Raw genomic sequence first — 57,671 nt, 5'->3', positions numbered from 1 at the left:
ACCACCTGGGCGTAGTCATCCCCATCCAGTCTTGCCTAAAATTTGCGGCCGCAGTTAGAGCTTAACCCCAAAACAATTCTTCCTAAAGAGCTTAGTTTGCCGGTCTCCTAGATTTTTTTAGGAGAAACCGTTACACTCTACCCTTGCTTATATATGTGAATAGATGGGTTTTGTTTGGTCTATGGCAACCAAGCTGAAGCCGTTTTCTAATTAGCCAGACTACTCACTTGGGAAACCCAGCATCTACAACGACTATAGGTAACTCATTAAGTTAATTACTCAAAATATTTATGTCTAATAAGTACGGCTTGAAGCGCTTATCGATTTTTGTAGACGGCAATAATATGTTCTACGCCCAGCAGAAGAATGGCTGGTTTTTTGATCCTAAGCGGGTGCTCGAATACTTTCTCAGTCTTGATGGTGGCGCTACTCTAGTAAACGCCTTTTGGTACACTGGCCTCAAAGACCCTCAGGACCAGCGCGGTTTTCGGGACGCTCTAATTAGTTTAGGCTACACCGTTCGCACTAAAATCCTCAAGGAATATTACGACGATACCTCTGGCCGTTACTCCCAAAAGGCCAACCTCGATATTGAAATCGCTATCGATATGTTCAATACTGTCGACCAGTACGATGAGGTGGTTTTGTTTAGCGGCGACGGCGATTTTGAACGGGCGATCGAACTGCTGAGATCTAAAAATACCCATATCACCGTAGTCTCTACAGAGGGCATGATTGCCCGTGAGCTGCGCAACGCCACCGATCGCTACATCGATCTCAACAGCGTTCGTAAGTATATTGAGAAAGACTAGACGTAGGAGTTAACTAGGCCGCTCTGGGCCACTCTGCTATAGGTCCGGCAATCATGGCTCTACCTGTACAATAGCCTGCGCTAGCTCAGCATAGACAAACTAGCTAGCGCGGTGCTGGAAATAACTCGGCAAAGCGATCGCCTACCACTGCTATACTAAGTGACTGTAAATATCTCTTGCCGATGTGGCTCAGTGGTAGAGCACTCGATTCGTAATCGAGCGGTCGCGGGTTCAAATCCCGCCATCGGCTTTCAATGAAACAACGCTATAATAGGGGTTTCAGTGGTTAGGCCAGACCCTGGCCAACCTCTTCAGGCACTATGCTGGGTGTAACTCAGCCTCTGGATTGGGCCTTTTTCGTCCACTTTGGGTGTAAGTTGGGTGTAAAAGAAAGTAGTACGTATGACCGCCTAAAAGGTGTCAAAGCCTGCGTCTGATAAGGCTTCTAAGGGAACTGTCCAGGTAATTACCTTCCATGACCCGCCTCCAGCTGCGGTTTCGCTTTGGTGGTGAGCGCTATTAGGGGTTTGCTGAGGCTGCGAGAGAACAGTTGCAACCTTAACCAGAAGTAATGGCTGAGGAAGTCAATCCTCTGAAACCGGAGCTCAAAGCTTGTCTCGATCTGAAGACGCAGTATCCAGAGGGTTTGCTTCTAACCAAAACCGCAGATGGCCAGTTTTACGAAGCGTTTATGGCCGATGCTAGAGTACTGGCGGAGACAACCGAGGTCATTCTTACCAGCACCGATTCGGGCAGCCCTGACCTGGGCCGAGTGCCTGGTGCCTGTGACGGGCTTTCCGGTCCATGCCAAGGAGCGCTATTTAGAATGGCTGCAGCAGAGCATCTCGGTGGTGACAGCCGATGGCGCTGAGGCCATTGAGGTACATCCTCAGATCGAACCTTCAGAAAATCCGGTGGCGGCTCCGGTCAGTCAGGCCCATGAAGCACCTGCAATTCCTCAGGAGTCAAGCAATTCAGCGATCGCTCTGACCCCTGAAATATTGCTGATATCAGAAGAGCAGCCCAGTCTATTCTTTTTAGAAACCTTTGAGGGGCAAGCCCAACCTCAAACCTATTTCATTCAGGGTGATCCAGCCTGGAATCAGACTGCCGCTCCTCCCCCCTCACTGAAAAGCCCATCGAGGCTCCTCCTCTAGCTGTCGAGGAAACCCGATTGCCCCCGCCAAAGAGGGCACAGCTCTCCGTTGAAGACCTGTGGCAGTGGTATCGCCATGCTCGCGATATTGGCCGATCGGAGAAGCACCTGAAGCAGATTGAAGTAAGCAGTCAGGGAGTGATGGCGGGGAATGCACTGGGCGATCGCGACATCTAAGCCATGACCCGCGATGAATCCGCCTGGCAGGCTCAGATCACTACCGTCACTGAGCAGGCCCGTAGTATCCTCAGTACCGTCGGTACCCAGGACAGCGAAGGCCAACACTGCAGCGGTAAAACCTATCAGATCCACAGCAGCAACTATCACCTCAGCATCGCTGCTGCCTCGCGCTGATTAACCCTGAAACCTGCCAGCCCACTAGCGTTTATCGGGGTGATGAAACCGTTCTGTGGAAGCGGGTACGACGGTTAAATCGAGGTGTTTTTGAGGCTTGCTGCCCAACGAGTACTCATACCAAATTCTGTCTGTATACCACCAATTTGTAGGGGCATTGCAGTGCAATGCTCCCTACGAGGTACCGGTTACGAATCGGGGTTGTGTGACTCGGATTTGCTCTGTAAATAGCCGTCCCTAGCCCCTTTGGGGCGGCTTCACCAACGACTTCGCTCAGGGACCGGCTGTGGCTATTTTTATCGTTGGGGGTGCCGCGCTAGCGGCATGGACGATTGGTATCAGATAAAGATTGCCAAACAGATCGAGGCTTATGGGCGATTGTCCACCCAACGTTCAAATCCTTCCGACTTGCAGAACCCAACCCTGGTTCAACTACGGGACTGGTACCGAATTGCCAGAGCCATGGAAGTTCCTGAGAGCACATTGGAGACGATTAAAACCATCGGTCAACGGGTAGCTGAGGGCAAACCAATGCCGAGGAAATATTGGGAATTAATGCCGCACCAGGTTCAAAGCTACTGGCAGCAGGTCATTACCGTGATTCAGCAGGCGGAACAGATCTTGGAGAAGGTAGGGCAACACAGCGCTACGGGAATAACCTTCGAGGGCTGTACCTACCGAATTGACTGCATTTACGATGAAACCTTACAGGTTTTAACTCAGCAGCGAGGCATAATTCTTGCAGTTGAGGGAAGTCGTATCCACCGCTGTCATTTGAGCAAAGTAGACTTTCAGCAGTTTACTTGCTTCAATCAGCAAATTTCTCAGCCGGTTTCTAGAGTTTCGCTGTTGGAGCTGGTTTAGTGTGATGTTCGACAATGGTAAGCAATCTAAGACATGAGTTCTGCGGTGTGAACTCTATCCTGCGAAAAGCGGGACGCTGTCGGGACAAGAGTAAGGACACTAATGCCATACTGCCTTAGGCGATTGCCCCCCTGCCCTATCCAGGCTTGCTTGCCTTAACCCGGCCCCGGCGACGTCGCAGCTCGTAGAGCGCCAGCAGCCCCACCCCCACCAGCAGGGGCAAAAAGTAATAGACCAGCCGATACACTAGCAGCGCCCCAAGCAGCTGATCCGAGGGAATTGGCGGCGAGACCAGCAGAATCAGTACCGTTTCAAACACCCCCAGGCCCCCCGGCACATTGCTGATCACCCCGGCGATTTGGGCCAGCAGGTAGCTGCCAAAAAAGATGAAGTAGGTCAGCCCAGGGTGGGTAGGTAGCAGTACGTAGAGTACCGCTGCTGCCAGCGCCCAGTCGCAGGAGGTGATCGCAATCTGATTTAGAGCCAGCCCAGGCGGCAGGTGGGGTAGCACCCAGCCTTTGAGGTGAACCGCACGGCGGCTAAAGCTGCTGAGCAGCAGGTAGGCCACCGTGATCGCCAGAAATAGGATGCCCAGGGGGTGTGCGGTCTGAAAGGGCAGGTGCAGCAGGCCCGGCACCGAGAGCGGCTCTACCGTAAACACCAGACCGCCCACCGCAAACAGCCCCAGCCAAAAGCTCAGGTTGCAAAAGGCAATCATTTGGGCAATTTTGCCGGGACTGAACCCCCAGGCAGTGTAAAAGCGATAGCGAATGGCGCTGCCGCTGAGCAAGGCCAGGCCCACGCTGTTGCTAATGCCGTAGCTGATTACCGCCACCAGGGCCGTTTTGGCGTAGGGCAGGGGCTGCCGCACAAACCGGGCGGACAGGGTATCGTAGCCGGTGAGAAAGGCGTAGTTGAGGGCCGTGAGGGCGATCGCACCTCCCAATGCCCAGGCTGGAATTGCCCCAATGCTGCGGAGAATGTCGCCGGGTCGGTGCTGGTGCAGCTCGCTGGAGATGGCCCAGATCGACAGGCCAAACAGGCCCAGACTGAGGCCAATCGGCAGAATGTGAGCCAGGCGCTTGAGGCCGTAAGTGAGAGCGGTACTCAAGAACTGAGTGCCGAAGTAGTCTTGCAGACGATCGCCCGAATCGGCCCGCACCAGGGCTACTGCTACATCGGGCAGTTCCCCCAGGCGTGGATAGGCAAAGTAGCGGGGCTCCCAGTGGGGATGAAACTTGTCTTTGTAGGCTCGCAGGCCCTGGAAGTTGTAGATCGAGTTGAGATGCTCGTAGAGATAGTGCATGCCCTTTTCAATCCGGGGGGCATTGGCATCGTCACCTACCCCGGCGAGGGCCACCAGGCCCAGGTTGAAGCTGTCGTAGCCCTGGGCCTGACTGTGCTGCATCAGCGAGACAAACAAAAAATCCATTGCCCCGTGCTCTATATCTCGACGGTGGCGCATCAGGTCAATGGTGGCTTCGTTGAGCTGGTATTCGGGCACCAGGTTGGCAAAGGCCACCGGAATGCCCTGGGGATCTTCCACCACGGCAATTTTGCAACCTCGCAGGTAATCGAGGTCAAACCAGCCGAGGGAAAACTTCTTTTCGGCCCCCTCCATGGCCTCTAGCCAGTCGTCGCTAATCGCCCGCAACTCGGCCAGCAGCTCGTCGCTGACGGGGGGTGCGTAGTACTGCACCCGGTAGCCCTGCTTGGTAAATTTGTTGACTGCCGTGCGCAGGTTGCGGCCAGCTTTGCCCTCCAGGGTGAAATGGTGCAAATCGACAATGGCTTCTTCGCCAATTTTGAGGGTGCGAAACCCTGAAGACTCGTAGACCTCCAGATCATCTGGCATGGTCTGGTAAAAGGCAGGGTGCCAGTCGTTGCGATCGCAAAATTCTCGAAACCCAGCGATCGCTGCCTGCCGATCGATTTCTGGCCCAATGGGATCACCTAGAGCGATCGCCCCCCGTCCCTTGGGCACATAGGCAATCACCGTCTGCCCCGACGGGCTGAAATAGTAGGATTTATCCTCTAGCAGGGCGAACCGGGCCAGGGAAGATCTGCCGTACTGCTCCACAATAGCTGTGGCCCGCTCTCGCTCGGCATCGCTGGCTGCCCCCCGAAAAATCACCGGGCGAAACAGCATCCAGGCCGCATAGAGCAGCGTCACCCCGCCCACCATATAAATAGAGTTGGCAAAATGTCGCCCAAACCGGGTCGTAGGCACCAGCCCACCATTGTCGATGGTAAAAAACATGGCCAGGGTCTGGCCCACCGCCTCAGGTAGGCTAAACGGGGTGGCATAGTGGCGATCGAGCGCCCAAAAGCCCAGAGTGCCGTAGGCCAGGGTAAACAGCAGTGCCCCCACCAGCACCCGCAAGCCCTGCACAATCGAGGGGCGATCGGACTGGGCGGTGAAGATGGGCCGCAGCCACAGCAGTTGCCCCAGCAGCACCAGTGATAGCAGACTTTCTTCTAAATCCAGTCCTTTGATTAGGTGACTTAGGATAGAAACTATCAGTAGGCTCACCGCCAGCCCCCAGGCTACCCGCTTGCGCCGCAGCAGATTGGCCGCCAGCAGCAGCAAAAAGAAGCCGCTCAAGGCGGCGAACACATGAGCCCCAAGGCGAACTTCAGTGGGCAAAATCCCTCGTAACCAGTCGATGCGATGGGGCAATCCAGGGGTAACGGCTGACCACAGGTTGACCAGACCGACCATAGCCGTCAGCACTGCTGTGAACCAAACGCCGAGCTGGGTACGCCTGCTGATCACACGGTGTCTCCTCATTGGCAAGCAACCACTTCAGTCTAAGGGGCAGCATAGGCCGCCTGAAACGACAGCATGGTGTCATTGTGTTCTAAGAGGAACACGTTCACTTTGGCAGAGGCCAATGGCAAACCTGTGGCAAATTAGTGGCAAGGCTACAAGGTTAAAAAAGTGGGCACCCAACCGTGGGCTAGTGGTACTCGATTGACGCAGGTTTAACATCCGAGCAGCACATCTCATCCCTACAGTCATCCCTATTCTTGTTTAGGAGAACTTTAGCGATGAGCACCATCTATGATTCTGAACTTCGCATTGCAACGGCGATTTTGGCTGCTAGTTTTAGCTTATTAGCCGCCCCTGTTTTGGCGTCGGCAGAGATAGATTCCGCTGAAGAATCGGGCAGGCAGGATCGTATCGAGCATCCCTACTTGGGCGACATTGACCCGCCCCAGGCGGCCTACATCGAGGCCATGGATGCCAAACTGGGGCCCTGGCAGTAAGTAGGAAATAGTCAGCCGCCTTGTAGCTTGAGACTGGGCTAGTACTGTATGGCAGAAATTTCTCAACTATTGTCGCGCAGGCGTCTCGCCTGCGGCAAGCCAGGGGCTTGCGCGACGGTAGCCAAACTTCTGCCGTTGAGCGCTAGCCACCTGCGGGTTTGTCAAGCTTTTGTCACAGGTCTGCCACAGGCGGTGGTTATGCTCGGGGCTATCTATAGACGAGTGGGGCTAATCCAGCGGCAGTAGACCCTCTGCCACAGCATCTTGGCGGTGCTTATAGGCCCTGGTTGCACCGTCCTACTGTTCTGTAGCTATTACTCTACACTCGCTGCTTGTCATGCCTCAACTTCGCCGCCGTTTTGCCCTACAGTCTAGAATTGCCGCCTGGTCATCCGCCGAAAAAGCCCTGGCCCTCACCTCAAGCCTGACCTTGATCGGGCTACCCGTCCTTACCACCACGGCCTGGGCCGCCTGGCAAGACAGTCCCAAGAGCGTTTTAGATGAAGCCTGGCAAATTGTCCATCGCTCCTATGTTGACCCCAACTTTAACCAGGTGGACTGGGTACAGGAGCGGCAGTTGTTGCTGGGGCAGGAATACACCTCCCCCGATGCCGCCTACACGGCCTTGGAGGAAATGCTGGCCAAGCTCGATGACCCCTACACTCGGTTTATGACGCCGGAGGAGTTTCAGGCGTTTTCGAGCCAGACCAGCGGCCAACTGGTGGGGGTGGGGATGCGGCTGGCCCTGGACCCCGAGACCCAGGCGCTGGTGGTGGTGCAGCCGATTGAGGGGTCTCCGGCGATCGCCGCCAACGTGCAGCCAGGCGATCACATTTTGCAGATCAACGGCACCTCAACCCAGGGCATGACGGTGGAGGCCGCCGCCAGCCAGATTCGCGGTGAAGCCGGCACCACGGTGGAATTGCTGATGCAGCGCAACGATACGGCTCCCTTTGCGCTCACCCTCACCCGCGCCCGCATTGACCTGCCAGTGGTGACCTCGGCCCTGCGGGAGATCGAGGGGCAGCGCCTTGGCTACCTGCGCCTGAACGAGTTTAACGCCCAGTCTGCCGACCAGATGGAGCGGGCAATCAAAAGCCTGGAGGAGCAGCAGGTGGAGGGCTATGTGCTCGACCTGCGCAACAACCCAGGAGGCATTTTAGCTCAGGCGATCGCGATCGCCCGCATGTGGCTCGATGACGGGGCGATCGTGCGCACCGTAGACCGGGCGGGCCAGAGCGAAGCGGTCAGCGCCAACCATACCGCCATTACCGATAAACCACTGGTGGTGCTGGTCAACGGCAACTCGGCCAGCGCCAGCGAAGTGCTCACCGGGGCGCTGCAAGATGACCACCGGGCCACGGTGGTGGGCACTCAAACCTTTGGCAAGGCCCTGGTGCAGTCGGTCAACCGCCTGCGCGATGGCTCGGGCCTCAATGTCACCATCGCCCACTACTACACCCCCTCAGGGGCCGACATCAACCATAAGGGCATTGCCCCCAACGTGGTGGCTGAGTCGCCCGAGGCCGACCAGCGCGACCTGTGGATGCACCCCGATCGCCTCGGCACCGAGCAGGATAGCCAGTACGTGACAGCGATCGCCCAGCTGCGGGGGGCAATTGCGGCTAGAGCTTCGACCCAGGCGCAGCGCTAGGGGCTGTCATCAATTAGCTGCTAAACGCTCAAAAATCAAGGGTTACAGCCCCTAGCCTGTCTTGTGGGTCGGGCGTGGCAAAGCTTGGTATACCAGGCTTTTAGCCACAATTGATTACACGCCCTGGCCCTTAACCCTGAGCGGCAGGCCCGCCCTCGACCCGGCAGTGCTAGGGTATTGGCATTCATAACCATCGATCAGCCCTCCGGTGCAGGCCATGGCGCAAATTATCTTAATTGTGGAGGACGAGGTCGAGATCGCCCGCTTTATTCGGCAGCTCCTCGAAAAGGAAGGATTTGCCTGCCTGCACAGTCACGACGGCAACGATGCCCTGCGCCAGGTGCAAACCCACCAGCCCCAGCTCGTCATTCTCGACTGGATGCTGCCGGACATTGACGGTTTGGAGGTCTGTACTCGCATTCGCAAAGCGGCGGGCACCTACGACCCCTATATTTTGATGCTGACCGCCAAGGGCGAAGACTTTGACCGGGTAATTGGCCTTTCCACCGGAGCCGACGACTACCTGGTCAAACCCTTCAGCCCCATTGAGCTGGTGGCCCGCGTGCGCGCCCTGCTGCGCCGCAGCCTGCGCCAGGAAGCCCAGGGCCAGGTGTACCGCACCGCCCACTTTACCGTCGATCTAGACCGCCATATGGCCACCCAGCAGGTGCATGGCCGCGTCCAGGAGCTAGAGCTGACCACCATCGAGTTCGATCTGCTGGCCACGTTTCTCAGCCATCCGGGCCGGGCCTGGAGCCGGGCCTATCTGGTCGAAAAACTCTGGGGCAACGACTTTTTTGGCGAAGAACGGGTGGTCGATACCCACGTAGCCCGCCTGCGCAAAAAAATTGAGCTTGACCCCAAGCAGCCCCAGTTCATCAAAACCGTGGTGGGCATGGGCTACAAATTTGAGGATGAGGACTGATGCGGGTGGGGCTTCGGGGGCGGCTATTTTTCTCTCACCTGGTGGTCATGCTGGTGGGGTTAGGCAGCTTTATGGTGATCAGCCGGGCCGCATCTCACCACCTGTTTTCGGGCCATCTGGATCAAATGGCGACCATGGGGCGGGTGGTAAACGAGCTGCGGGGCGAACTGCTGTGGGGGTTTGAAAACGCCTGGAGTGGCAGCACGGCCCTGGCGCTTGCGGTCGGTGGTTTAACGGCAGCGGCGCTAAGCTACTGGGTGGCTCGCCGCATCACCCAGCCCCTGACCGAGATGGAGCGCATTACCCGCCAGTTTGCGGCGGGCAACTGGTCTGAGCAGGTGCCTCGCAGCGAGATTCCGGAACTGGCGCGGCTGAGCCGCAGTTTTAACCGCCTGGCCCTGAGTTTGCAGGATGTGGAAGAGCGGCGGCGGGAGCTGATCGAAGACTTGACCCACGAGTTGAGAACGCCTCTGACCACTGTGCGGGGCTACCTGGAGGAGTCGGAGGCCGCGTTACAGCCGCTCACCCCCGCAACCACCCACCTGCTGGTGCGTGAAACCCGCCGGTTAGAGCGCCTGGTGAATGACCTGCAAGAGCTCTCGAAGGCCGAGGCGGGGCAACTGCCGCTGCATCTTCGGGCGATCGCGCTCCCGCCCCTGTTTGAAAAGCTGCTGCTGCGCTTTGACAGCCAGATCGCCGAAGGCGGCCCCCAGATCGGCTGGCAGTGCGACGACAATATTGCCCCGGTGCTGGCCGATGTCGATCGCCTGGAGCAAATTTTGGTCAACCTGTTGGGCAACGCCATCAAGCACACCCGCCAGGGGCACATCACCCTCAGCGCCCAGGCCCAGGGCAACCAGGTCTGGATTGCGGTCACTGACACCGGCACTGGCATTGCCCCGGCAGAACTGCCCCACGTCTTTGAGCGGTTTTGGCGATCTTCCCAGGCTCAAACCGCCAGCGTGGGCGGCACCGGCATTGGCCTGGCGATCGCCAAACGCCTAGTCGAGCTGCAAGGCGGCCACATTGAGGTCGAGAGCACCCTGGGCCAGGGCAGCACCTTTCGCTTCTCGCTCCCCCAGGCGTGAGCCCAAGCTGTGGCAGATTGACACAGCCCGGCCACAGCTTAGCTATCCCTACTTCATACAGTGAGGTTGAACAACTCACTGAGGTATCTGCCATGGTTGCGCTATCGGTTCCTGCAGGGGCATTGGTTCTGGCTCTGTTACTCTTTATCAGCATGGGGTTCCTGGCCTGGCTATTTCCTGATGGGTCTTCAAATCCCCACAAAAGAAACTTGTAGGGTTGCTCAAACACGTCAGAAGGTTAACCAGTGGTCACCCCCGGCCCCAGGAGATCGAGAGGTGACGCTAGAAGGGGATGAAGTATACACTCGCGTCGGCGAGAACCGTTCCCCCCACTAGCTCGCAAGGATGGACGATCCATTTTATCGAACGCAGTCGTCGCTACTGGGTCTCGGCGATGGCAGGCCCTAAAGACGACCTGCTGTTTCAGCGAGGAACGCAGCAGGCCTGGCCGTGGGCACAAACCTGTCCTGATATTCGGTGGTTCACTGACGGTGAGCAGCGCTACGCCAAAGCGTTGTGGAACTTGGCCAGTGTCTATCTAGCGCTCCGCAATTGTTCGAATGCCTATCGCACCCGAAAAGTCTGGCGAGAAGGCTTAGAAGTAGCGATGAAACTTAAGGGGTTTCAAGGCCAACGGCGTGTGGTTTGGATTAAGACGGAGCATCCCTTTACGGCCATTAGTCCCATAGCAGAGGTGCAGGCTAATCATAGCGAGGCCCAAAATGCGGCTCTGAGACGGCGTTGTAGCGCGTATCGTCGGCGTCAGAATTTCTATACCAAGACCCGGACGGGGTTACAGCGCGTCTTAGATGTCCAGCGGATTATCCACAATTGGGTCCGACCGCACTGGGGATTGGAGAAACGGACTACTCCGGCGATGGCGATAGGCCTCTGCTCTGGCTCCTTATCAACTCAAGAAACCCTTTGCATGAGAGGGGTTCAATGCATCTCCTCTTAACGAACCAGTGCTGGAGAACGACGTGTTTATCGAATGTCGTAGAGGCTGATGCAGCCTAACAATTCGCTTGGAGCGGACTGCCAAAAGATCTTGGTGCCTTGCCAAAGTTACTTGCAGCCCATCAAGCGAACCGTTACGCGATCGCGCCCTGCCTGAATTCAGCCAACGCCCCATTCACCACCTCGGGAAACTCGGCCATCACCAGGTGCCCCGCCGCCTCCAGGTGCAGGTGACGACCCGCCGGAAAACGCTGCGCCAGCGCGGCCCCCATCGCCTCAGTAAACACAGGATCATGGCCACCGCTGATGATCAGCGCTGGATAGTTCAGCCGCCAGCTGCCACTGCGACGAGTAAAGAAGTTGTAGCCCCAAAAAATCCGCAGGGCGTCGTAGGGGTAGGAGTGAACCGGCAGCGGGCTCTCGGCGGTAAAGCGATCGAGGGTGGGGTGGCTGTGCTCGCTGGATAGTTGAGCGATCGCGCGCTGCATCCAGGGCAGGCGAAACAGGTGGCGACCGCCCCAGGCCAACCCCTGCATCAGCGGTACCTCCCACCAGGGGTCGAGGTCGTGGGTGCCGCCCGCCACCAGCACCAGCCCGGCCACGAGGTGCCGCTGGCACCACTCCAGGGCAATGGGCACGCCGTAGCTGTGGGCAAACAAAATTGGCTGGTGGATGTGACAGTGGCGCAGCAGCCGGGTCAGATCGCGGCAGTGCCGCCCGATCGAGTAGCGAGGGTAGGGGCTCGACTGGCCATGGCCCGCCAAATCGTAGGCGATCGCTCCCCAGCCCTGTTGTACCGCAAACTCGTACTGCGATCTGAGGTTAAACCGATTGCCCAATCCGCCGTGGAGAAAGACCACCGCCGGTTGCGTTCCGGCCCGATGGCAGACCTGAGCTGCACCCCAGGCCGCACCCGCATCGGTTCACCAATCAGTAGGTCCATACCCTATCTCTAAAGCGATATGCAGTCGATCCGCCCACCACTCAGTGCTGCCCAGGCCAAACCTACTCCGCCAAGGCGACCCTGCAATTATGCCAGTGGATGAGACCGCTGCAGCTGCTGTTCAATGCGCTCTAAGCGCTGGAGTAGCTCAGCCTCTATGGGGGTAGGCAAATCGGTCGCCCGCTCAACGGTGAGGCTACCGCTAGTTTCTAAAATAGCCGCCTTAATCTCGGCCAGGTCTTCAAACCCCTGTCGCCGCAGCACCGTGCGAAATTCTCCCTCAGTAATCAGTTCCCTGGCCAAGTTTTCAGTCTTGATCTGCCCGTCTAAGAGCAGCAGGGTGGGTCGGCCTTCTACCAAGCGCTCAATGCGGGGATAACGATAGGCTAAACGCACCACTAAATAATTCGTTACCAACAAGGCCGTCGCCCCAATCAGCCCTCCCGCCACCGAGTTGTCGCTGCCAATAATCGCATTTTGCACGGCGTTGGAGAGCATGAGTAGCACCACCAGGTCAAAGCCGGTAATCTGCCCCAGCTCTCGTTTGCCCCCCAGCCTCAGGGCAACCACCAAAAAGCCATAGACCAAAATGGGGCGGATAATCTTTTCGAAAACGGAGATATCGGGTATCCACAGGTCATGAAGAGTCATAGCGTAACAATGGCGTCTACACTTCCCAGAATGAGCAAAATTCGAACCATCGTCATTTTAGTCAGGGCCGTACACCTACAAACATCAGGGTTGCTCATGGGGCGAAAGTAATAAATTTTATAGGACTGAGGTACCCCGCAAAGCTGTAGTTTTCCCAACTGCTGAACCCTCGCTCCCTCGGCTATCTCTTGCCCAAGACTAACCCCTGAGTGGCCTGTGACTGCTCAGGGCACTATCACCGCAGAGCCGTGGACCCCCTCACTGAAAACCCTAACTGCCACTGCCATCCCACCTGTCCTCAGAGCGTGGTTTAGAAGCGCATCGCACCCACCATCACTATCTACAAAATCGGGGGAGCGTAATACCAGGCATGGCTTTACTCCCCCTTCTACTCAGCTAGACATGAGCCGCTGCCGATGGTAAGGGCACCGCTCTAAGCTGTGCTGAAACAAGGACTGACGACTTTCTAGGGTGTTTGTCATCCACTGCGAGATCAAAGCATGCCACTTGACGGGCAGCTGTAGCCTGGCCCAGGCATCGGCAGAATTTAGGGACAGGGTGCTGTAGGCCTCTGCGTCGGTGAGCACGGTTTTAATGCAGTGAGCCAGGGAGACGGCGTCTTTTTCTGGAAACATCAGCACATCTTTTCCTAGCTCAAATTTTTGTAAAAACATAGGATGGTCTGAAAGAATCAGAGGCGTTCTAACAGTTAGTGCTTCATATATCGTCAGAGGCAAGCCTTCTGAGTAGGCATGGTGACTGGGAACTACAACCACGTCAGCCCAGCGCATCTTCTCTAAAACCTGATCGTTGAGCAATCCTCCCGTTAAAACTACCTGGTTATCGAGCCCTAGACGACAAACTTCAGCTCGAAAGGAATCGAGTTCCCCTTTCCCAATTAAGGTTAGCCTAGGCGCTAGACCAGCGCTCTTTAGGACAATGAGGGCATTTAAGATATCGCCCACCCCTTTGATATCACAAATAGCACCAACATAGACAATATTTCGATTATTGATAGGTGCATCTCCCAAGCTTTTGGGAGCAAAATCTTTGGGGGTAGTTTCGTAAGGATAGTCCCAGGGTATGATTTTGCTGGGTTTAACACCAATACGCTCTAGAGAGTGACACGAACTCAATCCGTGGTTAGCTACCAAATCAATCGCTTTATCATTTAGTACACGTGACAACCGCGCATGGCGAAGCTTAGCAGAAATTTTAATCTCCTGAAATGAGTCAGCGAACAACCCCATCGCCTTGACCTGGTTGTGCTTAGCCCACCTGAACGCAGAGATCAGCGGGAAATGGACAACTAAATGGGTGGGTTTTTGCTGATTAAGTAGCTCGAGAAGGCAATTGGTATCTTTGTAGGGGTCAAGATTGCCGCCCACAGCACGTAATCCAGGCTCTAAAACCTGGTTGTATTTAGAATTTGTTCTGCAGCATACATAAATCACCTCATCGACTTGCTGGCCGATCGCAAGAGTGCTTTCCAGAATATAATTATGACCAAAATATTCCTGTTTACCAGATTGGGAAAGTAGCTGATAAGTTTCCCGAAAATCACCACCGTATTGAAGAATAACCAAACGAATACCAGCCAAGCTAAGCATAGTGACTAAACACACTCGATAGTAGTTATAAGTTGCAACTAGAAAATATTGACCAGGTAATGCCTTGAGTTGGCATCATTCAATCCCTGTTTCTGAGCGATTCTATAGTTCATTAGAGTGGTACTGAAACCATGCATTAGGATGCATTAACTCCGAGCTGTAGTTACGCTATTAGAACTAATTCCAATGACATGAAAGTCTGCTTTGTCAAATCAATGCTGAAGCAGCCTAAGAAAATCAATAAAATGCTTCGACTATTCTCAAAAATCCTAACTTGAGTAAAAATGGGCGATTCTTCGGCACTTTATCCATAAGAAATAAGTTGCTTTTTCTTGAGTTTTTGTATTTGGAGAAGTAATATTTAATCGCAGAAAAATTCAAATTCATTTGGGGAATTGCTGGAATAGTATCTAATATCACAAATCCTTGTGTCAAAAAGGTGTCAAGCGAGTGTCAACTTATACTCAACTGCCCTTAGTTAAGGCATGGCAACAGCGGGTGGCCGTAAGCCAGCGATCGACAGAAACTTTTTTCCGGGGAGTACAAAAGGAGAGAACAAAAATACAACAGCAGTCTTGTCTGGCCTGAATAACTTGTAAACGGTCAAAGCGGCACGGCAAAGAAGAGCCTGAAGCGGTTTGGCCTCAGGCTCTTCAACAAATTGATCTTGAGCTAAGCCTAGGGATTGGCAACGCTGTAGATCTGTCGGCTACTGGGCGCTGTTTTGAACCGGAAACACCCCCGGCTGCACCGCAATAGTTTGGCTCTGACCATTGCGCTTGATTTGCAGGCTCAGATGACTGTTGACAGCAGTGTTTTCACCAGGCTTTGCACCTCATCGGCCTGGGTCACGGCCTTGCCATCGATTTGCTGAATCACGCCCCCGGCTCGCAAACCAGCCTTAGCAGCGGGTGAGCCGGGCATGACGCGAGCCATTAGCACACCCTGGTCTTCAGTTACGCTGAGGCCGCTGTTGGGGTCGCTGTTAAGGGTTTGTTTCACTTCGGGCGTCAGGGTCAACAGCTGAATGCTTAAGTAAGCGTGATCGACTTTGCCCTGGCTAGCCAACTGGTCAGCAATCTACTGCACTTTATTAATCGGAATGGCAAAGCCAATGCTCTGTGCCCCTTGAATGATAGCGGTATTCATGCCAATCACCTGGCCCTGGGCGTTGAGCAGGGGGCCGCCGGAGTTGCCGGGGTTGATGGCGGCATCGGTTTGAATGAAGTTGACCCGCTGGTCGGGGATTCTTAACTGGCCGCTCGATCGCCCGGTGGCGCTGATGATGCCAGCGGTGACGGTGCTGTCGAGGCCCAGGGGGTTGCCCATGGCGATCGCGCTGGTAGCCCTCAGCCTCTGGCAGTTCAACGAAGTCGAGTTCATCAAGCAGCGAGTGACCTGGTCACAGATTAAACTCCAGCGCATGGAACACCTTATGGGCCTTGATTCAGGAGGATAAAGCTTCGCGTTGAAAAGCTGTCAGCGTGCCTACTGAGTTCAAACGCACTCTCTGGATTAGCAACACTCCGAACAGATGCTGATAGCCAACGGTAGAACGGGGGGTAAGGCCTCTCTCACAGAGCTAGGTTGAACAAGAAATCACGAATTATAGCGTTTGCCAAAGAAAGTGCTGGAACTATTGCTACAGAAAGCTTCGCTATTAAAGTTCTGTGCATTGCAAATAGCCATCCATGGAATGTTGGCTATTTTCGCCTCTTCATAAGTAAATTATATGAACCTAAAAAATAGTTTTATGAGTAAACTAACCGGGTGGATAAAGATGTATCTCGGTTTACAGTCTCTATCTAAGCTTGATGGAATAAATGAGTTTCAGATGAGTTGGAGATAGGCAAAAAATGCGGCACTTACTAAGCTGGTCTCGAAAAAGAATTGCTTCAGGACTACTAATAACCTCTGTCATTTTTGTGGGGGCTTGTTCAGCAAGTGAAGATATGTCTAACAGCGAATCTACAGGTTCAGGAAGCAATTCTGGCAAAACGATTAGAATTTCGATCGGCACTCAAGACCAGGTTATCAATACTGCCGTAGGCGGCGCTACAGTCCGCGAGCTAGAGCTGTTAGAAAAGCATTTGCCGACCGATGGTAAATATGAGGGCGTAAACTACGATATTCAATGGTCTAGCTATACCTCTGGCCCCCCAATTACCAATAAAATGTTGGCCAATCAAATTGACATTGGCCTGATGGGTGACTTTCCCACCGTTATTAACTTGATCAAATTTCAGCAAGAAGCCGCCGATGCCGACTCGGTTTTCATTGGTACCCTGGCCTACAGCCCGAATGGAGCGGGCAACGCAGTGGTAGTGCCCAAAGATAGCGATGCTACCTCTTTAGCCGATTTAAAAGGCGGCACGGTTTCAGTCCCCTTTGGCTCAGCAGCACACGGCATGGTGCTCAAGGCGCTAACCGATGCTGGGTTAGATCCCGAAACCGACGTCGAATTGATCAGCCAGGCTCCCGAAGTAGGCGGTTCTAGCCTTCGCACCGGACAAATCGATGCCCACGCCGACTTTGTACCCTTCGGTGAACTGTTTCCATTCCGAGGGTTTGCCAGAAAAATCTTTGACGGCGCACAAACCGGAATTCCAACCCTCCACGGCATCACCGTACGCTCTGATTTTGCCGAAGCATATCCCGAAATTGTGGTGGCTTATCTGAAGGCGGTGCTCGAAGCTAACCAAATGTTTCGAGCCGATCCTGAAGGCATTTCCGCCCAGATCGAAGAGTGGTCAGGAATCGAAAAAGAAGTGGTCTATATGTTCTTAGGCCCCTCTGGTTTGCAGCCATTAGATCCAACCATTCGTGAGGTACAGATCAGTGCGTTGAAAAACAGCATTGCCACCCTAACCAGCCTAGGCAAAATTGAAAAACCCGTGGCCCCAGAGGAAGTCGTCAATTGGATTGACGAAAGCTACCTGCGCACAGCCATGGAAGAACTAGGGCTGAACTACGACGAAGTGATTGCTACTGCAGAAGCCTATCAAATTACCGGCAAAGATGCTCTGACCGGAGAAGCCATCGAAAATCCCAAACAGGCGGCGCAGCTTTGGGTGCAGGGAGAAGAGAAAGTGGCCAACTATGCTTCGATCGCGAACATGGTAAAAGCCCTGTCGGCCCTGCAGGCTGAAGGTCAGGCGGCAGACGTCATGTTTGTCCACGACTACAACAACGGCTGGAAACTGTTTGCCGAAAACGCCTATTTTGTCAGCAATGGCGATGAGGTCGCGGCCTTCTTAGTCGAAGCTGATGCCCAGACCCATGCCTCGGCTACGGGCGGTCAAATAACGGCCTTTAGAGGCCTACAAGACCTCTACGCCGATCGCAAACCCGTCCTGGTGGGGGCACAGCGTTAGCGACTAGATCTGGCTAGTCACAGGCAAGCAGACCGAACTGCTCTCACTCCCCTAAGAGTAGCCTTACCGCTGCACTTTGCGGAACTCAGTGTGGGTCATAGGGAACAGAATAGCGCGATCTGCTTGCCCTACTGTGGCTTTCAGTTAACACCTATTGATGTGATTGAGAGGCAAACCATGGCGGTTTCGGTTCCACAGATGGTGCACCCGCGCTGGCTGATTCAGGTAGGCAACGCCTTAAACGGCATCTTTTTAACCAATCGTTCAGCCCGCCGGGTGCTGGCGCTAACGCTATTTTTTGGCATTTGGCAAATATTGTGCGCGATCAACTTCGACTTTTTTATCAATTTTCAATTTGTGCCTTCCCCCGTGGAGGTGTTTAAAGCCACCCTGACCTTTTTTACCGAAAGCCCCTGGGTGCATTTTCGCTCCAGCATTGGGCGAGTGCTGTGGGGCTATGTCGCAGCTTCTGGTTTGGGGGTGCTACTGGGCATTCTGATTGGCTGGTTTGCTGTGGCCGAAGATCTACTGCTGCCACCCTTAGAATTGCTGCGGCCCATTCCGGCAGTGGCATGGATTCCGCTGGCCATTTTGATATTCCCCAACGCCGAGAGCGGCATGATATTTATTACTTTTGTGGGGGCATTTTTTCCGGTACTGATTAGCACCATCAATGGGGTAGAGAGTACCCTCAGCGATACGGTGCTGATTCGGGTTGGGCAGTGCCTAGGAGCCAAACCCTGGCATATTTTCAAAGATATTGTGGTGCCGGGGTCGCTACCAAACATTGCCAGCGGGCTGGTGATTGGCATGGGCAACGCCTGGTTTTGTTTAGTGACCGCCGAAATTTTGGCGGGTCGCTACGGTATTGGCTACATCACTTGGGAGTCCTACGTCACCTCCAACTACCCGCCGATTGTAATGGGAATGCTGCTGATCGGCCTGATGGGAGCCTTTAGTTCGTGGGCCGTGAGCCGAGCGATGGAGGCACTAATGCCCTGGCGGGTGATTAAGAAACAGGGCAGTGTTTAAGGGTTGGGAAAGTTTTGACTGTTGAGTTCTAAGTTTTGAATTTGACGGTGTGTAGTTTGCAGGATGGGCAATGCCCACCAACTCAGCTTTCCCCAACGGCAATCCTTAAATCTAAATCGTGATTGGTAAAGATTATTTTGATGCTACTTCAAAGGACGACTAAGACGTGATGATGACGCAGCTTGAGCAACGGCAAACGGTTAAGGGTGCGGTGCAGGTAGAGGGCTTATCGGTCACCTTTCGCAACCGGGGCCAAGACATTCATGTGCTAAATCAAATTCAGCTGAGTATTAGGCCAGGGGAATTTGTGTGTTTACTGGGGCCTTCGGGATGCGGCAAATCGACGCTGCTGAACGTCATTGCCGGGTTTATTAAACCGACGGCGGGCTACGTGATGGTCGATCAGGCTCCCATCACCCGGCCGGGAGCCGATCGCGGCTTTGTATTTCAGCAATATTCGCTGCTGCCCTGGAAGACAGCGTTTCAAAACATTGAGCTGGGGCTGAAAATTCGCGGCATGGCGAAGGGCGATCGCACCGAACTCGTCCACGATTATCTCAACCGGGTGGGGCTCTACAAGCACCGCAACAGCTACCCGCACCAGATGTCGGGTGGTATGCAGCAGCGGGCCAGTATCGTGCGGGCGCTGGTTAACTCGCCCTCGGTGCTGCTGATGGATGAACCCTTTGCCGCCCTCGATGCCCAGACCCGACACATGATGCAGGAGCTACTGCTGGACATCTGGGAAGACCTAAAAACCACAGTTATCTTTGTCACCCACGACATTGAAGAGGCGATCTTTCTAGCCGATCGCATCTGCATTATGGGAGTGCAGCCAGGCCACATTAAGGCCGAGCTGCCAATTGGCCTGCGCCGCCCCCGCCATTTTGACGACACCCTCTCGGCGGAGTTTGTCAACCTGCACCGCCAGGTGTTTGAATGCATCCGCGAGGAAACCATGAAAAGCATGGAGGGTTGCCTGTAGGGGCAAGCGGCGTTTGCCCTGCCCATTCTGGGTGAGATACAGGGCTACAGGGAGGCGATCGCCCGCTCCAAAAACTCCGGCTGCATCCAGCGATCGAGGTTAATTTGCCCTAGGTGCTCCTGCCCAGCAATCTGACCCAGCTGCTGAATGTGGGCCTGGAGCCAGTCGGTGCGCAGCTGGGTTTCGGGTAGGTAGACCACATCGGCCTGGTCGCTGGTACTAGCGCGTAGGGTCTTGGCCACAATGGCGGCGTCCATATTCACCCAGCGGCTGACCAACGTAGTGGCCATGGGCTGGGTGGCGTACCAGTACTGGGCGGCCAGCAGCGATCGCAGGTAAGCGACGGCAATTTCGGGATGTTGCTCGGCCAGGTCGGCGCGAATCACCACGCCGTGGAAGGTGGGCAGCCCGTCGAGGTTTTCGTGCAGTAGCCGGCGAAACTGGCCCCTGTGCCGGGCAATTTCGTGGAAAGGGGCGAAGTAGGCATAGCCATCTACCGGGGCAGAGCTGCGGCCCGATCGCTGGGGGCCAGCGCTGTCGCTAGAGGTAAGAGTGACGGCATTGAGAATCTGCCGGTGGTGGAGCGATCGCATTACCATACTGTGAGCCGCCGAGCCGAAGGGCACCGCAATCACCCGCCCCACCAAATCGTCGATGCAGTCGAGAGTCGAGTGCTGGGGCACAATGATGTCGTTGCCGGTGCCATCTAGGTTGCTGGCCACAAAGCTGATTAAGCGAGTGCCCGCTGCTGGGGCCGTGCTGTCGTAGGGGGCCGCGCTGAGTAGCAGTGGGTAGTCGCCCAGCACGCCAATGTCGATTTGCTGCGACTCTAGCCCCGCCACAATCGGTGCCCCCGAGCCGTAGTCAGACCAGCGCAGGCGATATTGCACCCCGCTATAGCGGCCCTCGCGGGGCAAGAAATGCTCCAGCAAACCCAGCCGTTGAATAATTAGCCCAGCGGTGACGGTTTGAATCGTGCGGTTTTGGGTGCCAATGGTAAGGCTGATGGTGTCGGTGCCGCCGATGGAACCAGAACGCACCAAAAAATTAGGAGCCTGGAACCGAGGCACTTTGTGTGAATCGGATACAGCCAGCGGTGTCTCCAACGGCCTAGGCATGGATGGGCCTTGAGAATTGCCCTGGGAGACGCCGGGCTGACCCTGCACCATCGCTACAAACTGGCGAATCGGCTCTAGCCCCAGGCCGCCCCGACCCGCGGGCTGACCCGCCAAGCCCAGAGCGCGACCCAGCCGTTTGGCCATCAGCAAAAATAGGGGCGTGCCCAGGGCAAATTCTTCTAGGGGAATGCGGCGCAGCAGCCCAGTCTCACACTCCATTTGAAATTCAAAATCAGAGACAAACCCCAGGTAGTGACCCTGGAGCAAATAGGTGCGCATCAAACTGGCCGCATCGACGATTTCGACATGGGCAAAATCGGTGAGATTGAGCCCCAGTTCCTGCATGCGTTTTTGCAGCACAATGCGACCGGGAACGCCCTCGGGCGGCAAGACCCAAGCCTGGTCAGTCAACTCCTTTAAACTCAGCCAGGGACGCTGGGCCAGCTGATGGCTACTCGACACCACTAGAGAATAGTGAACCGAGCCGATCGCCACCTCTGAAATTTCATCAAAGGTCGAAAAACTCAGATCTGAGACCCCAATATCGACCTCACCAGTCTTAATGGCCCGATATAGCGGTTCGACGGCATCAAACTGCAAACATTTAGTTTGCACATCGGGATAAACCCGGCGGTATTCGTACAGCACCGACGGCAGCCAATTGCTCAACATATCGGGCATACAGCCAATTTTTAAGGTGCTGAATTTGCCCTGCTTAATCTCTTCGATCTCGGCTACCAATCGGCTTTCTAAATCCACCAGATTGGGGCCTTCTTCTAACAGATATTCTCCTACCTGAGTCAGCTCTATTCGTCGCCCTAACCTTCGGAACAGGGGAGTTTCAAGCTCACATTCTAGGCACTTGATTTTGGCACTTACCGCTGGCTGGGTCAGATTTAATGTGTCGGCAGCTTCTGTGAAGCTCAGACAGCGAGCTACCTCCAAAAATACTTTTAGCTGGTAGATTTCCATTGTTATTGGCCTGCCTAAATTATTTTTTAGAACTAGCTTAAAAATCGCCGCTTCACTTCATTTAATTATGCTTTTTGTCAGCCTCTGCTCGGCATGATTAAAACGCCAAGATCTGATCGCTGAAATCTATTTGGTACAGCCAATGAACCAAGCAGCTAAATCTCATTCATTTTTTTGATGAGTGTATAGAAGGCTGTGATGGGTAAACCGTAGCCACCGCTACAAATCCCATTGATTCGCTTTGGTGGCCTCCTTTAAGCTACATATCAAAGGCCAGAAGCCAAGGGTTAGTTGCCGTTTCTTAAGCATTAGCTAACCGTGATAGATCAAGTTCGGCTCGGCATCTGTAGTTTCTCCATCGGCAAAACTCACTTCTGGACTTGGGTTTGGTTTATTTCAATTTCACTGCCGTTTAAACCAAGGACGTGGTTACGTGAACATTCAGTACCTTAAAACTGATTTTCTAGTCGTCGGCGGTGGCACCGCTGGCACGATGGCAGGCATTAAGGCCAAGCAGGCCAGCCCTGAGAGCGACGTGCTGATTTTAGAGAAGGCCAATATTCGCCGCAGTGGGGCGATCGCCATGGGCATGGATGGGGTCAACACCGCAGTTATCCCCGGCAACTCTACCCCCGAGCAGTACGTGCGCGAAATCACCATTGCCAACGACGGCATTGTGAACCAGAAGGCCGTCTACGAAACCGGACGGCTGGGCTTTGAGGTAATCCAAGAACTCGAAAGCTGGGGCGTTAAGTTTCAAAAAGACCACGAGGGCAACTACGACCTCAAGCAGGTGCACCGGGTCGGCAAGTACGTGCTGCCCATGCCCGAAGGCAAAGACCTGAAGAAAATTCTGGCCCGCCAGGTCAAGCGCCACAAGGTCAACGTTACCAACCGGGTGATGGCCACCCGCGTGATGGTGCAGAACGGCCGCGTCACCGGGGCCGTGGGTCTCGATGTACGCAACGGCAACATGGTGGTGATTCAGGCCAAGGCCGTCGTGCTCTGCACCGGGGCCTGCGGTCGCCTGGGTCTGCCCGCTTCCGGCTACCTCTACGGCACCTACGAAAACCCCACCAACGCGGGCGACGGCTACTCCATGGCCTACCACGCCGGGGCCGAGCTGACCAACATCGAGTGCTTCCAAATCAACCCGCTGATCAAAGACTATAACGGCCCCGCCTGCGCCTACGTGGCCAGCCCCTTTGGTGCCTACACCGCCAACGCCGAGGGTCACCGCTTCATCAACTGCGACTACTGGAGCGGCCAGATGATGCTGGAGGTCTACAAAGAGCTGCACTCGGGCAAAGGCCCGGTGCACCTGAAGATGTACCACCTCGACGACGATACCATCAACGAAATCGAAACTATTCTGTGGGATAACGAACGGCCTAGCCGAGGTCGCTTCCACCAGGGCCGGGGCGAAAGCTACCGCACCCACGGCGTCGAGATGAACATCTCCGAAATTGGCCTGTGCAGCGGCCACAGCGCCTCGGGCGTCTGGGTGAATGAGCGAGCCGAAACGACCGTCCCCGGCCTCTATGCCGCAGGCGACATGGCCAGCGTGCCCCACAACTACATGATTGGTGCCTTCGTCTATGGCCGCATCGCAGGTCAAAACGCCATGGATTACATGCGCGATTTGGAGCATGTCGAGCCCGACCCCGAGTTTCTCGCCGCTGAGCAGGCCCGCATCTACGCGCCCCTGCAGCAGCCCGACGGCGTGCCCCACACTCAGGTCGAGTACAAGCTGCGCCGCCTGGTCAACGACTACCTGCAGCCGCCCAAGTCGCCCAACAACATGGACATCGGCCTACAAAAATTCGTCGCCTACGAAGAGACCCTAGGTCTGATGGGAGCCCGCGACCCCCACGAGCTGATGCGCTGCATGGAGGTGCACTTCATTCGCGATTGCGCCGAAATGGCCGCCCGCGCCTCCCTGTTCCGCAAAGAAACCCGCTGGGGCCTCTACCACTACCGCCTCGACTATCCCGAAAAGAACAACGAGGAATGGTTCTGCCACGTCAATCTGAAGAAAGGCGAAACCGGCCACATGGAGCTGTTTAAGCGCCCCGTCGAGCCCTACATCGTCGATGTCGACCTGGTCGAGGAAGTTTACGACGTTGCCGTCCGGTGAGGGGTGGATGAGTGGAGGGGTGGATGAGTAGATGAGCGTTTGAAGGAATGGTGTTATTCATCGCCCCCAATCTGAGGTTCTCTGGCTACACCCATCTTTCTACCCCTATCCTCCCACCCATCCACCCGCCTACCCATCCACCCCCTACCCATTTACCCTCCTACTCCCCTATCAAAGAAAAACTATGGCTCTAACTACCCAACGCGTCGACGTACCCGTCATTGTCGATGAATCGAAATGTCTCGAAAAATGCAACGCCTGCATTGAGGTCTGCCCCCTAGACGTGCTGGTGAAAAATCCCGAGACCGGCAAAGCCTATATGAAGTACGACGAGTGCTGGTTCTGCCTGCCCTGCGAGAAGGAGTGCCCGACTGGGGCGATTACGGTGCAGATTCCTTTCCTGTTGAGGTAGGCGGGTTGGTGAGTTGGTGGGTAGGCGGGTAAAGCAAACACTCATCCACCCATCCACCCTCCCACTCATCCACCCTCCCACTCATCCACCCTGCCGTCATTTTGGAACCCCTCCCCATGTASAYSRSMGRWRTGGNYSYYGAANRYTSCYYAGYKKRKTRWGAWGNWRMRAKCGSCMMTYYTWKWTKWKYKYTTKKTYRMGSWSAARACNNCMTRCRASANCCTNNGMGAYGNMWSRTGSGMTCNGAGMYSYKWATWRGAGNGCNKCTACGATGAAAACCCCATGGTGCAAGAGATCGCCATCACCACCCTGTGGGAATTTGCCAACCCGGTTGCCATTAACCCGCTGATCGAGTGCCTCAGCTCGCCTCACGAGAACGTGCGCAGCGAGGCGCTGTCGGCCCTCAAGGAGCTGGTCTCGACCAACGACCTGATGAAGCTGCTGGATGTGCTGCAGGGGAGCAATGTCCACGCGCAGCTCAACGTGCTGGTGCTGCTGCGCAAAATTCATGATGCCCAGGCGCTGCCGTTTATTCTGCCTTTCTTTGAGTCGGAGAACCCGGAACTGCGAGAGGCGGCGGTGATCACCCTGCGCTACTTGAACCAGGTGGTGCGCTGCGAACCGGCCCTAGCCTTGGCGAAAGATCCCAACGAGGTGGTGCGGCGGGCAACAGCGCTCACCCTGGGCCACCTCAGTGATGCGGCGGTGGTGCCGCTGCTGTGCGAGCTGCTGACGAATGACCCCGACTGGCAGGTGCGGCGCAATGCGGCGCAGTCGCTGGATATTTTGGCTGACCCTGCTGCCGTTGAAGCTCTGGTCAAGGCGATGGACGATCCCGAATGGCAAGTGCGTAAGTTCACCGCTCGAGCACTGCAGAAAACCCCAGACGTGCAGGCCCTACCCGCGCTGATTAAGTCTCTAGCCGATGAGTACTCCGACGTGCGGCGCGATGCCGCCACCGCCCTGGGCAAACTGGCCGACACCAATGCCCTGCCCGCCCTGCAGCAGACCCTCAACGACCCCGATATGGACGTGCGGATTTTTTCCCAGCGGGCGATCGATGCTATCCAGAAGTCTCAGCCAGAAACCTCCAATGTCTAGCCATTCCTCCCCGTTTCACCGCGCTGCTGAGGCCCCCGCTGAGGTGGCTCCCAGTGCTGAGGCGATCGCCCGCAAAGCCGAAGTGATCGCCCAGCTCAAAACCCTGCGGGAGCCTACTCTAGGCAACGACCTGGTCAGCCTGGGCATGGTGCGCAACCTACAGGTGGTTGACGACTACGTCTACCTGCGGCTCTACGTGGGCCGTCACCAGCTCGCCCTGCAAGCCCAAGTACAGGACACTTTAGGGCAATTGCCCTGGTGCAAAAAAGCTTACGCCCAGCTTTGCACCATTCCTGGCGTGCGCACTACCCTGGCCGTTTCTAGCGGCAAGGGCGGCGTGGGCAAATCGACTACGGCTGTGAATCTGGCAGCGGCTCTGGCCAAAACCGGGGCCAAAGTGGGGCTACTAGATGCCGATATCTACGGCCCCAACGTGCCGCAGATGCTGGGTCTGGGGCAGTGCGAAGTCCGTGTAATTGATACCCCCAATGGCCAGCGGTTTGTGCCTCTAGAAGCCCACGGTATCAAGCTTATGTCGGTGGGGCTGCTGGCCCAGGGCGACCATCCTCTGGCCTGGCGTGGCCCGGTGATGCACAAAATTCTCACCCAGTTTCTCCACGAGGTGGACTGGGGCGAGCTAGACTACCTGCTGATCGACCTGCCCCCCGGCACGGGCGACGCCCAGATCACCATCGTGCAAGAAAGCCCTATTTGCGGCGTAGTGATGGTGACGACTCCACAGCAGGTAGCTATCTCCGACGTACGCCGCAGCGTGCATATGTTTCGCCAGGTGGGTGTGCCTGTGCTGGGCTTAGTCGAAAATATGAGCTACCTGCTCTGCGGCCACTGCGGCGAACCGACGCCAATTTTTGGCAGCGGCGGCGGTGCCCAGATTGCCACCGAACTCTCGGTGCCACTATGGGGTCAGGTGCCCATCGACCCCCGCATTTGCGAACAGGGCGATGCGGGGGTGCCCCTGCCCATGAAGCTGCCCGATGCCCCCCTGAGCCAAATTTTTGAGCAAATTGCTCTGGGGTTGAATGCGACCTTTGGGATGGCAGCGGCAGAGGAACTGGCAGCAGTTTGTTAATAACTCAGGGATGTTTAGGGCAAACGCCGTTTGCCCCTACAGCGGTCTACCGTAGGGTGGGCACTGCCCACCTAAAACCATGCCTATCGACCAAATTTTGATTAGGGCAATTCGTCCACCCATCCACCTCTTCCGGATCCCTGCTGAAACCTCACTCCTGACTCAAGCCGGTCATCGGGGGATCCTTTTTTAATGTTTGCACTGGCGGGAGGCACCCCTATGGACATCGGCACATGGCTCATCAGCCTAGGGGTGGTGGCGATCGCAGGCTTTACCCGAGGTTTCTCTGGCTTTGGCTCAGGGTTGATTTTAGCCCCAGCTCTGAGTTTGCTGTTCACCCCGCAGCTGGTGGTCGCTACTGTCGTTCTGCTAGAGATGACGGCTGGAGCAGGATTGGTGCCCGAAGCCCTGGGAAAGACTAAGTGGAAGCAGGTATTGCCCCTGGTGCTGAGTGCGATGGCACTGGTGCCTGTGGGAGCGCGTTTTCTGGCCTTGCTAGAGCCAACCCTACTCCGGCGCATCATTGGGGGGCTAATTTTGGGATTTGTGCTGCTGCTATTGACCGGGAAAAGCCGATATACCCATCCTCGCCTAGCCTTGACCTCGGGGGTTGGTGCCCTCAGTGGATTTTTGACGGGGCTGGCGGGGATAGGCGGCCCCCCCATCGTGCTTTACCAAATGTCTAGTAGCAACCTTGCTGCTGCCAACCGAGCCAACTTTATCGTATTTTTCGCCCTTACCCAGATTATTGCCCTGGGATCTTACTGGGCCAGCGGCCTGATATCGGTAACGGTTGGAGGCTTATTCATCCGCTTATTACCAGCTTTCGTCGTCGGACAAGTACTGGGGCAGCGCTGCTTTAGGCGAGTTAATGAAAAGCTTTTTCGCCGCTTTGTCGTGGGGTTGTTGCTGATAGTGGCAGGGCTAGCTTTGGTGGCTTGATATCCACCCTATAAAGGTTTTTAAAGATGAAACTATCGTCCAAGTCTGTTCCAGGGTCATCTACCCTGGGCTCGGTTCCTGCTGACTGGAAAGCCCGTGGTCTCTCGGTTTTGCCTGGGCTATTGCTAACGACGCTGATAGCTGGAGTGGCTATTGGTTTGGGTCGGTTGATTGGTCTAGACACGTTGAATCCGTTGTTGATTGCTGTCCTGCTTGGTATTGGCTGGCGACAGTGGGGTGGCGTGCCTGCTACCTATCGCCCTGGCATCAAATTTGCAATGAAGCGGGTGCTACGACTAGCGGTGATTTTGCTGGGTCTACGGCTGAGTCTGGCAGAGGTTATGGCCATTGGCCCCTGGGGGTTGGGGATGGTGACCCTCAGCACCCTCAGCACCTTTTACCTAACCTGCTGGCTAGGGCGCTGCCTTGGGGTTAACCCCCGCCTTACCCGGCTGATTGGGGCAGGCACGTCGATCTGCGGAGCGTCGGCGGTGGTGGCTACAAACACCGTTATTGAAGGAACGGAGGAGGATATGGCCTATGCGATCGCCACGATCACTGGCTTTGGTACCCTGGCCATGCTTATCTACCCTCTCATGGGCTCTCTACTACACCTTAGCCCCCAAGCCTTTGGCATTTGGTGTGGAGCCTCGGTACATGAGGTAGCTCAAGTGATTGCCATCGCCTTTCAAAACAGCGATCTCAGCGGCAATTTAGCTACTGTCACCAAACTGTCGCGAGTGTTGCTAATGGTACCAATTGTTGTCAGTTTGGGTTGGCAAACCAATCGTACTAATCAGCTAGGACAGTCGTCTCGTTCTGTTCCCGTTCCCTGGTTTGTTCTATGCTTCTGTGCTTTGGTAGTAGTTAACAGTCTGGGCCTAATTGACCCATCCATCAGGGTAGAAGTTCTCAACGGCAACCAATTTCTACTTTGCCTATCGTTAGCCGCTATGGGACTAGAAACAAATTTAGCTAGCCTGACTAAAATAGGCCTCAAGCCTATTTATCTGGCCGGGCTTTCGTGGCTATTTCTAGCAGTATTTAGTCTCTTGATAATTTCTAGAGACCACTCTTATTAGGGTTAGATCTTAATTTTTTAAGGAACACCATAAAAGTTAAAACAACAAAAATAAGTTGCTCCAAAAAATAGGTCAATGTAGAAGTTAGTCTTGCGATATCTTGAGTGAAGGTTAGCAAACCCGCTAGTCGCACTCTCTTTAGACCAAATCCTGTCTGTATACCCCCGATTTGTAGGGGCATTGCAGTGCAATGCTCCCTACGAGGTACCGATTACGAATCGGGGTTGTGTGACTCGGATTTGGTATTAGACCTGAGAGCTGATTTTTCGAGAGAATTTTAAGCAAGCCTCTTTAACCGATTACAGATTTTAGAGTAATGTCGGTAGTCATATGAATAAGGGCTTTCGGCACTGGTTTGTAAAGAGGAGATGCATTGAACAAAGCCTCTGGTGCGCCCGCCTGGAAGTCTATCCCGTCCTGGTTTATCTGTGGCGATCGCGATCTCAATATCCCAGCCGCCGCCCTATCCTTTATGGCAGAGCGAGCTAGCTCCAATGAGACAGTCGTCGTCAATGGCTCCTAACGCTTTCAGCGTGGCTTTTTGAGCATTCGTTAACCCCTTTGCACCTTGAATATTCATGCCTTCATACAGGCGATCGCTCATTAACGTGCTGATACAACGTCCTGTCTTTACATCCCATAGTTTTATCGTGCGATCGTTACTACCACTAAATAGGATTTGACCGTCAGAGCTAAAGATGACTGACCGCACCCAACCGCTATGTTCATCCAGGATGTGAAGGCAATGCCCCGTTTGCAGATCCCATAGTCGAATCGTTTGATCATCACCGCCACTTGCCAGAAATCGACCATTGGAACAGATGGCAACCGTCCAGATGGCTCCTGTATGTCCCTGCAAAACTTTCAGGCATTCTCCAGTTTGCATATCCCAAACGCGAATGGTTTGGTCATGACTACCACTTGCCAGGAATTGATCGCTGGGGTCAAACGCGAGTGAGAAAACTGCGCCGATATGTCCCTGCAATACCCTCAAACATTCTCCGGTTTGCACATCCCACACGCGAATGGTGCGATCAAAACTGCCACTTGCCAGGAACTGATCGCTGGGGTCAAGGGTAGGATCTCCGCTGTTGCCATTTGCGTAGCGTCTCGAAGAGAAGGCAATAGCGCGAATCCCGCTCTCATGCCCGCACAACACGTGCAAACACTGATGCGTTTTCACGTCCCACAGGCGCACAGTGCAGTCATAACTACTGCTTGCCAAAATTTGCCCCGTTGGGCTAAACAGGACCGACCAAATGGAGGCGCTGTGTGCTGACCATTGCTCCAGGTGCCCGGTTTGGATATTCCATAATGCGATCAACCCATCGTGTCGATTGATCGCGAGGGTTTGATTATTGGAACTAAAGCTGACGTTGGTGAATGGTGATATCCGACGGAGCGGACTGGAAAAGGTTTTGTAGGGGTGAAGTTGCGCGCGATCGCGATCTCGCTGCACACGCCACACCTGAACTGTTTCACTCTGTCCACCACTAGCCAGCATTTGGTTATCTGAACTGAGGCTGAGGGAGTGAATCCCCCCAATGTATCCACGCAGCGTTTTCAGGTTCTGTCCGCCCTGCAAATTCCAGAGCCGCACCGTATAGTCTTTTCCTGTACTGACTAACAATTGACTATCGGCACTGATGGCAAGTCCATAAACATCATGGGTATGACCCTCGAGTACATGGATGGGTTGCCCGTCTGGAATACTCCAAAGGCGCAGCGTACTATCGAGGCTGGCACTGGCTAACCACTGACCATCGGGGCTAAAGGCAATGTTCCAAACCCAGTCGGTATGTCCCTGTAATAGCTTGACGCTGGAAGTTATGATACTAGGCTTTGACGATTGATTAGGGGGCAGATAACTGCTCCACAGTCGAATCGATCCATCCCGACAGCCGCTCGCTAACAGCTGACCATTTGGGCTGTAGCGCACACACTGAACTCCACTGCTATTCCCCTGTAAGATACTTAAGCAGCGACCATTGCTCACCTCCCAAATCCGAACCGTTGCATCATTACTGCTGCTAGCCAAGGTTTGCTGATCGGGCGCGAAGTGGACAGAATAAACGCTTTGGGTGTGTCCCTTTAAAATACGAAGACACTGCCCCTGCACACTCCACAAGCGCACCGTTTTGTCTTCACTACCACTCGCTAACTGCTGGCTATCAGGACTAAAACTCACTGAACGAACGCTACCTGTATGGTCTGTGAGCACCTGTAAGCACTGCCCGCTTTGAACATCCCATAAGCGCACAGAGCTATCCGTACTGCCGCTGGCAAGCAGAGCACCATCTGGACTAAAGGCAACCGACCAAACCCAACCGATGTGTCCTTCAAAGGTGGCTAAGAGTTGGGTTGTGGTGAAATTCCAGAGATAGATGTTGCCAATGGAATCGCCCACTGCCATCATCTGTCCGTCTGGGCTCAGAGCGACTGACATGGCAATACTAAATACTTCAGAAAAGATGGACTTAGCAAACGTGGCATTCTGAAAATTGACCCCGGCCAAATCGACCTGCTGCAAGTCGGCTTGCTGCACCATAAGACCAGAAAAATCCGAACCGCGCAGGTCTACTTGAAACTGCACCAGCAAGTTGATCAGGTTACCTGCAACGTATCCTGGCTGCTTCCCCTGTTGCGTTAATATGTGCCTGGCTTGGGCCTCGATCGCCCCCACGCTGCCAAAGTGAGACAGCAACCGCTCCATTACAGGTTGCACAATTAATCGTGTCTGAATCTCTCGAATGTAATCTTTCGCCTGAACTCGCAGTAGGGAATGCGTTTGCCAAATGTTCAGCTGCTGCGTCTCAAATTCGATACAAACTTGCTGCACAAATCGTTCGGTGACATACTCCATCACCACGGGTTGCAGGAAAAATAACCCATCTGTTTTTTCGATTAGCGATCGCCGAAGCAGCGAGTTGACTAGATTAGGAACCCGTTGCTGAGTAGTCAAATCAACTACATGTTCTCGAATATCTGCGATCGAAACGGGCTCTCGAAGAATTGCAAACCAGAATAATATTTTCTGCTCGGCCTCAGACAATCGCTCAAACTGACGATTTAGCAAATCGCGAATGTCTTCAAAAACGGCTAATCCCTGGCTGAGATAGGGCATGACCTCGGTAATGCTGCCGTTAAACAAATCTTGAGTTGCGGCTGCCACCAGCTTCAGCGCCAGCGGATTGCCGCCGTAGTGGTGAATTAACCTGTCCCATTCGGCTTCTGAACCTGTAAACGCTCCTTTTTGCCGAAAGATGGCGCGTCCATCGTCAGAGGTGAGGCCGCTTAGGGGCAGCGATCGCACCAGTGCCTGAGCGCCTTCCATCAGCGCCATTTCCTGGGGCTTTTCTCGGCTAGTTAGCAACAAACAACTTCGGTGAGACGTTTCGCCAATGGTTCTGAGCAATTGCCCGTACCCTTCATAGCCCAATCGCCAGTGCCCCACCTGTTCACGCTGCAAAATAGACTCTACATTATCCAAAATTATTAAGCACCGACGCGATGCTCCGCCTGGGCCGGTCTTTGACCATCGCAGATATTGCATCAGTTTAGAAAGCTGCTGATCGAGCGTAGCGGGAATGACAGGGTCTTCCCCATGCAGCGGCATGAGAAACTTCAGCAGACTCGACAGAAGTTCATCCAGCGGGGGCGCGTTTGCCAGGGAGCGCCAGACGACAATCTCAAATTCTGCCTGCATCTGCAGCGCAGCCTTGACCGCGATTGTACTTTTGCCAATGCCGCCAATGCCCAACAGCCCAACCATGCGACAGCGATCGGACACGACCGACTGCCAAAGCTGCGTTAGCTCTGACTCACGCCCGTAGAAGGTTGAGACATCAACTGCGGTATCCCAGTCCTGGTGAGGGTTGGTCCACTGGCTCTCGGTTTCTTCAGAGGAGGTAGGCGATGTCAGGTCTGCCTGCGTTAACTCCAGCCCAAACGCCCGAAAGAGATACTCCACCGACTGGCGATCGACCCCCTGTTCGCGCTTGAAGATGCGGGTAAGGGTATTGAGGGAAAGCGTAGTGCGATCGCTGAGATCTTCCTGGGTGAAATGCTTGCCCCAGACCTCGTCCGATTCCGCCTGCTGTTTTGCCGTCTGAAACTTCTGCCATCCCTGGGGCGACAGAATGACGCCCCGAACTCGCCCAGTGGCAGCTCTCCTCCGTCCAGATTTCGATGGCTTGGAATCCATAGCTTAGCTAGCGGGGTAAAGGACAAAGACGGTCTTTCCTCAAAATACCGAGCATTTTTTTAACTAAGGCTTAACGAGAGTTTCGGTAGCGCTGCCCAACCGGCCAATGACTTCATGTTTGCTGAAGCATATCAGGTTCAACTGATTTCCGGCTGCTTACCTCCCGTGCGAAACGATTAAGTTGCGTCTTCACTCAAAGAACTTGAGTGGTGTGGATGGGGCGATCGCTGAAGAATGAAACGTAACCGGTGGGCAGCAGGCTCACCACCCTAAAGGAGACCAAAATGAGCAGCGTTATGACCAGTCAAAACATGAAACTCGAAGTGCTGGTACTCCCCGTCTCTGACGTCGATCGCACCAAGGACTTTTATAAAACGTTGGGATGGCGGCTAGATGCCGACTTTGTTACCAGTAAAGACTTTCGAGTGGTGCAGTTGACCCCTCCCGGCTCAGAAGCCTCGATCATTTTTGGTGAAGGAATTTCGTCATCCGCACCAGGTTCAGTCCAAGGCTTGTACCTGATTGTCTATGACATTGAGGCCGCCCGCGCCGAACTCATCGATCGCGGTATCGAGGTGAGTGAGGTCTTCCACGACATTGGCGGTATCTTCCCCCACGCCGGAACCGAAGGACGGGTACCGGGCCCCGATCCAGAACGGCGCGACTATGCCTCCTACGCTTCGTTCAGCGATCCGGACGGCAACGGTTGGGTGCTCCAGGAAATCAGGGTGCGGAAGCCCGGACGGTAATAGAGCATCAGCGCATCAGACAACACTTCAGAACAAGGACACCCGATGAAAATGCAGAAAGTATGGTTCATTACCGGAGCCTCCAGAGGCTTTGGGTTAGAAATTGCCAAAGCAGCGCTGGCAGCGGGCGACCAGGTCGTGGCAACAGTTCGCAGTCAGCCCACACAACTCGCCGCCACCCTAGACAATCACCCAGAGCTGTACGTGGTGCAGATGGATGTGATTCAAGAAGATCAGGTACAAGCGGCGGTTAGGCAAGGCATTGCCTGTTTCGGTCGGCTCGATGTCTTAGTCAATAACGCCGGGTATGGCATGGTGACTGCGATCGAAGAAGCCACAGATGCCGAAGTTCGTAAACAGTATGACACCAACGTGTTTGGGTTACTGAACGTGACGCGGGCTGTGTTGCCATACCTGCGCCAGCAAAAGTCTGGGCACATCATCAATATCTCGTCGCTGTTTGGCTACGATGCCATTCCGGGCTGGGGCCTGTACGGGTCAACTAAATTTGCAGTTGAAGGAATCTCGAAAGGGCTGGCGGCTGAACTAGCCCCGCTCGGCATTCACGTTACGGTAGTCGCTCCCGGTCTTTTTACAACTGACTTTTTGAGCACTGACTCCTACGTTGCCGCCAAAACCCTCATCGCCGATTACCAGGAAACAGTAGGACAAATGCGGATGGGAGCCGATGCGTTACACGGGAACCAGCCCGGTGATCCGAAAAAATTTGCTCAAGTTATTCTTCAACTCGCCAATACCGAACATCCGCCGCTGCATTTGCCCGTCGGTAAGGACGCAGTGGCAATGTACCAGGGCAACGCCGCGAAAATGGCGCAGGAAATCGAAGCATGGCTGCCAGTCGCGACCAGCACCGACCATGACCACCCCATAGCCGCTTCGACCGTAGCCTAACCCGCAACATTCACACGTTATTTCCAAAGGAGTTTTACCATGGCCACTGAACAGAGAGTCGCTGTAATTACCGGCGCATCCCAGGGCATCGGCGCAGCGTTGGTCAAGGCATACCGCGATCGCAACTATCGGATAATCGCCATCCCACGCTCAATTCAACCCGCAGACGATGATGCCATCCTCACGGTGGCTGGCGATATCGCCGATCGAAAAACCGCTGAGCGGTCGATGAAGTGAGCGGTAGGCCAATGGCCGGATTGCGCTCTACTCACTTCGTGAGTTCCTCCAATCGAAGGTTGGAGGCAGCCCAAACTAAGTTTGGGCTAGAGCCTACCCGCCAAAGGCGATCGCAGAAGCATGAAAAGTAACCAATCCGACCATCCAATTTACTAACCAAAAGGAGAACAAGATGAGCAGCAATTCCGTAAACAGCCCAAACATGAAGCTCGAAGTCGTAGTGTTCACCGTTTCCGACGTTGAGCGCACGAAGGCATTCTACGAAAATCTCGGCTGGCGGCTCGATATCGATATCGCGGCGGGCGGCTACCGCAACGTGCACGTGACGCCACCTCACTCAGACACCTCGATCATCTTCGGCAAGGGAGTCACTTCAAACGATCCTGGCTCGGTGCAAAACCTGGTCCTGGCCGTGGACGACCTCGACGCTGCCCGCGAAGACCTGGTGGCTCGTGGTGTCAACGTCAGCGAGATCTTCCATTATGCTGGCGGCCCCTTCAACAACGCTGTAGAGAACCCGCGCGTCAGCGGGCGCGACCCGGAAGGTCGGTCCTACTTCTCATTTGCCTCATTTGAGGATCCGGACGGAAACCTCTGGCTGATCCAGGAAGTCACAACGCGGTTTCCGGGTCGTCTATGGGACTCGCCACAAGCAGACGTTGCCACCCTGGCAGACCTGCTGCGCGAGACGGCGGAGCGCCACGACTCCTACGAGAAGACTCATGCCGAGCATGACTGGTGGAACTGGTACGCGCCCTACCTGAGTGCGCGTCAGACTGGCAACAGCCCAGAAGAGGCCGCCGCCGCCGCTGACCGTTACATGGAAAAGGCTTTGCCCGCTCTTTCCCAATGATGCGTTTATAGCGGCATTGCCAGATCGGGTTTGGAACGACGCTGATGGGTGAGAGCACCTCGCTCACCCATCGTGCACTTTGCTGGCGGCGATCGCCACTTCCTCGCGGCCTTAAGCGATGGGGCAAGCGGCGGAACCCAAACCCACAACTCATTCCACTAGCACCGTTGAAGCTGGCCTCAGCGAGAAAACCGGCGCAATTCTCTAATTCCACCGTACCTATCTGAACCAACTACAGGGAGGTTAGCCCATGTTTGAAGACATCAATCCTAATCGCCGCTCCTTTTTAACAACCACCGTTCAAAGCATTGCTGCTACTCAACTCAGCAGGCTCGGCCGCACCAAACAGCACGCTATGTCGGCAACGGCTGAGTTACCAATTGAAGGCGAACTGCCTTCACTGGTAGGCACCACTACATGGCTCAATTCGCAGCCCTTGACGGTTGACGAACTGCGCGGGAAAGTTGTGCTGATCAACTTCTGGACGTATACCTGCATCAATTGGCTGCGCCAGCTTCCTTACGTGCGTGCGTGGGCCGAGAAGTATAAGGACCAGGGATTAGTCGTAATTGGGGTGCACACGCCGGAGTTTGAATTTGAGCAGAATCTCGACAATGTCCGCCGCGCCGCAACGGACATGCGCATTGACTACCCGATCGCTGTGGATAGCGATTATGCGGTGTGGCGTGCGTTCGAGAACCGTTATTGGCCTGCCCTTTATTTTATCGACACGCAAGGACGCATTCGGCATCATCAATTCGGCGAGGGCGAGTATGAGCAATCAGAACGGGTGATTCAACAGCTCCTGTCTGAGGCCGGAACTGGCGGTGTCGGCCAGGACACGGTCGAAGTTAACGCTCGCGGTTTTGAAGCTGCCGCCGATTGGAACAGCCTGCGATCGCCTGAAAACTACCTCGGCTACCAGAGAACGCAGAATTTTGCGGCTCCCAGCAGCGCGGCGTTAGACAAGCCTCATTCGTACGCCGCGCCCGCGCAACTGAACCTTAACCAATGGGCACTTTCGGGCAATTGGACCATCGGCAGACAGGCCATTGCCTTGAACCAGCCCGGCGGGCGGATCGCGTACCGATTTCACGCCCGCGATCTGCATCTCGTCATGGGTCCGGCTGCGCCAAGAACGCCCGTGCGATTTCGCGTGCTCGTAGACGGGCAGCCAGCAATCTCGGCGCACGGACTTGACCTTGACGAGCGTGGTGAAGGCACCGTGACCGAACAGCGGTTGTACCAATTGGTCCGACAGACAGAGTCTATCCGCGATCGCCAGTTCGAGATCGAGTTTCTAGATGCCGGGGTGGAGGCGTTTGCGTTCACGTTCGGTTAATCACGTAAATAGATACGTCCTCGCAACGAGCGACAGGAAGGTAAATGATATGACGACGAACTCTACCCATGACAGCCCAATTCTGGTGACCGGAGCGGCTGGCGATATCGGTGCGATCGGTCGCAATCTCACCGCCATGCTGCTCGCCAAGGGGCATCAGGTGCGCGCCCTGGTGCGGAGCGAGGACGAACGCGCTGAAGCTCTGCGCCAGCTTGGTGCCGAGGTTGTGCAGGGCGACCTGACCGATCTAGCCTCCATGCACCATGCGATCGCAGGGGTTAAGCGCATCTATTTTGGCATGTCGGTCTCACCGGCCTATCTCGAAGCCACGGTCAATGTCGCTGCGGTGGCGAAGCACCACGGCGTCGAAGCCTTCGTGAATATGTCGCAGATGACGGTGACGCAGATGAGCATTACCGAGACTACCGACAGCCCGCAGCACAAGCTGCACTGGCTGGCAGAACAGGCATTGGCATGGTCGGGGCTACCAGTCGTCACGGTGCGGCCGACCGTTTTCCTCGAAGGCTTCTTCCTGCGTCTTGCCGCCGCTGGCGTTCGCGATGGCGACGAACTGGCGCTGCCGCTGGGCAACAGCAAGACCTCGCCGATTTCGGCGGTTGATGTAGCGCGTGCCGTTGCCGAAATCCTCCACGACCCTGCCCCGCATATTGGTCAGATTTATAACCTGACCGGGTTTGAGTCAGCCGACTTGGACCACTACGCCCGTGCCTTTTCCGAAGCACTCGGTCGAACGATTCGCTATCGTGACGTGCCGGTTTCTGGGTGGACAAATACGCTGCGGGAATTTGGGGTGCCAGCCCACCTCGTCAACCACCTTGCGGTGATGGCCGAACTTCACGCGCAGGGGCGGTATAACCGCATGACGGATGACCTGTTCAAGCTCACTGGTAAAACGCCAACGAGCGTGTACGATTTCGTGAAATTGCACGCTGCTGAATTCACGCGGAGTGAAGCATTAAGTCGCGGTTTAACTCAAAGAACTTGAGTGGTGTGAATCGGGCGATCGCTGAACAATGAAACGTAATCAATCTGACAACTCACCAACCTAGAGGATTTACCAATGAAGATTTTTGTTGCCGGCGGAACAGGAGCAATCGGTCGCCCAGTACTCGACCAGTTACTGGCTAAAGGACACAGCGTTGTCGCTCTCACCCGCTCTCAAGAAAGAGCCCAGTCATTAGCAGCACAGGGAATCGAACCGGCGATCGCCGATGTATTCGACGCAGATTCAGTCAAAGCCGCGATCGCCTACGCTCAACCGGAGGTGGTGATTGAACAACTCACCGCTCTACCCAAGACCTACAGCCGCGAATCAATGGCTGCAGCAGGGCCTCTGAATACGCGCATTCGCTTAGAAGGGGGAGCCAACGTGCTGGCGGCCGCACAGGCGGCAGGGGTGCGCCGTTACCTGAGACAGTCGGTCGCCTTCTGGGGAATTCCCGGTGCTGGATTGGCAGATGAGCAAACCCCGTTATCGGTTGATGCCTCCCCCGCCGTTGCCGCCGATGCTCGCCTTGTCACTGAAATTGAACGTCGTTTGTTGGAGTCCAATCTCGAAGGAATTGCCTTACGCTATGGTTTCTTCTACGGACCCGGCACCTGGTTTAACCCAGATGGTGATGTAGCGCAACAGGTGCGGCAGCAACAGTTTCCCATTGTGGGTAATGGCGATGGCCTGTGGTCGTGGTTACACATTGAAGATGCCGCGATCGCCACTGTTGCCGCCGCAGAGCAGGGTAACCCTGGTGTTTATCTAATTGCCGATGACCAGCCTTTGCCCGTGCGCGAATGGCTGCCTGCGTTTGCCCGCTCGCTGAATGCTCCACCCCCGCCCCAGGTAGCCGTTGAAGATGCTCTCAAACTGGAAGGTGGTGCAGACATTATTTACTACCAAACTCAGATGCGCGGCGCATCGAACGCTAAGGCAAAACGCGAACTAAATTTTCAGCCGCGATCGCTGGAATGGGTGGTTGAGCCTGCTGTAACTCATGCTAGTTAACCCGTATGGAGCAGCGATCGCCGTCATGCACGCGCTCTATGAACTGCACGGCTTAGCGCATCAGCAAATCCCAGTTCGCGATCGCAGGCCCACTCCTTCTAATCTGGAAGCTTGCCTTGCCGCAATGGCACTTCGATGACGCGACATTCGATCGCAGCACCGAGTCCTTCAACAATCCCAATTGTGCATGATCCGCTAGACAATGCGAGTGTATACTTCATCCCCTTCTAGCGTCACCCTTTGGTCCGCTGGTGCCGGGGATGATCAAGCCTGAACCTGATTTGTCAGACGCTTTTCCCACCACAGAATCGTTGAATCAGACTTACCAAAGGTGGAACACCTCCATCCCTTTGGTGCGGCTAGCCAACGCAGGGGGAAGCGGTTGGGGTTCCCGAAGAGGAGCAACGGGAACCGATGCATTCCGCTATCGTCATTTTTGCAATCCCTTATGCAGCAAAACTTCTTGAATTGACCGTCTAAGATGAAAACTCATTAAGGCTTGAGGTTAAATTACGTACGCTTAGGTTTCTTAGCCCTAAGTTATCCATAGCAGGCTCGCATCCTCAATCAGTCCCTATGACAAGCAGTAACGCTTTAGCTTATAGAGGAATCAAGATTACCCTGATTGTCTTGGCGTCAGTGGGGTTGACGATTGCCTCTTTGCGCTACAGGCAGCCGACTCATTGTGAAACACTTTGCACGGATGCTCAATCCTGCCAAACTGGGCAGTGCATGTTTGGCGAACAAAGGGCAGGCTTTCCCCTGCCCTTTGTTCAAGATGCGGAAGGCGGTTCACCCACAAGTGGTTGGGGCAAAATCGGGCCAGAAGATTATTTCTATGCGAATCTTGGGGCATTCGCCCTTAATGTTGCCTTTTACAGTCTTATCTTATGGCTGTTTCAGAGGTTGCTTAGATGGCTTTTTTTGTCGTTTCAAATCTAATTCAGCATCAGAGGTGCATTGCTAGATAAACAGCTCCTTACTCAAATTCCTGTCGCCATCGAGTCACTATGAAAGCCAACGTATTTTGTGCCAAACTTTTCCTCCTGGCAGCCCTGCCCGTGCTTGGGATGCTCACCCCAAAGCAAGCAGCGGCCCTACCCACTCTGAATCTGCAAGCCAGATTACTGTCAGATATTGCCTTTCAATATGCAAAGCTGGGTAATTCGCAACAGGCAACCACCGTTTCTGAGCAGGCCCTGGAAGCAGCAGCGGCAATGGAACCCTGCTTCAAAGCCAATGCTCTAGCCAAGGTAGCGGGTAGCTACTGGCTGATTGGGCAGGAGGCAGAGGGCCAGCGAAAGGTTACAGAGGCTATTGAAACCGCCCGTGCTCAAGAGGTAACCGGATGTAGTAGCAGTGCTACCTCTCCGACCGAATCGTTAATGAACCGGGCTGTGGAATTGTCCGATGAGGGGCAGTTTGAGTTAGCGATCGCGCTAGCCAGTGGGATGGGAGACCCACTGGCCCTGTCGAAGATTGCAGCTGATTTGTTGGACGCAGGACAATCTCAGCGAGCGGACGAGTTACTAAAGGAAGCGATCGCCCAGACACAAACGATTAAGGAAGCGCTCGGCCAGCCACAAACGACTGACGATGCCTACTTCCAAACGCGAACGTTGAGCAACATGAGCATGAATCTGACTCTAGCAGGCCATTCTGAACCGGCAAAGGTGGTGCTAGAACAGGCCATTCGGAGTGCGGAAACCATGGAGACCGACAACCCCGAAAGGGCTTCGTTGCAGGGAAGTGCTCTGCTCTGGACGGCCCGACAGTTCGCGGAGTTAGGTGCAAACGATCGGGCGATCGCGCTTCTCGATCAAACCGTTCCCAAAATTCGCAACCGTTCCGCAGACCCGTTTCCCCTCGACAAAGTGAATCAGTTCGTCGAGGCGGCGATCCTTTACCAGCAGGTAGGTTTAAACGACAAAGCCGTGGCGACACTGGCAGAGGCCCATGAGCTTGGCAAAGCCATCGCCCCCAATGCCAGCTACGGTCGAGCCGATGCGGATGCGCTAGGTCAAGTCGCCGTTGGCTATGCCAAAATCGGCGACTTCGAGCGAGCCATGCAGATTGTCGAGGAAATTCAACCGACCAGCGAGGGACAGAGGGCATTGGAAAATATTGCCAGCGCCTATGCAGCGGCAGGTAATTTAGAGGCGGCCGTCGAACTGGCGCAGTCCAACCCTAACCGCAACGGTGCGATGATCGGCATCGTCAGACACTATTTGCAGGAAAAGCAGCCGGATCAGGCGTGGCAGGTTGTCCAGGCACAGCAGGTCAAAGGTATGTTGTCAGAGGTAGCAATCGGCTATCTCGATGTAGGCCAGCCTGCACAGGCATTGCAGCTCGTTCAAACTGGCAAGCTGGAGGGATTTATGCCGGATATCGTGCAGGGCTATGCTAAGTCTGGGCAACCGGAGCAAGCCATGCAGCTGGCTCAAAGTGAAGAAATCCCATGGATGTTGCCTTCGGTGGTTGAGGGATTTGCTCAGCAGGGGCAGTTCGATGCTGCTTTGCAAACGGCTCAATCAATTGCTGACCCGGTCGATCGGGCACAGGCACTGATCGCGATCGCTCGTGCTTATGCTGAACCACGGGTTGAGGCACAAGGGGCACAGCGGGTAGTGATGCAGTTGCAGGATTGGGTTGTAGAGCTGTTTGGTACCTCCGATCGTGAACGAGCGGCTGAGGTGTTAGTACAGGCCCTACAAGCGACTCAGTCTATTTCCTCAGCAGAATGAGGGATATGGGAGTGCAATAAGTCATGTTTGCGTTCTGTAACCGTTGTACCACTGGCGCGCGCCTAGACGATATGCAGGTTGATATCGCCTGCGTTTCTAAATGCTTAGATACCTTGGCTTATCAAGGCCGCAAAGATTTGCTTAGCAGTCTTCCAGCCCTTAAAGACACACTCACTCGATTAGGAGAACACGCTGGCGCTATGCCTTGAGGCGATACGAGAGGTTTGTGCTCAATGGCCTCAGGCAAGGGTTGAGTCGTTGCCTGCGCGCGCATCTAGTCAGTCTGGCGTACGCCGATGCAACTCGAGGCCAATTGTCCAACATCGCGTTGGACAAATTTTGAAACGTTTCACGAGAGGGCTGCCGAGGGGGATTGGGATGCTGGTTGCGGCGCAGGCAGCCGCTCCAGGACCCAGAGTTAGTTTTTGGGTTTCCTTATGCAACCGACTCATTGTTCTGTCATAGGCGTTGTACTCAACATAGGACGGCTCCGTCCGGTAAGAACAATGGCTCAAGCCGCATCGCGCACTTGGTCAAGCAAGCGCCTTGGCAGAGCTAAACCATCGATAAGTAATCTGGCACTGGCAAGAAAGGAGTCTGAAGTTATCTGCCCCCAGTCGCCAGGGATTTATACTGAAATTTTTCACATAAGGTTCTCTATTCGACATTTAGGCGATAGATTTCCACCTAAGATACCGCATGGGGGTATTAGGCAGAATTTTTCCCTCTAATTACAAGTTCGACCGCTTAAGGTAGTAGTTGAGACAGTAGTTCAAGATTTGTGTGTTTAGGTTTGAGCAGTATTGTGAATCCTGGTACTTTGCTCGTGAGTGTTTAGAAGTGTAATAAGGTTACAATGATACGGGTAGGAGTGACTATAAATGCTTTAGTTCAATCCCTTGATTTCAATTGCTCGTACAAGTACCTGTTCACTTGAGGTAGCCTCTATGAGTGATCCAAATTCCCGTATATCGGATGATATGGTAGCCGAGGTACTAGCTGAAGCTGCTCGTTTACATACTGAAGCTAATAAAGGCTACTCAATTGCGGATTTAGAACAGATATGTCTAGAGGCACAAATTCCTCCACATATTGTTAGGAAAGCCATTCGAAGTGTTGAAGAAAAACGGTCGCGCGAACAGGCAAAACGACAGCAGTTGAGCGCGTATATCAAACAACAAGCTAAAAGAGGTATATCTGTGGGAATTGTACTTTTAATTCCTATGATCGCTGTATCCAGTATTTTTATCTTTCGCTCGCAGGTCGAGTCGCTCGTAGCTAGTCTTGTAGCTCGCCTCAATCAGCAACCAGCGGTGATACTTCGAGAAGATTTTCGTAATAGAGTCACAGGTAAGACTAAGCAGGAAGTGATTCAAGCAGTCGGCAAGCCAGATAGCACTTCTGACAGTGAAGAATTTTATGGTGACCTGAGTTTCTGGCATTACAGGAACATAAAAGACCCAGCTTCCGGCAAGGTGGGTTCTGCATCTGTGATGTTCAGAGATGGTGTCGTTGATAAAGTGGACTTCACAACCCTTTACTGAAAAGAAGACTTACTTCAGAGTATCTCAGGCAAGCACCAGCGGTCGAACAATTCTGTTGGAGCGGATTGACTAAAGATCTTCGTGCGGATGTAAAGGTTGCTGGCAGCCGCTCAACAGACCCGTTATATCGATTGCTGAGTAGGTTGGCAGGTTGACTCTCCTTGTGTCGTCCTCCGTGCCAAGTCCAGAAATGTTTTGACTACTGGTAAGGAATCGTGCCGTCGCCAAGTTAGATAAAGTCCAGTATTAGGAATCTCCTCCTTCAAAGTTCTGTAAATGACTCCGCCTCTGTGGAAGTTTTGCAAGGAGGCGGGAACGATCGCAATGCCCAGTCCTGCAGCAACTAAGCCGACAATCGTCTCCATCTGAATTGCCTCCTGAGCCACCTTTGGACGAAATCCTGCCTGCTGGCACGTGTCTATAATCTGCTCGTAAAAGACGGGTCCCATTTTGGCAGGAAATAAGACAAACAACTCATCTGCCAGTGTGGAAAGCGACACTTGAGTCTGGGCAGACAACGGATGGGTTTCTGGCAACGCCAAGACCAATGATTCTGGCAAAAAGCACTCCACACTCAACCCTGGTTCGCTGATGGCAGAACGAACAATGCCGACATCCACCTGTTTGTCATGCAGGGCTTGAATTTGCTGAGCTGTTGTCAGTTCATGCAATTGCAGTTCTACCGCCGGAAATTGTTCTCGAAAGGCCCTTAAAATCTCTGGCAGTACGGTATACATCGCAGAGCCGACAAAGCCGATCGCCAACCGTCCCACCTCACCCCGTCCGATCCGTTGGGTTGCTGCGATCGCCTGTTCGAGTTGCGCTAACACTCGGTAGGAGCGCTCCAAAAACACGTTACCTGCTTCGGTCAGGTGCACTTGCCGCTTCGTTCGTTCAAACAGCTTGACTTCAAGTTCTTCTTCCAAATCCCGAATCTGCTGACTAAGTGGGGGTTGGGAGATGTGCAGCCGCTCTGCTGCTCGACTAAAGTGCAACTCCTCAGCCACCGCAATGAAGTAGTGCAGGTGCCGTAATTCCATAACACTTATACGTTAAACCTATTAATCCTAATCATATATATATTGGACAGTCACCTGACTGCCTCCTACCGTGAGAAACATGAGGCGCGTCTCATCGTTCTTGATACTGGAGAAACCAATGAACTCAGATAAAAATCGTGTCGCTCCTAAAGTTTGGTTAATTACAGGATGCTCAACCGGATTCGGACGTGCCCTGGCAGAGGCGGTATTGCAGAGAGGCGACTACCTACTGGCGACTGCTCGTAAACCAGAGCAACTTGGCGCTTTGATTGAACTCTATCCAGAAACCGCAAAGGCTGTCCGTCTGGATGTAACGGTATCTCAAGACATCCAAGCAGCGATTGATAGCGCGATCGCAACCTTCGGTCGAATTGATGTGCTGGTCAACAATGCGGGGCATGGACTGATTGCTGCACTCGAAGAAGTCAGTGATGAGGAGACACATCAATTTTTTGAAACTAATTACTTTGGAGCACTCCGTCTGATGCAGGCAGTCTTGCCTGTGATGCGTCGGCAAGGCAGCGGTCACATTGTCAATCTGTCATCCACAGCAGGATTAGTAGGATTTGGCGGAAGCAGCCTCTACTGTGGGGCTAAATTTGCCCTGGAAGGTACGTCTGAAGCTCTAGCTAAGGAGGTTGAATCCTTTGGAGTGAAAGTGACTTTGATTGAACCTGGAGCATTTCGCACCGATTTTAACGGACGCTCTCTGGCAACAGTCGAGCAATCTATTGATGCCTATGCCCCAGTGAGTGGTGCCTCATTGCAGTGGTTCAAGGAAATGGATGGTCAGCAACCTGGCGATCCTGCTAGAGCAGCGCAAGCCATCATTCAAGCGGTGGAAAGCCCTCATCCCCCGATACGACTGGCATTAGGCACGGATGCCATGAGCCTGATTCAGGAAAAACTGGGGCGGGTCAAAACCGATTTGGATGCTTGGCAGCAGGTGAGCGTCAGTACGGATTATCCAGGACACGTCAATTATGCCAAGTAGAGGGATATCCACGATTCATACCAAGACATTTCTGCGTGTTGTTCTAGTCATCGTGTTTATTGTTGTCATGAGCACCACCATCGGACTTTCACAAACCCCCAGCAAACGTGTCAAAGCGACAGGCAGCATCATCCACCAACTGCGTATCTACGAGATCTTCGACGGCAATAAAACGGCGTTCCACGAACGGTTCCACGATCATGCAATGCGGATCATGGCGCGGTACGGCTTCAAAATTGTGGCGACCTGGGAGGCTCGGCACAATAACCGCACGGAGTTTGTCTATCTGCTTGAGTGGTCTGATGCAGATACGATGAAGGAGCGGTGGGCGGCGTTCATGGCTGATCAAGAATGGGCGGAGATCAAGGAGGTGACGGCTGAGGCGCATGGTTCACTCGTCGGCGACATTGAGGATCGGACATTAGAGCTGACGGATTACTCCCCGAGCGAACGACTGACGAACTAAAGTTCAGAATCTAAGTCAGGAGAACATTTGGTTTCAGCAACAACTCAACGGCTCAGCACAAAGCTGAAATTGATCGATGTACAGAGAGTTGATCGTTAAAAAAAGGCATGACAATTCGGCTGAAGCGGACTGCCGAGAGATCTTGGTGGTGTTGCAAAGGTTACTTGCAGCCGCTCAGCCGGAACGTTCGGCAACTACGTGCAACTTAATTGCCGCTAGGAGGTCAAAGGAACTTGTAAGAGTTAAACATTGCTCGTAATCATATAAAGCCTTGCTGCTAGCCCACGGCAGCAAAATCAAGGACCCCAGCATTTTGGGACAAATCAAGGGCAACTAAGGGTTATGAGAAACTTTACAGCGGAAGCCCCACTCCTTTCCGGAAAAGACCGTGGGGCTGCTGTTTCCAATATTGTTTCTCAGGCTACACTCCGGGTTCTCTAGGGAAGAAGGCGGGTGGCCTGGGCAGCTTGACAGAAATAGCTTGGTTTTGACGCTCTACATCAACCGATTTTTATGGCGCAGGCGATCCGTCCACTGATTGAGACCCAATATGCCAACCAGGTGCAGGCCTTTGAGCGCTCTCCCTGGTTTCAGCGTCTGGAGCAGGGCCAGGCCTCCCCACAGGAGTACGATGCCTTTGTCTTTAACCTCTGTCAGACCCACCTAAAAAGTCCCCAAATTCTGGCTTTTCTCTACGCCGTGGCCCCGCCCGAGGCCGCGCCCCAGATCAAACACAACCTGCTCGAAGAACTGGGGCTGGATGAGGCGGCCATCTGCCACCCCGATCTGCTGTATCTACTGGCGACGGCGGCGGGGTTTGATCGCGATCGCCAGACGAACCTGGCCGAGGCCGCCCAGGCCCAAATTCGTCAGCTCTGCACCGATCCGCTGCTATTTGGCACCATGCAGGAGCTGGGGCTGTCGGTGCTGCTAGAGGTAACCTGCTTTGAGTGGATGCTCTCTCGTTTGGCCAGCCGCATCGGCAAGGCGCTGGCGGCCCATCGCGGCCTGCCGCCGGAGAGCCTGACCTGGTTTCACCACCATTCTGAAGTCGATATTCGCCATGCTGAGGAGGGGTTAGATAGCGTTGAGCAATACCTGGCCTACTACGAGATCGAGGCCGAGGATTTAGAGACGATTCTCGACATCACCTTTCGTGAAAACATTTTTATTAAGCGATACTTTGCCGACCTGCCCGCGCTTGCCGAAACTGCCCTATGAAAATCGTTGACGCCACCCTGTTTGCTCTGCAAATTCCCTTTGTCGAGGCCTTTGCCCACAGCGTGCGATCGCGCAGCAGCTCAGACTCCATCGTGGTGCGGCTGCAGGCTGACGACGGCACCGTGGGCTACGGGGAAGCAGTGGCCCGACCCTACGTCACCGGAGAGACAGTGGCGAGCTGTCTGGAATTCATGGAACGCGCCCTGTGGCCTGCGGTGCAAGCCACAGACTATGCTCCCTGGGCAGGGCAGGATGCGATCGCCTGGCTGGGGTCGTTGGCCCTGCCCAGTGATGGGGATAATTCGACAACTGGCGTGGTGGCCTGGAATGCGGCCCGCTGCGGCTTTGAGCTAGCCCTGGTCGATTGTCTGCTCAAGTCTGCCGGGGTTTCCTTGGGAGAACTTTTACCGCCTCGGCACCCGGTGACCTACAGCGGCGTGATCACGGCCAGCAGCGTTGAGGGGGCGGTGAAGCACGCCAAGCGCTTTAAGCAGTTTGGCCTGCCCCACATGAAGGTCAAGATCACCGGAGAGGCGGATCGAGAACGGCTGGCGGCGATTCGGGCGGCGGTGGGGCCAGAGATGTCGCTGCGGGTGGATGGCAATGGGGCCTACTCAGTGGAAGACGCGATCGCCACCTGTGAAGCCCTGGCCGAATTTCACATCGACAGCGCCGAGCAGATGATTCCGCGCGGCGACCCCCAAGAGTTAGCGACGGTGCAGGGGGCCACCGCCATTCCTCAAATGGCCGATGAGTCGTTAATTACCCGGGCGGATGCCGAGGCGCTGATTGAGGCTAAGGCCTGTCGGGGCTTTAATCTGCGGCTGTCGAAATGTGGGGGGCTGGGGCCAACGCTGGCGATCGCCGAGCTGGCCCAGGCCGCTGGCATCCAAATGCAGGTGGGCTGCCAGGTGGGCGAGACGGCGATTCTCTCTGCTGCGGGGCGGCACCTGGCGGCCTACTTGCCCGAAATCAGCTTTTGCGAAGGCTCCTACGGCAGCCTGCTGCTGCGGGAAGATCTCAGCCGTCGCCCGATTCACTTTGGCCACCAGGGGCTGGCAAAACCCCTAAAGGGGCCAGGACTGGGGGTCGAGATTCAGGATGATCTGCTGGAAAAGTACGCACAGCAAGTCATTTCACTCTCAGCGAAGGCGGTGTGAGGCCATGGCCAGTCTGTACACCCTTGGCCTGCGCTGGCAGGGGCGAGCCCTACAACAACGGCTAGAGGCCGCCACCCAGGAGCCGGAGCAGGCCCAAGCGCAGCTCTTGCGCCAGCTGCTCAGCCGCCATGGCGACACCCAGTTTGGCCGCGAGCACCGCTTTGATCAGATTCGCACCCCGCTCGACTATCGCCGGGCGGTGCCGATCCGCGACTACGAAGGCTTTCGGCCCTACGTGGAGCGCATGGTGGCCGGGCAGGCAAAAATTCTGGTGAATGAGCCCGTGCGGATGTTCACCATGACCAGCGGCACCACCGGGCAGCCCAAGTATATCCCCGTCACCGCCGGGGTCGAGCGGGGCGGGTCGCGACTGATGCAGCAGTGGCTCTACCGCATTCTGCAAGACCACCCCAGGTTTTTGAGCCGAGCGGTGGTGGGAATTGTCAGCCCAGCGATCGAGGGCTACACCCCCGGCGGCATTCCCTACGGCAGCCTGTCGGGGCGCATCTACCAGCAGATTCCGGCCCTGATTCGGCGCACCTATGCTATCCCCTACAAGGTGTTTGAGATTGCTGACTACGATCGCCGCTACTGGGCGATCGCCCGCTACGCCCTGGCGCGGCAGGTCTCCTTCTTATCTACGCCCAACCCCAGCACCCTGAAACGGCTGGCGACAGTGATGACGTACCAGGCAGAATCGCTGATCCAAGCGATCCACGATGGCGCGGGCGGCGAGGGCATCCCGACCCAGAGGCCCCAGCCCGAGCGGGCCAAACAGCTAGAGCAAATTTTCACCACCACCGGGGCACTGCGGCCTCAAGACTGCTGGCCCCACCTGGCCCTGTTGAGCTGCTGGACAGGCGGCTCGGTGGGGGCGCAAGCCCAACAGCTCACCGCTGACTTTGGCCCCCTGCCGATTCGCGATCTGGGTTATCTGGCTAGTGAGGCCCGCATCACCCTGCCCTACCAAAACAACACGCCCACTGGCCTGCTCGATCTGACCCTGAATGTCTATGAGTTTATTCCCGAAGACTGTGCCGACCAGGCCAACCCACCAATTTTGCTCAGCCACGAGCTAGAGCCGGGGCAGCGCTACCAGATTTTGCTGACCACCCCCGGCGGCCTCTACCGCTATCACATCAACGATGTGGTGGAGGTGACGGGGTTCTATCACCGATCGCCCCTGGTTGCCTTTCTGCGTAAGGGCCGCGACATGAGCAACCTGACCGGGGAGAAGCTGCATGTGAACCATGTGCTGGCTGCGATCGCACACCTACAACACCAGTTTCACCAGCCCATCGGCCCCTACCGCCTGGTGGCCAATGCCGAGGCCATGCGCTATGAGCTGCATTGGGAAACGCCAGACAGCCCCAGCCAGGACTGGGTTCATCAACTGCTGTCAGCCTTCGATACAGCCCTGGCCGAGAACAACACTGAATACGCTCAAAAACGTGCCTCTGGGCGGCTAAATGCCCCCTGCCTCCACCGTATGAAGCCGGGCTGGGCAGAGGTGACCCAGCGCCGAGCGATCGCCCAGGGCCAGCGGGAAGTGCAGTATAAATGGCCTGTGCTCACCCAGCAGCCCCTGCCGCTGGATACTGAGGCGATCGCGCAAACCTACGAGCTGACGCTGCCCTATGCCCACCCCCACTGATAGTCTGCGGCGGAATGGGTTGTGGCCCAGTCGCCATCCGGTGCCCTGGCTATGGGCGCTGACCCTGCTGTTTTTGCTGCGGGTGCTGGGGCAGATGCTAGTGGCCTGCTGCCAGGTGCCCTTTTTGCCCCCCATGCCCCACTGGTATTCGGGCCTGTTACCCTACCCGCTGCTGTTGCCCAGCCAGCTGCTGATTTTGGGGCTCCAGGTGAAGATCAACCGCGACCTGGCCCAGGGGCGGGGCTGGTTCCAGCGGCCTCGCCCCCGCCTGGGCAAAGCGCTCCAGTACTTTAGCTACGGCTACGCCCTGGTGATGGTAGTTCGCTACGGCCTTACCATGGGTCTCTATCCGGAGCGCCGCTGGCTGGGGGAGGGCACGATTCCCATTGTGTTTCACTGGGTACTGGCCGCCTATCTCTGGCTCTGGGGTCAGGGCCATCGTCTGGGGAGGCAGCCATGAGTTGGGGGATTTTTCGCCATTCCCGGCTGTTCTCGCATAAGCGGGCTTGGCTGTGGCTATTGGCAGGGCTTACTGCGCTGCTGCTGCTGGTGGTTGGGCGGGGGAGTGCGATCGCCGCCGCCTGGCTGGGTCACCAGCTAGACTATCCGCCCGCTAGCTATGGCGTTCGCCTGGAGCGCCGGGTGACCGTAACCGCCCCCGATGGCACGGCGTTGGTAGCCGATGTCTACCATCCCCGCACCACCGCCGCCACCCCCACCATTCTGGTGCGCATTCCCTACTCCAAACAGCTCAAACACATCCTGTTTGCCCGCACTGTCGGCCATCTCTGGGCCAGCCACGGCTACACCACAGTAATCCAAGGAACCCGAGGGCGCTACGAGTCGGGCGGCAGCTACGATCCGCCCTTTTTGAACGAGGCGCAAGACGGGCGGGCCACGCTGCAATGGATCGCCCAGCAGCCCTGGTACAACGGGCACATCGGCACGTGGGGCGGCTCCTACTTTGGCTATACCCAGTGGGTGCTGGCCGACCAGGTCGATCCGGGGTTGTCGGCCCTGATCCCGCAGATCTCCAGCACCGATTTCTACCGCATGTTCTACCCCGGCGGCGCGTTTTCTCTGGAGAGCGCCCTCTACTGGGCAACCCTCAGCTACGGCCAGCGGGATATTCCCCTTCCCCAGGAGCAGCTACAGCGGGGCTACGAGGGGTGGCCCCTGCTAGAGGCCGATGACCGAGCGGTGCAGAGCATTCCCTTTTTTGATACCTGGGCCAGCCACACCGATCGCGATCGCTACTGGCAAACGGTCGATGGCACCGAGCGCGCCCGCCAGCTTCAGGCTCCGGCTCTGCTGATGGCGGGCTGGTACGATCCGTTTTTGCCCACCCAACTGGCCGACTTTCAACAGATTCGCGCCACCGCTGCCCCCCAGGTCGCCGAGGCTACCCGCCTGATCATCGGCCCCTGGACCCACGCCAACACCGTCACCTTCCCCGACGGCAGTCGCCCCCGCAACTACCGCTTCGAGAGCATTGGCCCCAGCCTGCCTTGGTTTGATCAGCAGCTCAAGGGCGACCCCGAGACGGCCTACCCCGACCCGGTGTTGATCTACGTCATGGGCGCTAACACCTGGCGGGGAGAGTCGGCTTGGCCTCTGCCTCGCACCCGCTATACGCCCTACTATCTCCACAGCAACGGTCGGGCCAATACCCTCAACGGCGACGGGCTGCTCAGTCTGGAGCCGCCGGGGGAGGAGGAGGTCAGCGATCGCTTTGTTTACGACCCGCAGCACCCGGTGCCCAGTGCCGGAGGAGCCATGCTAGGGCCAAACGCAGGCATTAAGCCCCAAACCGTGGTGGAGCAGCGGGATGACGTGCTGGTCTACACCACTCCACCCCTGACCGACGCGATCGAGGTGACAGGGCCGGTGCAGCTGCGGCTCCAGGTCTCGACCACGGCTCCCCATACCGATTTCACCGCCAAACTGGTGGATGTCCATCCCGATGGAACGGGGTACAACGTTTCTGAAGGCATTCTTCGGCAGGGCTATGACAATGCGATCGGCAAGAATACTCTGGCGGAGACTCAGGACTTCACCGAAATTGCGATCGATCTCTGGCCCACCAGCCAGATCTTCTTCCCCGGCCATCGCCTTCGCCTGGAGGTTTCCAGCAGCAGCTATCCCCGCTTTGACCGCAATCCCAATACTGGCCGCCATATTCCCACCGAGCGCCAGCCAGTTACCGCGACCCAGACGATTTACCACCATACCGCCGCTGTCTCCAAGCTCATTTTGCCGATCATTCCAGAGGGGGAATAGGAAGACCAGCTTAAGCATGAATCGTTTTGGAAAAACGACGGTAGGCTCTCGGCTCCCTGGGCAGGTACAGGACTGGCTGAGCGCTGGCCTGATTTCTTCGATGGTGCCGTGTAAACCGGTGAGGCGGCAGCAGCAGCGATCTACGCCCTTCTGAAAACAGGGTTAAATGATTGGAGTTAATGAAATGGAAGGGGCGCTATGACCATCACCGCAGAGGAAAGAATTGAACCCAAGACATGCTGCTACTACGGGAGCGGGGGTAAATAACTGCGCCTCTGTTTGCGATCGCCCTCTACGTCCTGGGCAACTTGAACTCCAGTGGATTCATCTTTGCTGTGAGAGTAATCTAAATCATTGAGTCCCCCGCCATACCACAGTCCCAATGAAAACCTTTTCTGCAAGTATCAAAATTGCCCGTCCTCCCGAAGCTGTCTGGTCTGTTTTGACCAATGCAGCTCGTTATTCAGAGTGGGCGACAGGCATCCATCGGCTTGAAGGTCAGATCGCCAATGGTGAAGTGCTGCAACTCTTTACAAATTCCAGGCCCCAGCGCCCTATGGCACTTACGGTCAATGGCCTTGTTCCACCTAAAACGTTCACGATGAGTGGTGGCTTACCGCTCAACTTATTCAGGGGCGATCGCACCTTCACCCTTACCCCACAACCCGATGGCACCACCGAGTTCAGCATGTGTGAAGTGTTTAGCGGATTATTAGAACCGCTGCTGGGTCGTATGCTGCCTGACCTAACCCCATCCTTTGAAAAATTTGCTGTGGGTCTTAAGCAAACGTGTGAGAGCTAGGAAAGCTCCTTTACAGCACCGAGTTCTCTTTGCGCCTGGAAAAATAGTAAACACCCTGCCATCAGCAAATAGCGATGACAGGGGTTTTCGATAAACAGGGGCTAAGGAAAGGGTTTACTCGTCCTCGTCCAGGTAAGCGGCCTCGTCTTCGTCCTCGGCCTCAATTTCCACGTCAGCCTCAGCTACAGCACCGCCGCCGATTTCCAGCTTCTCCCTAACCTGAGCTTCTACCTTCTGGGCAAACTCAGCATCCTCAAGCAGCCGTTGGATCGTGTTCTCGCGCCCCTGGCCAACGTTGTTACCCTCGTAGCTGTACCAGGCTCCTTTGCGGATAAGCACCCCGTGCTGCTCGGCCAGGTCGATCAGACAGCCCATCGTAGAAATGCCCTGGCCAAAGAGAATGTCAAACTCTCCAATACGGAAGGGCGGGGCCACCTTGTTCTTGGCCACTTTCACCTTGGCCCGAATGCCGTACTCTTCGGTGCCCTTCTTGAGGGTTTGAATGCGGCGAATATCCAGGCGTACTGAGGCATAAAACTTGAGTGCGTTGCCCCCGGTGGTGACTTCGGGGTTGCCGTAGGAGATACCAATCTTCTGGCGCAGCTGGTTCAAGAAGATGACCGTACACTGCGACTTGCCAATGCTGCCGGTAATCTTCCTCAGCGCCTGGCTCATCAATCGGGCTTGCAGGCCTACGTGGGCATCGCCCATCTCGCCCTCGATCTCAGCCCGTGGCACCAGCGCCGCTACCGAGTCTACTACCACTAGATCAACAGCAGACGAGCGCACGAGCTGATCCACCACCTCCAGGCCCATCTCTCCGGTATCAGGCTGGGATACCAGCAGTTCGTCGATGTTAACTCCCAGCGCAGCGGCATAGATGGGGTCTAGCGCATGTTCGGCGTCAACGATTGCGGCGACACCGCCCATCTTCTGCACCTCAGCTAGAGCATGGAGAGCCAGAGTTGTTTTACCCGAACTCTCAGGGCCATAGATCTCAATGATTCTCCCTTTAGGCAATCCACCGCCCAGGGCCAGGTCGAGGGTCAATGCCCCAGTAGGGATAGTTTCTACCTTCATGCGGGCGGCATCACCCAGGCGCATGATCGCCCCTTTGCCAAAATTGCGTTCAATCTGGCCCAGCACCATCGTTAGAGCTTTATCCTTCTCCACCTGCTCTGGTGACTTCTTGGGTGCATCTGTATCTGCTTTGCTACTTTTCCGGCCTGCCATGATTCCCTCGGTGGTACAGAACAAGACCCCTGAACCCCAGAACAGTTGTCTTTAGTGAACTAGTTTAGTACAATTGTTCCAAATAGCAACAGGTAGTTATCTATCTAGGTCAAGATAACTGGAGTTAAACCTCCAGCCCAGAATTGAAGGGGGAGGGTCGAGCCATGACAGAAGACTCTTTAGTTCAACTCATCGCCGTTTCTGACTGGATTGTGGCTGTTACTCGTCGGGCCACAGAGTATTTTTGCTGGGTCATTACTCCAGAGCTATCTACCCTAACCGACGGCGAAACCTACCCTACTCTTGAAGCTGCCCTGGCGGCGGGTCGTGGGTTGGTGCAGTGCTCCACTGGGCCAGAGATCGACTTCAGCCGCTGCCGCCTTTACTAGGATTAGCGACTGGCTTCAGAATAGTCATGCTGCGTTATCTCTGTCGGTCATGGGCAAGGATCTTCTGGAACTCTATGAACCCATCAACACGCTGAAGCCCGTCGATGACAACATTTGGATCGTGGATGGCCCCATCGTCAAAATGGCGATGTACGGCATGGCTATTCCCTTCTCCACCCGAATGACGGTCGTGCGCCTAGGTAACGGCGGGCTGTGGTGCCATTCCCCCACTGAGCTAACCCCAGCCCTCAAAGCTGAGATCGATAGCCTTGGCCCAGTTGAGCATTTGGTGTCGCCCAACAAGATCCACTACGCCCACATCCAAAGCTGGGCCGATGCCTACCCTCACGCGATCGCCTGGGCTTCTCCGGGGGTGCGAGAGCGGGCAGCGAGTCAGTTCATACCGACTACGTTTCACGCTGACCTAGGCGATACACCGCCGCCCCAGTGGTCTACTGAAATTGACCAGGCAATCGTTCGCGGCAGTCGGTTTTTAGAAGAGGTCGTGTTCTTCCACCGGCAGAGCAAAACGCTGATCTTGACCGACCTGATTGAAAACTTTGAGCCAGCCAAAGTAGACAAAGCCTTCCATTGGTTGATTCACTTAGCGGGCATTGCCAACCCCAACGGCAATACCCCACTAGATTTAAGAATGACCTTTCTTGGCCGTAAATCGCAGGCAAAACAGGGCTACGAACAAATGCTGGCCTGGGCACCCGAGAAAATTATCCTGGCTCATGGTTGCTGGTTTCCAGAGAACGGAGTGGCGGAGCTAGAACGGGCTTTTCAGTGGCTCAAGTAGTCTACGGTGGAGCTGAAAGAGGCGATTGCCTCGGTGGGATGATTTGGCAGTAGCCCGGCAACACCTCTAAGCACGATGCTGCAACCGTATCTTTCAACCTGGCACTACAGGTTCACAGCGGACGAAAGCAGACTGCTACCCATGCAATCTGGGCGTTGCTGAATGGCGGCATGATTGCGCAGAATTCTGAACGAGTCCTCAAAATCTACAGCGTTCGGTTCATATCTTGAGTCAGCAACGCCCCTTTTCCTGGAATGAGGTTATGGCCTGTCAACTTCGTTTATGGGATTTTCTCAGGGCTAAATCTCTTTAGCCAGATGGGCCACGGCAGGAACTTTCTCGATTTTGAAGTCGGTGATGCCGTAGAGCAGTGACAGAATAGGACTGGCAATGTTGAAAATGGCGAAGGGAAAGTACAGAAATGTAGATACCCCCAGCGTCACCGCCATGAAGGCACCGCAGGAGTTCCAGGGAATCAGTGCCGAGGTGACGGTGCCGGCATCGGCGGCCAGACGCGACAGGTTTTGAGGCTGCAAACCGCGCTTTTGAAACTCGATGCGAAACATGCGGGCGGGCAGCACCAGGGCGATGTACTGATCACCAGCAAAAATATTCAGACCGATGGCGGTGGCTACCGCTGTGGCAAACAGCTTGCCCTGGGTGCGCGCCCGCAGCAGCACCGGGTTGATCAGCTTGGTCAGCATGCCAAACTCTTCCATGATGGTGCCAAAGGTGACGGCCCCAATGATGATCCACAGGGTGTAGAGCATGCTGTCCATGCCGCCGCGCGAGAGCAGCTGATCGACGTCGGCGACGCCAGAATTTTCGCTAAAGCCGTTGGCCATGGCCAGCCAGATGCCCTTGAGAAAGACGATGGGCGTAGCGGTGCCTGGTTCATCCACAAATCGCAGCACCGCCTCGGGTTGCAGTACCACCGCCGTTAGCCCCCCCACCAGCGCCGCCGTCATGATCGCCAGGGAGGGCGGCACCTTGCGGTAGGAGAGGTAGCCCAGCAAAAACATTGGGATCAGCGTCAGGGGAGTGATCCAGAACAGCTCGCTGAGCTGGGTCAGATCGGTGGCGGTTTCGACTCCGGCGGTGACTTCGGTCTGGCTGCCAATGATGGTGAACACAATCAGCGCAATGATGAAGGCTGGCCCGGAGGTCCAGAGCTGGGCCTTGATATGGGTATACAGATCGGTGCCGACCATTTGGGCGCTGAGCACCGTGGTCTCTGATAGGGGGGAGGTTTTGTCGCCAAAGTAGGCCCCTGAGATCACGGCTCCGGCGGTGACGGCGGGGGAGACCCCCAGGGCGATCGCAATTCCTACCAGTCCCACGCCAATGGTGCCAGCGGTCGTCCACGAGCTGCCGATCGCCATCGACACCAGCCCGCAGATTAGCGCCGAGGCCACGTAAAACCAGCCCGGCTGCAAAATCTGAATGCCGTAGTACACCAGGGTGGGAATGGTGCCTGCCATGTTCCAGGTGCCGATCAGTGCCCCCACCGCCAGCAAAATAAAAATGGCGCTGGTCACCGAGGCCACCGCCCGACCCCCGGCAGCGCTAATCGCCGACCAGGGGTGGCCGTTTTTGAGGGCGACAATAGCGGCCACCATGGCGCTGAGAATCAGCGCCACCTGCACAGGGCCACTGACGGCATCTAGCCCAAACAGCGTGACGGCACCGCCGATCAGCGTAATTAGCACTACCAGGGGAAAGATCGCATCGAAAAGTGAGGGCGGGCGCGGCGGGCGCGGCACTGAGTCAGGCTGAGTCATGGCAGTCTCCGGTTGGTGAGGGGTCAATAGATGTAAACCAAGCCCGCCCCATTGATATTGAGGGAAATATCGCCAGGGGCAACGCTGGTGAGGGGCACAATGTCGGCGGTGATGGTGTTGTCGTCGATGTCAATCTGCGATCGCACTTCCTGAATAAAGGGCCACACCTCGGGCACCAGTTCTGACATCGTGGCTTTGTCAAAGTTGCTGGAGAGGGTGCCGACAATCTGCGATTTGTACTGCGATACCTCCTGAAAGAAGGAGATCTGGCGAACCACGCCGCCGACAACGATCGGCAGGGTGTCGTCTTCGGCATAGGCAGTAAAGGCGCGATCGACCGACTGAAAGAAGCGGCGGTGGCGATCGTCTACATAGGCAGAGTCGGCGCTGTAGGGTAGGGCGGTGGTATGTCGTGGCGGGTAATCATGGGGCATCCTATATTGAGTGGAGACGGTAGGGTGGGCACTGCCCACCTCTAAACCTGTGGCGTGGCGGTTATTTCGGCGGAATGGGGGAAGTGGCTATCACCTCGGTGGGCCATGTCGCGGTTGGGTCTGTGGGATGGCGCTGGGTGGATGGTGGGCATTGCCCACCCTTGTATCTTAAAAAGTGTGGCAGACCGTCCCACCCTAGGTTAAGCAAACCGCGTGTAGCTTGGGTCGCCGCACCTTTAAGGATAAAACTCGAAAAATCGCCAGGAGCCTGTGACTCCGTA

At 55.3% G+C, this 57,671-nt stretch carries 45 protein-coding genes, 1 tRNA gene and 9 pseudogenes; 43 read left to right on the top strand and 12 right to left on the bottom strand.

The window, feature by feature from the left end; translation table 11 throughout:
• Window positions 1–290: 290 nt before the first annotated feature.
• The 7 genes and pseudogenes from IQ265_RS24230 to IQ265_RS24200 all read left to right on the top strand — a co-directional run bounded on the left by IQ265_RS24230 (window position 291) and on the right by IQ265_RS24200 (window position 3,186).
• A complete protein-coding gene (locus tag IQ265_RS24230) occupies window positions 291–812 on the top strand; it encodes an NYN domain-containing protein (RefSeq protein ID WP_026072253.1) in 522 nt (173 codons plus the stop codon).
• 178 nt (window positions 813–990) lie between these two features.
• Window positions 991–1,062 (top strand) — tRNA-Thr (locus tag IQ265_RS24225).
• Window positions 1,063–1,383: 321 nt separating this feature from the next.
• Window positions 1,384–1,503, top strand: a pseudogene (locus tag IQ265_RS29020) (hypothetical protein); the annotation flags it as partial.
• Between the two features lie 7 nt (window positions 1,504–1,510).
• On the top strand, window positions 1,511–1,969 hold the full coding sequence (locus IQ265_RS24215; protein ID WP_228038427.1) for a hypothetical protein: 459 nt from the start codon (window positions 1,511–1,513) through the stop codon (window positions 1,967–1,969).
• Between the two features lie 17 nt (window positions 1,970–1,986).
• Window positions 1,987–2,145 carry a hypothetical protein gene (locus tag IQ265_RS24210; RefSeq protein WP_194058375.1) on the top strand — a complete coding sequence of 53 codons (159 nt, stop codon included), beginning with the start codon at window positions 1,987–1,989 and terminating at the stop codon, window positions 2,143–2,145.
• Window positions 2,146–2,148: 3 nt separating this feature from the next.
• Complete coding sequence (locus IQ265_RS24205; RefSeq protein ID WP_194058373.1) at window positions 2,149–2,322, top strand: hypothetical protein; 174 nt, start codon at window positions 2,149–2,151, stop codon at window positions 2,320–2,322.
• Between the two features lie 324 nt (window positions 2,323–2,646).
• Entirely contained in the window at window positions 2,647–3,186 is a 540-nt protein-coding gene (locus IQ265_RS24200) for a hypothetical protein (RefSeq protein ID WP_228038417.1), read from the top strand.
• A gap of 136 nt (window positions 3,187–3,322) precedes the next feature.
• On the opposite strand, the gene IQ265_RS30290 is transcribed toward IQ265_RS24200, so the two are convergent.
• Both IQ265_RS30290 and IQ265_RS30285 read right to left on the bottom strand, forming a co-directional pair.
• Window positions 3,323–4,297, bottom strand: coding sequence for a lysylphosphatidylglycerol synthase domain-containing protein (locus tag IQ265_RS30290; protein ID WP_278002854.1), 975 nt, complete (start codon window positions 4,295–4,297; stop codon window positions 3,323–3,325).
• A gap of 12 nt (window positions 4,298–4,309) precedes the next feature.
• Window positions 4,310–5,962: pseudogene (locus IQ265_RS30285) on the bottom strand (phosphatidylglycerol lysyltransferase domain-containing protein); the annotation flags it as partial.
• A 275-nt stretch (window positions 5,963–6,237) separates the two neighbouring features.
• On the opposite strand from IQ265_RS30285, the gene IQ265_RS24190 reads away from it, so the two are divergent.
• From IQ265_RS24190 to IQ265_RS29015, 5 genes and pseudogenes are all read left to right on the top strand, one after another.
• Window positions 6,238–6,456 (top strand): hypothetical protein, encoded by a 219-nt coding sequence (locus IQ265_RS24190; protein ID WP_194058371.1) that lies wholly within the window; start codon window positions 6,238–6,240, stop codon window positions 6,454–6,456.
• Between the two features lie 337 nt (window positions 6,457–6,793).
• Window positions 6,794–8,110 carry a S41 family peptidase gene (locus tag IQ265_RS24185; RefSeq protein ID WP_194058370.1) on the top strand — a complete coding sequence of 439 codons (1,317 nt, stop codon included), beginning with the start codon at window positions 6,794–6,796 and terminating at the stop codon, window positions 8,108–8,110.
• A 217-nt stretch (window positions 8,111–8,327) separates the two neighbouring features.
• Window positions 8,328–9,035: a response regulator transcription factor gene (locus tag IQ265_RS24180; protein WP_194058369.1), complete on the top strand. Its 708-nt coding sequence runs from the start codon at window positions 8,328–8,330 to the stop codon at window positions 9,033–9,035.
• Window positions 9,035–10,123 (top strand): HAMP domain-containing sensor histidine kinase, encoded by a 1,089-nt coding sequence (locus IQ265_RS24175; RefSeq protein WP_194058368.1) that lies wholly within the window; start codon window positions 9,035–9,037, stop codon window positions 10,121–10,123. Before IQ265_RS24180 ends, IQ265_RS24175 begins: the two co-directional genes overlap by 1 nt.
• A 246-nt stretch (window positions 10,124–10,369) precedes the next feature.
• A pseudogene (locus IQ265_RS29015) lies at window positions 10,370–11,081 on the top strand (IS1 family transposase); the annotation flags it as partial.
• 133 nt (window positions 11,082–11,214) lie between these two features.
• On the opposite strand, the gene IQ265_RS24170 reads toward IQ265_RS29015, so the two are convergent.
• The 4 genes and pseudogenes from IQ265_RS24170 to IQ265_RS24155 all read right to left on the bottom strand — a co-directional run.
• Window positions 11,215–11,940: an alpha/beta hydrolase gene (locus tag IQ265_RS24170; RefSeq protein WP_347405013.1), complete on the bottom strand. Its 726-nt coding sequence runs from the start codon at window positions 11,938–11,940 to the stop codon at window positions 11,215–11,217.
• Window positions 11,941–12,110: 170 nt separating this feature from the next.
• Entirely contained in the window at window positions 12,111–12,674 is a 564-nt protein-coding gene (locus IQ265_RS24165) for a YetF domain-containing protein (protein WP_194058367.1), read from the bottom strand.
• A 392-nt stretch (window positions 12,675–13,066) separates the two neighbouring features.
• Window positions 13,067–14,284 carry a glycosyltransferase gene (locus IQ265_RS24160; RefSeq protein ID WP_194058366.1) on the bottom strand — a complete coding sequence of 406 codons (1,218 nt, stop codon included), beginning with the start codon at window positions 14,282–14,284 and terminating at the stop codon, window positions 13,067–13,069.
• A 709-nt stretch (window positions 14,285–14,993) separates the two neighbouring features.
• A pseudogene (locus tag IQ265_RS24155) lies at window positions 14,994–15,622 on the bottom strand (trypsin-like peptidase domain-containing protein); the annotation flags it as partial.
• Between IQ265_RS24155 and IQ265_RS29625 the strand changes: the two are divergent.
• From IQ265_RS29625 to IQ265_RS24140, 4 genes are all read left to right on the top strand, one after another.
• A complete protein-coding gene (locus tag IQ265_RS29625) occupies window positions 15,612–15,743 on the top strand; it encodes a hypothetical protein (RefSeq protein WP_255523892.1) in 132 nt (43 codons plus the stop codon). The pseudogene IQ265_RS24155 and the gene IQ265_RS29625 sit on opposite strands and share 11 nt — an antisense overlap.
• A 493-nt stretch (window positions 15,744–16,236) precedes the next feature.
• Entirely contained in the window at window positions 16,237–17,658 is a 1,422-nt protein-coding gene (locus IQ265_RS24150; RefSeq protein WP_194058364.1) for an ABC transporter substrate-binding protein, read from the top strand.
• Between the two features lie 198 nt (window positions 17,659–17,856).
• A complete protein-coding gene (locus tag IQ265_RS24145; RefSeq protein ID WP_278002853.1) occupies window positions 17,857–18,690 on the top strand; it encodes an ABC transporter permease in 834 nt (277 codons plus the stop codon).
• A 169-nt stretch (window positions 18,691–18,859) separates the two neighbouring features.
• Entirely contained in the window at window positions 18,860–19,675 is an 816-nt protein-coding gene (locus tag IQ265_RS24140; RefSeq protein WP_194058360.1) for an ABC transporter ATP-binding protein, read from the top strand.
• A 44-nt stretch (window positions 19,676–19,719) separates the two neighbouring features.
• Here the strand turns inward: IQ265_RS24140 and IQ265_RS24135 are convergent, their stop codons facing one another.
• Entirely contained in the window at window positions 19,720–21,765 is a 2,046-nt protein-coding gene (locus tag IQ265_RS24135; protein ID WP_194058358.1) for a LysR substrate-binding domain-containing protein, read from the bottom strand.
• A 433-nt stretch (window positions 21,766–22,198) separates the two neighbouring features.
• Here IQ265_RS24135 and IQ265_RS24130 point away from each other — a divergent pair, with 433 nt between their 5' ends.
• The 7 genes and pseudogenes from IQ265_RS24130 to IQ265_RS30280 all read left to right on the top strand — a co-directional run.
• Window positions 22,199–23,902, top strand: a complete 1,704-nt coding sequence (locus IQ265_RS24130) for a fumarate reductase/succinate dehydrogenase flavoprotein subunit (protein ID WP_194058356.1) — start codon at window positions 22,199–22,201, stop codon at window positions 23,900–23,902.
• A gap of 184 nt (window positions 23,903–24,086) precedes the next feature.
• On the top strand, window positions 24,087–24,314 hold the full coding sequence (locus IQ265_RS24125; RefSeq protein ID WP_017301328.1) for a ferredoxin family protein: 228 nt from the start codon (window positions 24,087–24,089) through the stop codon (window positions 24,312–24,314).
• Window positions 24,315–24,584: 270 nt separating this feature from the next.
• Window positions 24,585–25,415: pseudogene (locus tag IQ265_RS24120) on the top strand (HEAT repeat domain-containing protein); the annotation flags it as partial.
• Window positions 25,408–26,505: an Mrp/NBP35 family ATP-binding protein gene (locus tag IQ265_RS24115; protein ID WP_194058354.1), complete on the top strand. Its 1,098-nt coding sequence runs from the start codon at window positions 25,408–25,410 to the stop codon at window positions 26,503–26,505. The pseudogene IQ265_RS24120 and the gene IQ265_RS24115, both read left to right, overlap by 8 nt.
• Before the next feature lie 219 nt (window positions 26,506–26,724).
• Window positions 26,725–27,447: a sulfite exporter TauE/SafE family protein gene (locus IQ265_RS24110; RefSeq protein WP_194058352.1), complete on the top strand. Its 723-nt coding sequence runs from the start codon at window positions 26,725–26,727 to the stop codon at window positions 27,445–27,447.
• 26 nt (window positions 27,448–27,473) lie between these two features.
• A complete protein-coding gene (locus IQ265_RS24105) occupies window positions 27,474–28,529 on the top strand; it encodes a YeiH family protein (protein WP_194058350.1) in 1,056 nt (351 codons plus the stop codon).
• A gap of 370 nt (window positions 28,530–28,899) precedes the next feature.
• Window positions 28,900–29,049, top strand: a pseudogene (locus IQ265_RS30280) (alpha/beta hydrolase); the annotation flags it as partial.
• Here IQ265_RS30280 and IQ265_RS24100 read toward each other — a convergent pair.
• Window positions 28,993–32,733: a WD40 repeat domain-containing protein gene (locus IQ265_RS24100; protein WP_194058348.1), complete on the bottom strand. Its 3,741-nt coding sequence runs from the start codon at window positions 32,731–32,733 to the stop codon at window positions 28,993–28,995. The pseudogene IQ265_RS30280 and the gene IQ265_RS24100 overlap by 57 nt on opposite strands.
• A gap of 296 nt (window positions 32,734–33,029) precedes the next feature.
• Between IQ265_RS24100 and IQ265_RS24095 the strand changes: the two genes are divergently transcribed.
• The 10 genes and pseudogenes from IQ265_RS24095 (at window position 33,030) to IQ265_RS24050 (ending at window position 43,134) form a co-directional block, all read left to right on the top strand.
• Window positions 33,030–33,482: a VOC family protein gene (locus IQ265_RS24095; protein ID WP_228038410.1), complete on the top strand. Its 453-nt coding sequence runs from the start codon at window positions 33,030–33,032 to the stop codon at window positions 33,480–33,482.
• 45 nt (window positions 33,483–33,527) lie between these two features.
• A complete protein-coding gene (locus IQ265_RS24090; protein WP_194058344.1) occupies window positions 33,528–34,394 on the top strand; it encodes an oxidoreductase in 867 nt (288 codons plus the stop codon).
• A gap of 39 nt (window positions 34,395–34,433) precedes the next feature.
• Window positions 34,434–34,628: pseudogene (locus IQ265_RS24085) on the top strand (SDR family NAD(P)-dependent oxidoreductase); the annotation flags it as partial.
• A gap of 175 nt (window positions 34,629–34,803) precedes the next feature.
• Window positions 34,804–35,484, top strand: a complete 681-nt coding sequence (locus tag IQ265_RS24080; protein ID WP_194058340.1) for a VOC family protein — start codon at window positions 34,804–34,806, stop codon at window positions 35,482–35,484.
• 373 nt (window positions 35,485–35,857) lie between these two features.
• Window positions 35,858–36,826, top strand: a pseudogene (locus IQ265_RS24075) (thioredoxin family protein); the annotation flags it as partial.
• Between the two features lie 49 nt (window positions 36,827–36,875).
• A complete protein-coding gene (locus IQ265_RS24070) occupies window positions 36,876–37,832 on the top strand; it encodes an SDR family NAD(P)-dependent oxidoreductase (protein WP_194058336.1) in 957 nt (318 codons plus the stop codon).
• Between the two features lie 75 nt (window positions 37,833–37,907).
• Window positions 37,908–38,846: an NAD(P)-dependent oxidoreductase gene (locus IQ265_RS24065; RefSeq protein WP_194058334.1), complete on the top strand. Its 939-nt coding sequence runs from the start codon at window positions 37,908–37,910 to the stop codon at window positions 38,844–38,846.
• 576 nt (window positions 38,847–39,422) lie between these two features.
• A complete protein-coding gene (locus IQ265_RS24060) occupies window positions 39,423–39,788 on the top strand; it encodes a hypothetical protein (protein ID WP_194058332.1) in 366 nt (121 codons plus the stop codon).
• A gap of 68 nt (window positions 39,789–39,856) precedes the next feature.
• Entirely contained in the window at window positions 39,857–41,590 is a 1,734-nt protein-coding gene (locus tag IQ265_RS24055) for a hypothetical protein (RefSeq protein WP_194058330.1), read from the top strand.
• A gap of 947 nt (window positions 41,591–42,537) precedes the next feature.
• Window positions 42,538–43,134, top strand: a complete 597-nt coding sequence (locus IQ265_RS24050; RefSeq protein WP_194058328.1) for a hypothetical protein — start codon at window positions 42,538–42,540, stop codon at window positions 43,132–43,134.
• 122 nt (window positions 43,135–43,256) lie between these two features.
• On the opposite strand, the gene IQ265_RS24045 is transcribed toward IQ265_RS24050, so the two are convergent.
• A complete protein-coding gene (locus IQ265_RS24045; protein WP_194058326.1) occupies window positions 43,257–44,174 on the bottom strand; it encodes a LysR substrate-binding domain-containing protein in 918 nt (305 codons plus the stop codon).
• 118 nt (window positions 44,175–44,292) lie between these two features.
• On the opposite strand from IQ265_RS24045, the gene IQ265_RS24040 reads away from it, so the two are divergent.
• From IQ265_RS24040 to IQ265_RS24005, 8 genes are all read left to right on the top strand, one after another.
• Window positions 44,293–45,168 carry an oxidoreductase gene (locus IQ265_RS24040; RefSeq protein WP_194058324.1) on the top strand — a complete coding sequence of 292 codons (876 nt, stop codon included), beginning with the start codon at window positions 44,293–44,295 and terminating at the stop codon, window positions 45,166–45,168.
• Between the two features lie 67 nt (window positions 45,169–45,235).
• On the top strand, window positions 45,236–45,634 hold the full coding sequence (locus IQ265_RS24035; protein ID WP_194058322.1) for an NIPSNAP family protein: 399 nt from the start codon (window positions 45,236–45,238) through the stop codon (window positions 45,632–45,634).
• Window positions 45,635–46,147: 513 nt separating this feature from the next.
• The gene (locus IQ265_RS24030) at window positions 46,148–46,855 is read left to right on the top strand and encodes an iron-containing redox enzyme family protein (protein WP_194058320.1); all 708 of its coding nucleotides are present in this window, start codon (window positions 46,148–46,150) and stop codon (window positions 46,853–46,855) included.
• Entirely contained in the window at window positions 46,852–48,015 is a 1,164-nt protein-coding gene (locus tag IQ265_RS24025) for an enolase C-terminal domain-like protein (protein WP_194058318.1), read from the top strand. The genes IQ265_RS24030 and IQ265_RS24025 overlap by 4 nt, the downstream gene beginning before the upstream one ends.
• Window positions 48,016–48,019: 4 nt before the next feature.
• On the top strand, window positions 48,020–49,669 hold the full coding sequence (locus tag IQ265_RS24020; RefSeq protein WP_194058316.1) for a GH3 auxin-responsive promoter family protein: 1,650 nt from the start codon (window positions 48,020–48,022) through the stop codon (window positions 49,667–49,669).
• On the top strand, window positions 49,653–50,129 hold the full coding sequence (locus IQ265_RS24015; protein WP_194058314.1) for a hypothetical protein: 477 nt from the start codon (window positions 49,653–49,655) through the stop codon (window positions 50,127–50,129). Before IQ265_RS24020 ends, IQ265_RS24015 begins: the two co-directional genes overlap by 17 nt.
• The gene (locus tag IQ265_RS24010) at window positions 50,126–51,949 is read left to right on the top strand and encodes a CocE/NonD family hydrolase (RefSeq protein ID WP_194058312.1); all 1,824 of its coding nucleotides are present in this window, start codon (window positions 50,126–50,128) and stop codon (window positions 51,947–51,949) included. The genes IQ265_RS24015 and IQ265_RS24010 overlap by 4 nt, the downstream gene beginning before the upstream one ends.
• Window positions 51,950–52,331: 382 nt before the next feature.
• Complete coding sequence (locus IQ265_RS24005; RefSeq protein WP_194058310.1) at window positions 52,332–52,751, top strand: SRPBCC domain-containing protein; 420 nt, start codon at window positions 52,332–52,334, stop codon at window positions 52,749–52,751.
• A gap of 114 nt (window positions 52,752–52,865) precedes the next feature.
• Here IQ265_RS24005 and recA read toward each other — a convergent pair whose 3' ends face one another.
• Window positions 52,866–53,984 carry a recombinase RecA gene (recA, locus tag IQ265_RS24000; protein ID WP_194058308.1) on the bottom strand — a complete coding sequence of 373 codons (1,119 nt, stop codon included), beginning with the start codon at window positions 53,982–53,984 and terminating at the stop codon, window positions 52,866–52,868.
• Between the two features lie 164 nt (window positions 53,985–54,148).
• Between recA and IQ265_RS23995 the strand changes: the two genes are divergently transcribed.
• Both IQ265_RS23995 and IQ265_RS23990 read left to right on the top strand, forming a co-directional pair.
• Window positions 54,149–54,373: a hypothetical protein gene (locus IQ265_RS23995; protein ID WP_194058306.1), complete on the top strand. Its 225-nt coding sequence runs from the start codon at window positions 54,149–54,151 to the stop codon at window positions 54,371–54,373.
• Between the two features lie 49 nt (window positions 54,374–54,422).
• Entirely contained in the window at window positions 54,423–55,175 is a 753-nt protein-coding gene (locus IQ265_RS23990; protein WP_194058304.1) for a DUF4336 domain-containing protein, read from the top strand.
• A gap of 299 nt (window positions 55,176–55,474) precedes the next feature.
• Here the strand turns inward: IQ265_RS23990 and nhaC are convergent, their stop codons facing one another.
• Entirely contained in the window at window positions 55,475–56,956 is a 1,482-nt protein-coding gene (gene nhaC, locus IQ265_RS23985; RefSeq protein WP_194058302.1) for a Na+/H+ antiporter NhaC, read from the bottom strand.
• A gap of 140 nt (window positions 56,957–57,096) precedes the next feature.
• Window positions 57,097–57,390: pseudogene (locus IQ265_RS23980) on the bottom strand (hypothetical protein); the annotation flags it as partial.
• Window positions 57,391–57,671: the final 281 nt, after the last annotated feature.

Source organism: Nodosilinea sp. LEGE 06152 (assembly GCF_015207525.1).
In the GTDB taxonomy this organism is placed as follows: domain Bacteria; phylum Cyanobacteriota; class Cyanobacteriia; order Phormidesmidales; family Phormidesmidaceae; genus Nodosilinea.
The sequence above is the reverse complement of the archived record's forward strand: the minus strand, read 5'-3'. Positions and strand labels throughout refer to the sequence as shown.

Coding starts and splice junctions, on each gene's coding strand:
- IQ265_RS24200 (WP_228038417.1), top strand. CDS start 2,647: ATGGACGATTGGTATCAGATAAAGATTGCCAAACAGATCGAGGCTTAT.
- IQ265_RS24185 (WP_194058370.1), top strand. CDS start 6,794: ATGCCTCAACTTCGCCGCCGTTTTGCCCTACAGTCTAGAATTGCCGCC.
- IQ265_RS23990 (WP_194058304.1), top strand. CDS start 54,423: ATGGGCAAGGATCTTCTGGAACTCTATGAACCCATCAACACGCTGAAG.
- IQ265_RS24005 (WP_194058310.1), top strand. CDS start 52,332: ATGAAAACCTTTTCTGCAAGTATCAAAATTGCCCGTCCTCCCGAAGCT.
- IQ265_RS24010 (WP_194058312.1), top strand. CDS start 50,126: ATGAGTTGGGGGATTTTTCGCCATTCCCGGCTGTTCTCGCATAAGCGG.
- IQ265_RS29625 (WP_255523892.1), top strand. CDS start 15,612: ATGGCGATCGCGCTGGTAGCCCTCAGCCTCTGGCAGTTCAACGAAGTC.
- IQ265_RS24140 (WP_194058360.1), top strand. CDS start 18,860: ATGATGACGCAGCTTGAGCAACGGCAAACGGTTAAGGGTGCGGTGCAG.
- IQ265_RS24205 (WP_194058373.1), top strand. CDS start 2,149: ATGACCCGCGATGAATCCGCCTGGCAGGCTCAGATCACTACCGTCACT.
- IQ265_RS24230 (WP_026072253.1), top strand. CDS start 291: ATGTCTAATAAGTACGGCTTGAAGCGCTTATCGATTTTTGTAGACGGC.
- IQ265_RS24165 (WP_194058367.1), bottom strand. CDS start 12,674: ATGACTCTTCATGACCTGTGGATACCCGATATCTCCGTTTTCGAAAAG.
- IQ265_RS24125 (WP_017301328.1), top strand. CDS start 24,087: ATGGCTCTAACTACCCAACGCGTCGACGTACCCGTCATTGTCGATGAA.
- IQ265_RS24030 (WP_194058320.1), top strand. CDS start 46,148: ATGGCGCAGGCGATCCGTCCACTGATTGAGACCCAATATGCCAACCAG.
- IQ265_RS24070 (WP_194058336.1), top strand. CDS start 36,876: ATGACGACGAACTCTACCCATGACAGCCCAATTCTGGTGACCGGAGCG.
- IQ265_RS24095 (WP_228038410.1), top strand. CDS start 33,030: ATGACCAGTCAAAACATGAAACTCGAAGTGCTGGTACTCCCCGTCTCT.
- IQ265_RS24025 (WP_194058318.1), top strand. CDS start 46,852: ATGAAAATCGTTGACGCCACCCTGTTTGCTCTGCAAATTCCCTTTGTC.
- nhaC (WP_194058302.1), bottom strand. CDS start 56,956: ATGACTCAGCCTGACTCAGTGCCGCGCCCGCCGCGCCCGCCCTCACTT.
- IQ265_RS24080 (WP_194058340.1), top strand. CDS start 34,804: ATGAGCAGCAATTCCGTAAACAGCCCAAACATGAAGCTCGAAGTCGTA.
- IQ265_RS24060 (WP_194058332.1), top strand. CDS start 39,423: ATGACAAGCAGTAACGCTTTAGCTTATAGAGGAATCAAGATTACCCTG.
- IQ265_RS23995 (WP_194058306.1), top strand. CDS start 54,149: ATGACAGAAGACTCTTTAGTTCAACTCATCGCCGTTTCTGACTGGATT.
- IQ265_RS24180 (WP_194058369.1), top strand. CDS start 8,328: ATGGCGCAAATTATCTTAATTGTGGAGGACGAGGTCGAGATCGCCCGC.
- IQ265_RS24215 (WP_228038427.1), top strand. CDS start 1,511: ATGCTAGAGTACTGGCGGAGACAACCGAGGTCATTCTTACCAGCACCG.
- IQ265_RS24040 (WP_194058324.1), top strand. CDS start 44,293: ATGAACTCAGATAAAAATCGTGTCGCTCCTAAAGTTTGGTTAATTACA.
- IQ265_RS24035 (WP_194058322.1), top strand. CDS start 45,236: ATGAGCACCACCATCGGACTTTCACAAACCCCCAGCAAACGTGTCAAA.
- IQ265_RS24175 (WP_194058368.1), top strand. CDS start 9,035: ATGCGGGTGGGGCTTCGGGGGCGGCTATTTTTCTCTCACCTGGTGGTC.
- IQ265_RS24135 (WP_194058358.1), bottom strand. CDS start 21,765: ATGGAAATCTACCAGCTAAAAGTATTTTTGGAGGTAGCTCGCTGTCTG.
- IQ265_RS24115 (WP_194058354.1), top strand. CDS start 25,408: ATGTCTAGCCATTCCTCCCCGTTTCACCGCGCTGCTGAGGCCCCCGCT.
- IQ265_RS24020 (WP_194058316.1), top strand. CDS start 48,020: ATGGCCAGTCTGTACACCCTTGGCCTGCGCTGGCAGGGGCGAGCCCTA.
- IQ265_RS24190 (WP_194058371.1), top strand. CDS start 6,238: ATGAGCACCATCTATGATTCTGAACTTCGCATTGCAACGGCGATTTTG.
- IQ265_RS24015 (WP_194058314.1), top strand. CDS start 49,653: ATGCCCACCCCCACTGATAGTCTGCGGCGGAATGGGTTGTGGCCCAGT.
- IQ265_RS24090 (WP_194058344.1), top strand. CDS start 33,528: ATGAAAATGCAGAAAGTATGGTTCATTACCGGAGCCTCCAGAGGCTTT.
- IQ265_RS24145 (WP_278002853.1), top strand. CDS start 17,857: ATGGTGCACCCGCGCTGGCTGATTCAGGTAGGCAACGCCTTAAACGGC.
- IQ265_RS24110 (WP_194058352.1), top strand. CDS start 26,725: ATGGACATCGGCACATGGCTCATCAGCCTAGGGGTGGTGGCGATCGCA.
- IQ265_RS24050 (WP_194058328.1), top strand. CDS start 42,538: ATGAGTGATCCAAATTCCCGTATATCGGATGATATGGTAGCCGAGGTA.
- IQ265_RS24055 (WP_194058330.1), top strand. CDS start 39,857: ATGAAAGCCAACGTATTTTGTGCCAAACTTTTCCTCCTGGCAGCCCTG.
- IQ265_RS24045 (WP_194058326.1), bottom strand. CDS start 44,174: ATGGAATTACGGCACCTGCACTACTTCATTGCGGTGGCTGAGGAGTTG.
- IQ265_RS24160 (WP_194058366.1), bottom strand. CDS start 14,284: ATGCTTAGCTTGGCTGGTATTCGTTTGGTTATTCTTCAATACGGTGGT.
- recA (WP_194058308.1), bottom strand. CDS start 53,984: ATGGCAGGCCGGAAAAGTAGCAAAGCAGATACAGATGCACCCAAGAAG.
- IQ265_RS24105 (WP_194058350.1), top strand. CDS start 27,474: ATGAAACTATCGTCCAAGTCTGTTCCAGGGTCATCTACCCTGGGCTCG.
- IQ265_RS24100 (WP_194058348.1), bottom strand. CDS start 32,733: ATGGATTCCAAGCCATCGAAATCTGGACGGAGGAGAGCTGCCACTGGG.
- IQ265_RS24150 (WP_194058364.1), top strand. CDS start 16,237: ATGTCTAACAGCGAATCTACAGGTTCAGGAAGCAATTCTGGCAAAACG.
- IQ265_RS24065 (WP_194058334.1), top strand. CDS start 37,908: ATGAAGATTTTTGTTGCCGGCGGAACAGGAGCAATCGGTCGCCCAGTA.